General features: G+C 38.9%; 51 protein-coding genes (2 of these 51 only partly in view). 22 read left to right on the top strand and 29 right to left on the bottom strand.

All coding sequences use genetic code 11. The features are described 5' to 3' along the window. Both WAE64_RS07010 and WAE64_RS07005 read left to right on the top strand, forming a co-directional pair. Positions 1-1,338, top strand: the 3' portion of a protein-coding gene (locus WAE64_RS07010; protein WP_340235541.1) for an ABC transporter ATP-binding protein. 486 nt of this gene lie to the left of the window's left edge; the window shows 1,338 of its 1,824 coding nt (coding positions 487-1,824); its start codon lies off the left edge, out of view; the stop codon is at positions 1,336-1,338. 5 nt (positions 1,339-1,343) lie between these two features. Next, complete coding sequence (locus WAE64_RS07005) at positions 1,344-1,814, top strand: regulatory protein RecX (protein ID WP_340235540.1); 471 nt, start codon at positions 1,344-1,346, stop codon at positions 1,812-1,814. A gap of 9 nt (positions 1,815-1,823) precedes the next feature. On the opposite strand, the gene WAE64_RS07000 is transcribed toward WAE64_RS07005, so the two are convergent. The 4 genes from WAE64_RS07000 to WAE64_RS06985 form a co-directional block, all read right to left on the bottom strand. Continuing rightward, a complete protein-coding gene (locus WAE64_RS07000; RefSeq protein ID WP_340235716.1) occupies positions 1,824-2,750 on the bottom strand; it encodes an IS3 family transposase in 927 nt (308 codons plus the stop codon). Positions 2,751-2,758: 8 nt separating this feature from the next. After that, complete coding sequence (locus WAE64_RS06995) at positions 2,759-2,938, bottom strand: hypothetical protein (RefSeq protein ID WP_340235539.1); 180 nt, start codon at positions 2,936-2,938, stop codon at positions 2,759-2,761. A gap of 13 nt (positions 2,939-2,951) precedes the next feature. Beyond that, a complete protein-coding gene (locus tag WAE64_RS06990; RefSeq protein WP_340235538.1) occupies positions 2,952-3,161 on the bottom strand; it encodes a helix-turn-helix domain-containing protein in 210 nt (69 codons plus the stop codon). A 109-nt stretch (positions 3,162-3,270) separates the two neighbouring features. Continuing rightward, positions 3,271-3,753 (bottom strand): lipocalin-like domain-containing protein, encoded by a 483-nt coding sequence (locus WAE64_RS06985; RefSeq protein ID WP_340235537.1) that lies wholly within the window; start codon positions 3,751-3,753, stop codon positions 3,271-3,273. A 270-nt stretch (positions 3,754-4,023) separates the two neighbouring features. Between WAE64_RS06985 and WAE64_RS06980 the strand changes: the two genes are divergently transcribed. The 7 genes from WAE64_RS06980 (at position 4,024) to WAE64_RS06950 (ending at position 14,919) form a co-directional block, all read left to right on the top strand. Next, positions 4,024-5,124, top strand: coding sequence for an efflux RND transporter periplasmic adaptor subunit (locus WAE64_RS06980; RefSeq protein WP_340235536.1), 1,101 nt, complete (start codon positions 4,024-4,026; stop codon positions 5,122-5,124). A 27-nt stretch (positions 5,125-5,151) separates the two neighbouring features. Continuing rightward, positions 5,152-6,402 (top strand): ABC transporter permease, encoded by a 1,251-nt coding sequence (locus WAE64_RS06975; protein WP_340235535.1) that lies wholly within the window; start codon positions 5,152-5,154, stop codon positions 6,400-6,402. A 23-nt stretch (positions 6,403-6,425) separates the two neighbouring features. Further along, positions 6,426-7,100, top strand: coding sequence for an ABC transporter ATP-binding protein (locus WAE64_RS06970; RefSeq protein WP_340235534.1), 675 nt, complete (start codon positions 6,426-6,428; stop codon positions 7,098-7,100). After that, positions 7,100-8,125, top strand: coding sequence for a sensor histidine kinase (locus WAE64_RS06965; protein WP_340235533.1), 1,026 nt, complete (start codon positions 7,100-7,102; stop codon positions 8,123-8,125). Before WAE64_RS06970 ends, WAE64_RS06965 begins: the two co-directional genes overlap by 1 nt. Before the next feature lies 1 nt (position 8,126). After that, a complete protein-coding gene (locus tag WAE64_RS06960; protein ID WP_340235532.1) occupies positions 8,127-8,906 on the top strand; it encodes a LytR/AlgR family response regulator transcription factor in 780 nt (259 codons plus the stop codon). A 600-nt stretch (positions 8,907-9,506) separates the two neighbouring features. Further along, a complete protein-coding gene (locus WAE64_RS06955; protein WP_340235531.1) occupies positions 9,507-9,905 on the top strand; it encodes a helix-turn-helix domain-containing protein in 399 nt (132 codons plus the stop codon). An 82-nt stretch (positions 9,906-9,987) separates the two neighbouring features. After that, positions 9,988-14,919: a 3-coathanger stack domain-containing protein gene (locus WAE64_RS06950; RefSeq protein WP_340235530.1), complete on the top strand. Its 4,932-nt coding sequence runs from the start codon at positions 9,988-9,990 to the stop codon at positions 14,917-14,919. Positions 14,920-15,505: 586 nt separating this feature from the next. Here the strand turns inward: WAE64_RS06950 and WAE64_RS06945 are convergent. Then, positions 15,506-16,591, bottom strand: coding sequence for a complex I subunit 1/NuoH family protein (locus tag WAE64_RS06945; protein ID WP_340235529.1), 1,086 nt, complete (start codon positions 16,589-16,591; stop codon positions 15,506-15,508). A 12-nt stretch (positions 16,592-16,603) separates the two neighbouring features. Beyond that, a complete protein-coding gene (asnS, locus tag WAE64_RS06940) occupies positions 16,604-18,031 on the bottom strand; it encodes an asparagine--tRNA ligase (RefSeq protein WP_340235528.1) in 1,428 nt (475 codons plus the stop codon). Positions 18,032-18,168: 137 nt separating this feature from the next. On the opposite strand from asnS, the gene WAE64_RS06935 reads away from it, so the two are divergent. Beyond that, a complete protein-coding gene (locus WAE64_RS06935; RefSeq protein WP_340235527.1) occupies positions 18,169-18,774 on the top strand; it encodes a Uma2 family endonuclease in 606 nt (201 codons plus the stop codon). 79 nt (positions 18,775-18,853) lie between these two features. Here WAE64_RS06935 and WAE64_RS06930 read toward each other — a convergent pair whose 3' ends face one another. After that, a complete protein-coding gene (locus tag WAE64_RS06930; RefSeq protein ID WP_340235526.1) occupies positions 18,854-19,018 on the bottom strand; it encodes a type II toxin-antitoxin system antitoxin in 165 nt (54 codons plus the stop codon). Continuing rightward, on the bottom strand, positions 19,018-19,869 hold the full coding sequence (locus tag WAE64_RS06925; protein WP_340235525.1) for an SPFH domain-containing protein: 852 nt from the start codon (positions 19,867-19,869) through the stop codon (positions 19,018-19,020). The genes WAE64_RS06930 and WAE64_RS06925 overlap by 1 nt, the downstream gene beginning before the upstream one ends. A 177-nt stretch (positions 19,870-20,046) precedes the next feature. On the opposite strand from WAE64_RS06925, the gene lysS reads away from it, so the two are divergent. Beyond that, positions 20,047-21,759 (top strand): lysine--tRNA ligase, encoded by a 1,713-nt coding sequence (gene lysS, locus WAE64_RS06920; RefSeq protein WP_340235524.1) that lies wholly within the window; start codon positions 20,047-20,049, stop codon positions 21,757-21,759. 79 nt (positions 21,760-21,838) lie between these two features. On the opposite strand, the gene WAE64_RS06915 is transcribed toward lysS, so the two are convergent. From WAE64_RS06915 to WAE64_RS06905, 3 genes are all read right to left on the bottom strand, one after another. Next, the gene (locus tag WAE64_RS06915; RefSeq protein WP_340235523.1) at positions 21,839-22,861 is read right to left on the bottom strand and encodes a hypothetical protein; all 1,023 of its coding nucleotides are present in this window, start codon (positions 22,859-22,861) and stop codon (positions 21,839-21,841) included. 73 nt (positions 22,862-22,934) lie between these two features. Continuing rightward, positions 22,935-24,371: a hypothetical protein gene (locus tag WAE64_RS06910; RefSeq protein ID WP_340235522.1), complete on the bottom strand. Its 1,437-nt coding sequence runs from the start codon at positions 24,369-24,371 to the stop codon at positions 22,935-22,937. Positions 24,372-24,558: 187 nt separating this feature from the next. Continuing rightward, the gene (locus WAE64_RS06905; protein ID WP_340235521.1) at positions 24,559-26,982 is read right to left on the bottom strand and encodes an endonuclease MutS2; all 2,424 of its coding nucleotides are present in this window, start codon (positions 26,980-26,982) and stop codon (positions 24,559-24,561) included. Between the two features lie 149 nt (positions 26,983-27,131). Here WAE64_RS06905 and WAE64_RS06900 point away from each other — a divergent pair, with 149 nt between their 5' ends. From WAE64_RS06900 to WAE64_RS06890, 3 genes are all read left to right on the top strand, one after another. Then, the gene (locus WAE64_RS06900) at positions 27,132-27,632 is read left to right on the top strand and encodes a PAS domain-containing protein (RefSeq protein ID WP_340235520.1); all 501 of its coding nucleotides are present in this window, start codon (positions 27,132-27,134) and stop codon (positions 27,630-27,632) included. Beyond that, positions 27,613-27,852: a cysteine-rich CWC family protein gene (locus WAE64_RS06895; RefSeq protein ID WP_340235519.1), complete on the top strand. Its 240-nt coding sequence runs from the start codon at positions 27,613-27,615 to the stop codon at positions 27,850-27,852. The genes WAE64_RS06900 and WAE64_RS06895 overlap by 20 nt, the downstream gene beginning before the upstream one ends. A gap of 249 nt (positions 27,853-28,101) precedes the next feature. Then, entirely contained in the window at positions 28,102-28,794 is a 693-nt protein-coding gene (locus WAE64_RS06890; protein WP_340235518.1) for a hypothetical protein, read from the top strand. A 3-nt stretch (positions 28,795-28,797) separates the two neighbouring features. Here WAE64_RS06890 and WAE64_RS06885 read toward each other — a convergent pair whose 3' ends face one another. After that, the gene (locus WAE64_RS06885; RefSeq protein ID WP_340235517.1) at positions 28,798-28,995 is read right to left on the bottom strand and encodes a hypothetical protein; all 198 of its coding nucleotides are present in this window, start codon (positions 28,993-28,995) and stop codon (positions 28,798-28,800) included. An 83-nt stretch (positions 28,996-29,078) separates the two neighbouring features. Here WAE64_RS06885 and WAE64_RS06880 point away from each other — a divergent pair, with 83 nt between their 5' ends. Further along, positions 29,079-29,777 (top strand): hypothetical protein, encoded by a 699-nt coding sequence (locus WAE64_RS06880; protein ID WP_340235516.1) that lies wholly within the window; start codon positions 29,079-29,081, stop codon positions 29,775-29,777. Here the strand turns inward: WAE64_RS06880 and gltX are convergent. From gltX to WAE64_RS06860, 4 genes are all read right to left on the bottom strand, one after another. Next, positions 29,769-31,274 carry a glutamate--tRNA ligase gene (gene gltX / locus WAE64_RS06875; RefSeq protein WP_340235514.1) on the bottom strand — a complete coding sequence of 502 codons (1,506 nt, stop codon included), beginning with the start codon at positions 31,272-31,274 and terminating at the stop codon, positions 29,769-29,771. The two genes, WAE64_RS06880 and gltX, sit on opposite strands and share 9 nt — an antisense overlap. Before the next feature lie 132 nt (positions 31,275-31,406). Next, a complete protein-coding gene (locus tag WAE64_RS06870) occupies positions 31,407-31,928 on the bottom strand; it encodes a DUF2480 family protein (RefSeq protein ID WP_340235513.1) in 522 nt (173 codons plus the stop codon). An 82-nt stretch (positions 31,929-32,010) separates the two neighbouring features. Continuing rightward, entirely contained in the window at positions 32,011-32,940 is a 930-nt protein-coding gene (locus WAE64_RS06865; RefSeq protein ID WP_340235512.1) for a hypothetical protein, read from the bottom strand. 1 nt (position 32,941) lies between these two features. Next, a complete protein-coding gene (locus WAE64_RS06860; RefSeq protein ID WP_340235511.1) occupies positions 32,942-33,274 on the bottom strand; it encodes a nucleotide pyrophosphohydrolase in 333 nt (110 codons plus the stop codon). A 295-nt stretch (positions 33,275-33,569) separates the two neighbouring features. Here WAE64_RS06860 and WAE64_RS06855 point away from each other — a divergent pair, with 295 nt between their 5' ends. Beyond that, complete coding sequence (locus tag WAE64_RS06855) at positions 33,570-34,619, top strand: M28 family peptidase (RefSeq protein WP_340235510.1); 1,050 nt, start codon at positions 33,570-33,572, stop codon at positions 34,617-34,619. Between the two features lie 43 nt (positions 34,620-34,662). Here WAE64_RS06855 and WAE64_RS06850 read toward each other — a convergent pair whose 3' ends face one another. The 3 genes from WAE64_RS06850 to ribD all read right to left on the bottom strand — a co-directional run bounded on the left by WAE64_RS06850 (position 34,663) and on the right by ribD (position 38,417). Next, the gene (locus WAE64_RS06850; RefSeq protein WP_340235509.1) at positions 34,663-36,330 is read right to left on the bottom strand and encodes a S41 family peptidase; all 1,668 of its coding nucleotides are present in this window, start codon (positions 36,328-36,330) and stop codon (positions 34,663-34,665) included. 170 nt (positions 36,331-36,500) lie between these two features. Further along, positions 36,501-37,301 carry a pyrroline-5-carboxylate reductase gene (gene proC, locus WAE64_RS06845; RefSeq protein ID WP_340235508.1) on the bottom strand — a complete coding sequence of 267 codons (801 nt, stop codon included), beginning with the start codon at positions 37,299-37,301 and terminating at the stop codon, positions 36,501-36,503. Between the two features lie 84 nt (positions 37,302-37,385). Next, positions 37,386-38,417, bottom strand: a complete 1,032-nt coding sequence (gene ribD / locus WAE64_RS06840) for a bifunctional diaminohydroxyphosphoribosylaminopyrimidine deaminase/5-amino-6-(5-phosphoribosylamino)uracil reductase RibD (protein WP_340235507.1) — start codon at positions 38,415-38,417, stop codon at positions 37,386-37,388. A 49-nt stretch (positions 38,418-38,466) separates the two neighbouring features. Here ribD and prmC point away from each other — a divergent pair, with 49 nt between their 5' ends. Together prmC and WAE64_RS06830 are read left to right on the top strand one after the other, a co-directional pair. Continuing rightward, positions 38,467-39,381: a peptide chain release factor N(5)-glutamine methyltransferase gene (gene prmC / locus WAE64_RS06835; protein WP_340235506.1), complete on the top strand. Its 915-nt coding sequence runs from the start codon at positions 38,467-38,469 to the stop codon at positions 39,379-39,381. A gap of 151 nt (positions 39,382-39,532) precedes the next feature. Continuing rightward, complete coding sequence (locus tag WAE64_RS06830; protein WP_340235505.1) at positions 39,533-40,504, top strand: AAA family ATPase; 972 nt, start codon at positions 39,533-39,535, stop codon at positions 40,502-40,504. A 97-nt stretch (positions 40,505-40,601) separates the two neighbouring features. Here WAE64_RS06830 and WAE64_RS06825 read toward each other — a convergent pair whose 3' ends face one another. The 4 genes from WAE64_RS06825 to WAE64_RS06810 form a co-directional block, all read right to left on the bottom strand. Beyond that, complete coding sequence (locus WAE64_RS06825; protein WP_340235504.1) at positions 40,602-40,877, bottom strand: hypothetical protein; 276 nt, start codon at positions 40,875-40,877, stop codon at positions 40,602-40,604. 177 nt (positions 40,878-41,054) lie between these two features. After that, complete coding sequence (locus WAE64_RS06820) at positions 41,055-42,578, bottom strand: zinc-binding dehydrogenase (protein WP_340235503.1); 1,524 nt, start codon at positions 42,576-42,578, stop codon at positions 41,055-41,057. Between the two features lie 44 nt (positions 42,579-42,622). Next, entirely contained in the window at positions 42,623-43,309 is a 687-nt protein-coding gene (locus WAE64_RS06815) for a 3-keto-disaccharide hydrolase (protein ID WP_340235502.1), read from the bottom strand. A 100-nt stretch (positions 43,310-43,409) separates the two neighbouring features. Continuing rightward, complete coding sequence (locus WAE64_RS06810; RefSeq protein ID WP_340235501.1) at positions 43,410-45,551, bottom strand: S9 family peptidase; 2,142 nt, start codon at positions 45,549-45,551, stop codon at positions 43,410-43,412. A 316-nt stretch (positions 45,552-45,867) separates the two neighbouring features. Between WAE64_RS06810 and WAE64_RS06805 the strand changes: the two genes are divergently transcribed. Further along, positions 45,868-47,382: a choice-of-anchor I family protein gene (locus tag WAE64_RS06805; protein ID WP_340235500.1), complete on the top strand. Its 1,515-nt coding sequence runs from the start codon at positions 45,868-45,870 to the stop codon at positions 47,380-47,382. 146 nt (positions 47,383-47,528) lie between these two features. Here the strand turns inward: WAE64_RS06805 and WAE64_RS06800 are convergent, their stop codons facing one another. From WAE64_RS06800 to WAE64_RS06790, 3 genes are all read right to left on the bottom strand, one after another. Continuing rightward, positions 47,529-48,341 (bottom strand): enoyl-ACP reductase FabI, encoded by an 813-nt coding sequence (locus tag WAE64_RS06800; RefSeq protein ID WP_340235499.1) that lies wholly within the window; start codon positions 48,339-48,341, stop codon positions 47,529-47,531. Positions 48,342-48,512: 171 nt separating this feature from the next. Beyond that, positions 48,513-49,001 (bottom strand): SRPBCC family protein, encoded by a 489-nt coding sequence (locus tag WAE64_RS06795; RefSeq protein WP_340235498.1) that lies wholly within the window; start codon positions 48,999-49,001, stop codon positions 48,513-48,515. A gap of 84 nt (positions 49,002-49,085) precedes the next feature. Then, a complete protein-coding gene (locus WAE64_RS06790) occupies positions 49,086-49,418 on the bottom strand; it encodes an ArsR/SmtB family transcription factor (RefSeq protein ID WP_340235497.1) in 333 nt (110 codons plus the stop codon). Between the two features lie 234 nt (positions 49,419-49,652). On the opposite strand from WAE64_RS06790, the gene WAE64_RS06785 reads away from it, so the two are divergent. From WAE64_RS06785 to WAE64_RS06775, 3 genes are read left to right on the top strand one after another with little or no spacing between them, the layout of a single operon-like run. Then, entirely contained in the window at positions 49,653-52,004 is a 2,352-nt protein-coding gene (locus WAE64_RS06785) for a TonB-dependent receptor (protein ID WP_340235496.1), read from the top strand. A gap of 5 nt (positions 52,005-52,009) precedes the next feature. Next, a complete protein-coding gene (locus WAE64_RS06780; RefSeq protein WP_340235495.1) occupies positions 52,010-53,032 on the top strand; it encodes a DUF4249 domain-containing protein in 1,023 nt (340 codons plus the stop codon). A 14-nt stretch (positions 53,033-53,046) separates the two neighbouring features. Beyond that, positions 53,047-54,171, top strand: a complete 1,125-nt coding sequence (locus WAE64_RS06775; RefSeq protein WP_340235493.1) for a Kelch repeat-containing protein — start codon at positions 53,047-53,049, stop codon at positions 54,169-54,171. A 68-nt stretch (positions 54,172-54,239) separates the two neighbouring features. Here WAE64_RS06775 and WAE64_RS06770 read toward each other — a convergent pair whose 3' ends face one another. From WAE64_RS06770 to WAE64_RS06760, 3 genes are all read right to left on the bottom strand, one after another. Then, positions 54,240-56,039: an acyl-CoA dehydrogenase family protein gene (locus WAE64_RS06770; RefSeq protein WP_340235492.1), complete on the bottom strand. Its 1,800-nt coding sequence runs from the start codon at positions 56,037-56,039 to the stop codon at positions 54,240-54,242. A gap of 134 nt (positions 56,040-56,173) precedes the next feature. Next, positions 56,174-56,947 carry a hypothetical protein gene (locus WAE64_RS06765; RefSeq protein WP_340235491.1) on the bottom strand — a complete coding sequence of 258 codons (774 nt, stop codon included), beginning with the start codon at positions 56,945-56,947 and terminating at the stop codon, positions 56,174-56,176. Positions 56,948-57,055: 108 nt separating this feature from the next. Then, on the bottom strand, positions 57,056-57,671 hold the end of the coding sequence (locus WAE64_RS06760; protein ID WP_340235490.1) for a nicotinate phosphoribosyltransferase. It continues 839 nt past the right edge of the window; the window shows 616 of its 1,455 coding nt (coding positions 840-1,455); its start codon lies off the right edge, out of view — the gene reads right to left on this strand; its stop codon occupies positions 57,056-57,058.

The raw sequence follows: 57,671 nt of genomic DNA, 5'->3' as shown, positions 1-57,671 counted from the left end.
ATTGCCAATACCTTTTCGGCGGCTATTAAAGAACTTTTTCTGTTTCTTTCTTTCATTTATGCCTTATTTGCTATCTCGTGGAATCTCACGCTTTTTGCCTTGCTGGTTATTCCTATTTCAGGTATTTTTATTTCTACCTTGGTAAAAAAGATGAGACACAATGCCGGAGAAGGCCAGCAGCGATTAAGTAATTTAATAAGCCTGATGGACGAAGTTTTTGGCGGTATGCGTGTAGTGAAGGGTTTTGTGGCTGAAAAATTTGTAACAGAGAAGTTCAGAGAAGAAAACCAGGCTTACCGTGAATCTATCTTTAGTTTGGCTGCCAGACGAGAAATGGCTTCGCCTTTCTCTGAGATTATGGGTGTTTTTGTAGTAATTGGCATCTTGCTTTATGGCGGTTCTTTGATTCTGTCGAATGATTCTGGCCTTGAAGCTGCCGAGTTTATTACTTATATCGGTATTTTCTCGCAGGTGATGCGCCCGGCAAAAGATATTTCGAATGCCTTTAGCTCGGCCCAAAGAGGTTTGGCATCGGGTGAAAGAATATTAAGTTTAATTGATAGTGAATCATCAATTAAGGATGCGCCTGATGCCATTGAGTTAAAAGATTTCAAGCAGAATGTAGCATTTAGTAAAGTAGGTTTTTCTTACGATAGCAACATTCAGGTACTAAAAGATGTTGATTTTATATTGCCTAAAGGAAAAACCGTTGCATTGGTTGGCTCGTCGGGTGGAGGAAAATCTACCATTGCCGACCTTGTACCAAGATTCTATGATCCAACTGAGGGTGAAGTACTGATAGATGGCATTAACCTTAAAAACGTATCTCAGCAATCGCTCCGTGATTTAATGGGGATTGTTACGCAGGAAGCCGTTTTGTTTAATGATAGTATATTTAACAACATTGCTTTTGGTAAAAATGTATCGGAGGCTGACGTAATACAAGCGGCTAAAATAGCCAATGCGCACGATTTTATTATGCAACAGGCTGAGGGCTACCAGACTATTATTGGTGATAGAGGCACAAAGCTATCAGGCGGGCAACGCCAACGCTTGTCTATTGCCAGAGCGATATTACAAAATCCGCCGATTCTCATACTAGACGAGGCCACTTCGGCGCTCGATACCGAATCAGAAAAACTCGTACAAGATGCCTTGACTAAGCTCATGGAAAACCGAACTACGCTGGTAATTGCCCACCGCTTAAGCACTATTCAGAGTGCCGACCAAATTCTGGTAGTGCACAGAGGGGGTATTATTGAACGTGGTACGCATGAAGAACTACTGCAAATTCAAGATGGATTCTATAAAAAACTAAGTTTGATGCAGACCCTCTAAAGCTTATGATTATCAGGAAAGATGCGCTCGTAAAAGCGGCTAATTTTTGTGCATATCAGGAACGAACACAGGCAGAAGTGCGTGAAAAGCTGAAAAGCCTGGATGTAGAAGGCGACGAAGCTGACGAGATTATTGTGTATCTGATTGAAGAAAATTACCTGAACGAAGGGCGTTTTGCCAAGATATTTGCAGGCAGCAAGTTTCGGGTAAAACGCTGGGGGCGGCAAAAGATTCTGTTTGAATTAAAAGCCCGTAAATTATCAGACCATTCGATAAGAGAAGGATTAGCCGAAATAGACGATGATGATTATATGGAGACATTAAAGACCATTATCGAAAAGAAAAAACATGAACTCCGTACCGAAAAACAGCCTTTAATTTTGAAGCAAAAACTGGCACGCTATGCCATGAGCAAAGGCTTTGAAGGTGATTTGGTTTGGGATATTATCAATAAGATTGTGTCTAGTCCTAAATAAGCGATACATTTATTTAGATTTAAGATATTCATTTAAAGGGCTCAATTGTGTATAATCAATTGGGCTCTTTTTTTTATAATTTCGGATTTTCACTTCACATTGTTGATGCATTTGTTGTGGCGTTTTATAGCCGCAAGAATAATGAGGTCTGATTTGGTTATATATATTAACACTATTTTCGACTAATTGACTCATGGTTTTCAGGTCAATATTCCTATCATATCCAATAAATTCTTGTTTAAGAATTCCGTTTACCCTCTCGGCAATAGCATTAGCATAAGGGTCATAACTTTCAGTCATACTACAAGTAATTGAGTTCTTATTTAAAATTTTCTGGTAGTCTGCACTGCAATATTGAAATCCTCTATCAGAGTGATGTGTTAAACTTGCTTTTCTATAACTTCTATTTTTTATTGCCATCTTTAGCGCTTCTACCGATGCTTTCGTTTCTAAAGTGTTAGCAACCTGATAACCAACAATTTTTTTCGAATAAGCATCCGTCACTAATGATAAATACATTGGGTTTGCTCTATTACCAATATAAGTTATATCACAGACCCATATTTGCTCTGGCCTATTTGGAGTCACATTTTCAATTAAATTCTTATGTTTTTTGAAACGATGATCTGAATCTGTTGTAATGTGATAACTCCTTTTAGGCTTGATTAATAGATTGTTAGCTCTTAAGATAGAAAATAATTTATCCCTGCCAACCTTGAGAGGTTTCAATTTGTCTAACAATAAATAAAATAACTTTCTGGTACCGATTCGAGGCATTTGAAGTCGAATATCTCGAACCATATCTAGTACTTTATCAATTAACTTCCGTCTACGTGTGTTAATATGAATTGAACGATAATAGACTTGTCTATTAATCCCAAGCAATCTACATAAGCCTGTCAAGCTCTCGTTTTGTTGAGTCTTGTATCGATTGATTGCTTGGGTTAATACTTTTTTCTGATGGGAATTTTGAACTCCTTTTCAGCAATATCTATCATCATATCAAAGAATATAGCCTTCTTATCTGCTTGCTCAACTTTCTTTTCAAGCTCTTTCTTTTGCTTTTCTAAGAGAAGAACCTTCTGCTCTAATTCTAACAATTTTTGGTCTTTAGATTTGGGCATCTTTTGAGTTGATTTATTTATCCAGCTTAGGCAGCCCCGTCAATTTACCATATTTTCGAAGCCAAGTCGTAATTGTAGAATGAGATTGTATCCCATATTTGCGAGCGGCGGCTTTTATTCCCAATTCTCCGTTCTCAACCTCTTGAACTACGGCTAATTTAAAAGCATAACTGTAATCTTGCTGTGTACGTTTAACATACTGACTTTCATTTGTTTCTTTCATAACATTACTTTTATTGTAACGCTAGTTCAGGACGGGACATTGTAATAAAATAAGAAAACCGGCTCTTGTAAGGGCCGGTTTTCTTATTAAGTCTTTTTTTAAGTCGCTCTTATTGTTTTGTCATAACTACTCTGGTGGTTGTAGTTACACCGCCATCAGTATCGGTTTCAGTCCACGACATAGTGTTGCCACTAAAGCTTACAGTCATCGACGATTGCTGTCCATCACTATCAGTAAGAATTAGCTGGTCGCCTTTTAATTCATACTTAGACTGTGTAATATCACCTACTACATCATCTACATCACCTTGGCAAGCAGCAGGAACCGTTCCTGAAACAGTACCATTAGCATTAAAGATAATAACGATGTCTTTAAAGCAAGGTAAAAATGCTGTGATAATTGGGAACTGGTCTACTTCAGGAGAGCTACCTTCTTTAACAAAAAGGTTAGTGAATTTCCAGCTACCTACTATTTGTCCCTGTGGTGATGGATCACCACCGTCATCTTTTTTTGAACAGTTCATTACTGCCAATGACAATGTTGCTAAAGCTAGCAATACTGTAAATTTGCGGATTACAGAAGAAAATTTCATGAAAATCGTCTTTGGATTAAAAATAAATTAAACTGCCACGAATATACGACTATCATATCTATGCACAAGAACATTTGAGTAAAAGCCATTAAATTATTTATCGAGCGGTCGCTAGCTTACTTATGGGTCTCAATGCTGTTTTCTTCCGTTTCGTCTATAATTTCTTGATGATTTTCTAAATTACATTTCTATTTGTACAATAGAACAGTAAGCCCAGCTTATTGATAAGTTTATATAAGACACGTAAATCGTCTCATTGACATCATACACATGAAGCAGACCATCATTTCTCTGTTTAGCACTATTTTTTTTCTGATTTCCTGCAATAACGATAAAGACCAGGAAACTTCGCCGCAATATAGATCTTTGACCGAAGCCGTCTATGCTTCGGGCAACATATACCCCAAAAACGAATATAAACTTACGGCCAATGCCGATGGTTTTCTGGTTCGTCAGACAGCATTTGAGGGAGACGTAGTTTCAAAAAATCAATTGATATTTCAATTAGAAAGTATTTCGCAAGATGCTCGTCTAGAGGCATCGAGCAATATTTTACGCCAAGCCGAAGCCAACTATGGCGATAACTCTCCGGTGTTGGCCGAACTCACATCTCAACTTCGTAATGCACGCACCAAACTAAGCAACGACTCTATCAATTTTAATCGCTATAAAGAATTATACGACCGTAGTGCTACTACTAAAATAGAATATGAGCGCGCAGAACTGGCATATCAAACCTCAAAAAATGATGTGATTGCTCGTCAGAAAGCCTTGCAAAGAACCAAAAGCCAATTGTATGTAGATTTACAAAATTCGCAATCGTCCTTTCGGGTAAATGCTCGTGAGGGAGATAATTTCAGAATAAAGACCTTTGAGGCTGGGAAAATCTATGAAATCTACAAAAAACAAGGCGAGCTGGTACGCAGAGGCGAACAAGTGGCATTGATTGGCGATGCAAACGAAATATATGCCCAATTGGCCATTGACGAGAGCGATTTCGTAAAAGTAAAAATAGGGCAGGAGGTGTTAATAAAAATTGATGTGTATAAAGATAAGGTCTTTAAGGCAAAAGTAAGCAAACTATACCCTAAACTAAATAAAGCTGACCAGACATTTAGGGTAGATGCCGAGTTTGAAACAGATAAACCCAACGCCTATTATGGCATGACACTAGAAGCCAATATCATTATTTCGCAGAATGCCCGTGTGCTTACCATTCCAAAAAACTACTTGGTAGGTAACGATTCGGTTTGGATAGAGCAAAATGGCGATAAAAAGAAAATCAGAATTATAAAAGGTGTCGAAAACCTTGATTTGGTTGAGATTAAAGGTGGTCTTCACGAGAAGTCAATTCTTGTGAGAGAAAATTAAGCATTGCGTATATTTAAAACTAACGAAATGAACATCAGAATATCTCTTCAAATCGCAAAAACGCATTTGCTTACCAAAAAAAGACAAACCCTCATTGCTATGCTTGGGGTTACTTTTGGCATTGCCATGTTTATAGTCATGATTTCTTTCATAAAGGGTGTTAATAAATTTCTGGAAGACTCTGCGCTTGATGCTACCCCACATGTTAGAATGTATAAAGAAATCACGAGTAATCACCCAAGCCTGATAGATGAGGTGAATCCGGGAGCATTTAATGTTATCCATCATCAATTACCTAAGAACGAACTAGCCAATATAAAAAATGGATTACAAATTGTAGCAAATATTGAAAAAGACAAGGCCGTGTTGGGGGTGTCGCCACAAATTGGCTCACAGGTATTTTTTAATAAAGGGCCAATTCCGGTAGCAGGGCAAATAGCTGGTGTTGATATTCTGAAAGAAAATAAGCTATATAATATTAAACGACGAATAAAATCGGGTAGCATGGAAGCCCTGCTTTCTAATTCAAACGGGATTTTGATGGGGAGTATTCTAGCAAGGAATCTAAATGTGAAAGTTGGAGATAAATTGACAATTACTACTCCAACAGGAAACCTGAAACTGGTAAAGGTAGTGGGTATTTATGGATTTGGTATTCAGACTGTTGACGGCGTAAGATGCTATGCTAATATGTCGATGGTTCAGGAGATTCTGCAAAAAGATAAAAGCTATGTAACAGATATTCATATCAAAATGAAAGACTCGCAGGCTGCTATTGCGTTTGCCAAAGTGCTGAAAAATCAATATAAATATGAAACACAAGACTGGGCCGAAGCTAATTCAGCTTTTATGACCGGAGATAAAATACGAAATGCAATGGTAGTTATTGTGTCTATCACGCTGTTGGTGGTGGCGGGTTTTGGTATCTATAATATCATGAATATGAATGTTATAAATAAAATGAAAGACATTGCTATTCTGAAAGCCACAGGTTTTGGCGGTAAAGATATTGTAGCGGTTTTTCTGATTCAATCTATTATCATTGGGGTATTAGGTGCTTGTCTGGGCTTGTTGATAGGTTTTTCGTTGAGTTATTTATTATCTATTACGCCTTTCAATGCCGGGGATTTTTTGGATGTAAAGACTTTTCCAGTCATTTTTAATATAAAATACTATTTGATGGGTCTGGCCTTTGGAGTAGTTACAACTATTCTGGCCGGATATTTACCGGCACGCAAAGCAGCTAAAATAGACCCTGTAGCAATTTTGAGGGGGTGATAAGTTTCAAACTAATAAGTACAATGAAAGTTCTAGCAGCAAATCATATAAATAAATACTTCTACGAACCAGAAAAGTTTCAGGTTCTGAAAAATATATCTTTTGAGGCTCGCAAAGGAGAGTTTCTTTCTTTAGTCGGGAAATCGGGCTGCGGAAAGTCTACACTGTTGTATATTCTTTCAACAATGGATACCGACTATGAAGGAACACTGGAAATGAATGGCGAACGCCTCACCGGAAAAACACAAGACCAACTGGCAGCATTCAGAAATGAGCATCTGGGTTTTGTTTTTCAGTTTCACTTTTTATTGCCCGAATTTACGGTTTTACAAAATGTGATGCTGCCTGCATTGAAACTGGGAAAATACTCTGCCAAAGAAGTAGAAGAGCGAGCCTATCAGAAACTAAAACTGGTTGATATGCACAGCCATGCGCTAAAGCAATCGTCTAAACTTTCGGGCGGCCAGCAACAGAGGGTGGCCATAGCCCGTGCTTTAATTAACGACCCGACAATAATAATGGGAGATGAGCCTACGGGAAACCTTGACAAGAAAAATTCGGAAGTGGTGTTTAATATTTTCAAGCAGATTGCGCATGAAAATCATCAAACAATTATTACAGTAACGCACGACCCCGATTTTGCAAAAGGAAGTGATAGAATAATAGAGATGTCTGATGGACAAATCATAAGCAGCTAATGAAACAGAAAAACAAAATAATAGGCCTATGTGTATTTGTCTTTGTGTGTATTTCTACCCTTTTTAGGTGGTATGTATTTGAAGTCGATGCTAAAACCAATCTGATACTAGCTTTAATTTCGGTAATTGTACTTACAACTACCATCATTTTTTTCGAGAAACTATATGCTTATTTTGATAAGATTTTACCTTATGATGGTGGTATTGTTCGTCGGCTGATTCTGCAGATTTTTATTACTTTTATCTTTCTGAATATACTTACCCAATTTATAGTATATATGGCTATTCATATATTCAGAATCGAAAAAGTTGATAGCCTGGTTCATAGTGAATACACACAATTGGCTCAAATAGCAGGATATTTTACACAATTACTAGGTGTAATGTTAATGAATGTAGGCCATTTTACTTATTATTCTTTGCAGAAGTGGCGAGAAAATGCCTTAAAAGCATCGAATTTAGAAAAAGAGAAATCTCAAGTACAGTTCGATAATCTAAAGAATCAACTCAACCCTCATTTCTTATTTAATAGTCTTACCTCTTTAGATTCACTTATTCAAGAAAATCCGCCACTGGCAAGAGATTTCTTACAGCAATTATCTAAGGTTTTTCGCTATGTATTAAAAAGTAAAGAAAAAGGACTGGTGAGCCTTGAAACTGAACTTGAGTTTATCAAACACTATATAGGCCTACTCAGAACACGTTTTGGGGAATCATTACAAGTAAAATTTAGTATTGCCGAAGAGGACTTAGATTTACATATTACGCCAGTTACGTTGCAAATATTAATAGAAAACGCCATTAAACACAATGTTATCAATGAGAATAACCCCTTGATTATCTGTGTTAAAAGTGAAGGTAATATGCTTGTAATTGAGAATAATATACAAAGAAAAAAACAAGTAGAATCTTCTAATGGACAAGGATTGATAAATTTGCGAGCATTATATAGTTTCTTGAGCGAGAAAGAAATTATGATAAGTGAGCAGGAAAATATTTTTGTTGTAAAAATACCCTTGATTTAGCATGACGATACTTATTATTGAAGACGAACCATTAGTTGCCAAAAATCTGGAAAAACTGGTACAGGAATTAGAGCCTCAGGCTACCATCGTAGCCACTATTGGTAGTGTAAAAGATACCCTGAGTTGGTTTAAAATACACCCTACACCTAGTATAGTTTTATCTGATATTCAGCTTTCAGATGGAGTAAGCTTTGATATTTTTCAGGAAGCAAACCTGAACTGCCCTATTATTTTTACAACTGCCTACGATGAATACGCCATCAGAGCCTTTAAGCTCAATAGTATCGATTATTTATTGAAACCTATTGATAAGGCCGAATTGAAATGTGCATTTGATAAATTTAAACGTATTAACCCAACTGATAGGGCCGATATATATCAGGTGCAATTAGAAAGTCTGCTTCTTGACCTCAAAAACAAAGCACATAAGTACAAAACCAGATTTACGGCGCATTACCAGCGTAGCATTGTGGCTGTGCCCGATACCAAAGTTGCTTGTTTTTATAGAGATGAGGTAATATGGTTACAAACTATTTCGGAAGCTGATAGCCAACGCCTAATAACCGATTATAATTCTTTAGATGAAGTAGAAGAATTACTAAACCCCGAGCAGTTTTTTCGGGCAAATCGTAAGTTTGTAATCAACAAGGTGGCTATTGAAAGTTATCGAACACACTTTACTGGCAAAATAGAATTAAAACTATTGGTGCCCACCAAAGAAGAAATCATTATCAGTAAAGAAAAAGCTCACCTGTTCAGAGCCTGGTTTGAACTAGGGTAAGACATAAATCAATCATAATTTTCTATCCTTCCAAAAACTTTTACACTTTGTTGAAATTAAATGCAACAATAGTGAAGAAGTTCTTTTTTACATTATTATACTTTTGTCTTCAAATAAAGCCTAACTATTTGCTTCTTTAAAATTTTTCTTAGCACGAAGTCCCCCAAAAAGTCTGATAGGGTTCTCCTATTACTACATGCCAATATATCTTAACAGAACTGCTGTATTATTATACTAGAAGTTGTTTTACTGTATCCTAACCAAACTGAAGGATTATGAATTTTTTATGTGAGAAAGGCGCAGACTTTTGGCATGGTTCTATTGAAAATATCCGACTAAGTAGGAACAATAATAGCAAGATTCGCTATTTCTTGTCTGGCTAATTCACTAATCTTTTTACATATCCTTTTCAATAGTTCTTATCAGAAAAATAAGTGCCCAAAATGATAGAAACTCAGCCCCGATAGGTTGCACAAACACGAAAAAACAGAAAGTATATAGGTTGTTTATGCCTATATCTGGCTTGCCTATATCTAAACTTTTTTGAAACTGATAAATAATTTAAAAATGTGATGAAAAGAATTAATAAAACCCCATGAAATGAGACTGCCGATTTCTACTGACAGGCAAAAATATACACATAACAATATCACCATGAAACCATTAGCTGACAATTTTATTACTACAGCCAGAAAAGTAATAGAGGCCAATTACGATAACGAAGAGTTTGGTTGTCTGGAACTTTGCGAGGCCCTATTTATGAGCCGCTCCAATGTACATCGTAAAGTAAAAAACGCTTTAAACATATCAACATCAAAGTTTATTATGCAGGTAAGACTAGAAAAAGCCAGAGAGTTTTTAAGCCAGAAAGACCAAAGCATTGCCAGTATTGCTTACCAGGTTGGCTTTGCAGATGCCAACTATTTTAGCCGGGCATTTTCAACTTTTTATGGTGTTTCTCCTACCCAATACAGGCAAACATTGCTTAAAATTTACTGATTTATTCAAAAACTTCCTCTTTTTATACTCATTTGTTGTTAGGACTAAACTTTAAAAATCTTCTCAAAAACTATATTTTACTATGCAAAACATTTCTACAAATGACCATCGTTGTGATTTTTTGCTTGCCCGAACCAAGTTTGTATATCTGCTTTTGGGTCTGGTGTTTTCTATACCAACTTTGGGGCAACAGGTGAAAAATATCACAAGAAATCAGACTTTTAGTACAATTCAGGCTGCAATAAATGATGCTGCTACCATAGCCGGCGATGTGATTGAAGTAAGTGAGGGTACTTATAACGAGCATTTGCTCATCAACAAAGCCATTACCTTGCAAGGTGTATCAACAGGCGCTATTATTAAAGCACCTTATAGCAGCGATAACTCTAATGCAAATACGGTTTTGATAACAACAGGCAACGTGACTTTAAAAAACCTGACAATTACCAGAGATTATGGCAGCACAATAGAAGAATGGAATGCCTGCACGGTAAATCAAGGGATAAACTTTAATAGCCGCCCAAATGTAAGGCTGGAAAATCTGATAGTAAAAGATAACCGGAATGCCATTTATTGTTCAAATTCTCAGAATGCCACCATCATTAATTGTGTTGTAGAAAATAACCGAACGGGTATTCATTTCACTAATAATGTAAGTGGATTATTGATGACACAGAACATTGTAAGCAATAATTTCACACATGGCGTATTATTTAATTTTGATACCAACGTGCTTACTGCAACCAATGCACAAGTTTACAACAATAGCATAACAGGAAACTGGTATAGTCAATTGAATTTCCAACGGGCAGCAGGAGCGGAAACAACAAACATTGGCGATTTAACAGGCGCAAGTTTTGCTTGCAACTGGTATGGAGTGCAAAACCCGACGATCAATGCCATACCTGCCAATGAGCCTGGTTATAGTGGACAGATACCGTCACAGTTTGGTGGCAGCGACCCGGAGTTAGGAAACAGATTTCTGGTAGGAACTTTAGCTACATCTATACCCTCATATACACCTTTTTTGGCAAACGGTACAGATATAAGTGAAGCAACTGGGTTTCAGCCAAAACCAAACCAATGTACACCTGCAGTAAACCTAAATCGAAATACTTATTTTACCAGTATTCAGGCAGCAATAAATGATGCTGCTACCGTAGCCGGCGATGTAATTGAAGTAAGCGAGGGCATTCATAGCGAGCATTTACTCATCAATAAAGCTATTACAGTACAGGGTATATCAACAGCCGCTATTATTAAAGCACCTTATAGCAGCGATAATTCTAATGAAAATACGGTATTGATAACAACCGGAAACGTGACTTTAAAGAATCTGACAATTACCAGAGATTATGGCAGCACCATAGAAGAATGGAATGCCTGTACAGTAAACCAAGGTATAAATTTTAATAGCCGCCCAAATGTAAGACTGGAAAATCTGATAGTAAAAGACAACCGGAATGCCATTTATTGTTCCAATTCTCAGAATGCTACCATCATTAATTGTGTAGTAGAAAACAACCGAACGGGGATTCACTTTACTAATGATGTGAGTGGTTTGGTACTGATACAGAATATTGTAAGAAACAATTTTACACATGGTGTATTGTTTAATTTTGATACCAACGTGCTCACCGCTACCAATGCACAAGTGCATAACAATAGTATAACAAACAACTGGTACAGCCAATTGAATTTCCAGAGAGCAGCAGGGGCAGGCACAACAAACATTGGCGATTTAACAGGTGCAAGTTTTAGTTGTAACTGGTATGGAGTGCCAAGCCCGACGATTAATGCCATACCTGCCAATGAACCGGGCTATGCCGTTCAAGTGCCATCGCAATTTGGTGGCAATAATCCTGATTTATCAGATAGATATTTAGTTGGTACACTAGCCGCATCTATCCCTCAATACACGCCTTTTCTTGAAGATGGTACAGATATAAGTGATGCAACAGGTTTTCAGCCTAAGCCAAGCCAATGTACGCCTGTTATTAATATTAATAAGAATACTTATTTTGCTACCATTCAGGCAGCAATAAACGATGCTACTACTGTGGCCGGAGATACAATAGTGGTAGGGGAGGGGATATTTGCAGAAAACATAACAGTATCAAAATCTTTGGTGATTCTGGGGCCGAATGCGGCTATAAATCCTAATACAGAAACACGTGTTGCCGAAGCTATTCTCCGTCCGGCTGTAAGGGAAATATCTTCCGATAACAGTACCTCCGGAACTATCATCAGAGTTGCCGGAACAGGGCATCTGGATGTAACAATTAAAGGATTTACCATTGATGGAAATAACCCCTCTCTTACAGGTGGCCGTATGCTAAACGGCGTAGAAGTACATACAGGTGCAGGTATTGTAAACAGTACAGGTTCTTTTGATGTAAACCCTGGTGGGGCTGATGCTACCATGATAATTCAGAACAACATTATCAAAAATCTGGAAAGGTATGGTGTGTTGGCAGATGGTACCACACCTGTAAAGGCACTGGCAGGTACAGATGTGAGTTATAATAAATTTGATAATATTCCATCAGGAGATAATTTCGGTGGAGGGCGTGGCCGTGCGGCTACTTTTGCCGAAAATCACTATGGACGATTTGCGCATAATGTAATAACACGGGCAAATGTAGGTTGGCAGAATGATAATTACTATCGGGCTTCACCGGGCTTGGGTACTATTGTTGAGCATAACGAAATCCATACCTATTACAGAGGTATTTTGCACAATCTTCAGTACACTAATGCAACGCCTATAAAAATTGCTCATAATACTATTACGAAAGAAACATCAGGCGATTTTGCAGCGGCAACTGAAAACTTCGGTATAGAATTAGCCTCTATCAGAAATTCTGTAAGTGCGCTGGTTGATAGCAATGAGGTATCAGGCATGAAATATGGCATATTGCTTTGGAATATCCCTTCAACAGGTATCGTAAAGGTTTCGAACGGAACGCTAACAGCTAATCAGTATGGTATTTATGCCACTAGTAACGACCCTCTATTTGGTGGGGCAAATAACGCAAGCAATGCTATTATCAGTGGTGTAAATGTGGTAAATTCAACAATTGCCGGAATCGCCATCAACGATTCTATCAACAATGCTGCTACCACTTTACAAATAACTGATAGCACAATTGTTTCAGGCGGGGTAAAAGGATTGGTTTTAAACGGAACTAATGCCGCAATCTCAGGCACGACATTAAACAATACAACTTTTGTAGGGCAAACAGGAAATTATATTGAACTAATAAACAGTATCAGCGATATAGACGGAAGCAACATAACATTTGGTATAAAAAAAGCCAGTGTAATGACTCAATCGGAGAGACAAGCATTAGAACAAAAACTTGTACATAAACCTGATAATCCTATTCTTGGAAAAATCTGCTTGCCAAATGCTGCTACGTTGTCAGTAAAGGCTGGCTCGCCTAATGCTTATTGTATAGGTGGTAGCACTATATTGGTTGCTGATATTAATGGAGTAATCGGGCCGTTTACGTTGGTGTATACCGATGGTGCCACTCAAACTACTGTTAACAACTACGTAAGTGGAGCCGATATTCCGGTTAGTGCAAGTAGTACAAAGAGCTATTCGATAGTTTCAATTGCTGATAGTATCGGGTGTAGCACTTCTACAGGTTTTACTGATGTTGTTACGGTAATTGTAAACCCTATACCTACAAAACCTGTTATTACGCCCGTTTCGGCTACTATCTGCTTTGGTGAGTCGACTACGCTGACGGCAACTGGTTGTGCGGGAGGTTCTTTCTTCTGGACAGGTGGCTTAACCGGAAGCAGCATAACTGTAAGCCCAACTACTACACAAGGCTATAAAGTAGCCTGTGAACAATCGGGTTGTACGAGTGATTCGAGTAATGTTGCAACAATTACCGTAAACCCGGTTCCTTCAACACCAAGTATTACGGCTACTAACGAAACCATTTGTGAAGGCTCGTCAACCACTTTAACAGCATCGGCCTGTACAGGTGGAACATTGAGCTGGACTGGCGGTTTAACCGGAAGCAGTATAATTGTGAGCCCAACAAGCACTACTCAATATAAAGTTGCTTGCACGCAACTAACTTGCACCAGCGATTCGAGCGAGGTACTTACAATTATAGTAAATCTGATTCCGGAAAAACCGAGTATTACTCCTGCAAATATAACTATCTGTAGAGGCGCATCAACTATGCTATCGGCAGATGGGTGTATAGGTGGCACATTGAATTGGACGGGCGGCCTAACCGGAAGCGATATAATTGTAAGCCCTACAAATACAAAAGCTTATAAAGTAGCCTGCACGCAATCGGGTTGTACGAGCGATTCGAGTAATGTAGCAACGGTAACGGTAAACCCGATTCCAACAAAACCAATAATTACATCTGACAGTACTACTATCTGTAATGGACAAACCCTGCAACTCAGAGGAAGTTGTACCACAGGAACTGTAGTCTGGAGTCCATCAGGCACAGGTGGAACACGAGTAGTGAGTTCTCCGGGAACTTATAGTGCTGTATGTGTAAGCAGTGGCTGTACAAGCGAATCGAGCACTATTGTAATTACTTCGGGCACTTGTCGGTTTATAGCTATCAATCCGGCAAGCCCCGTGGTTTGTCCGGGCAAGAGCATTACCTTAACTACTGCAGGTTGTAATGGTGGAAGTGTAACCTGGAGCGGAGGTGCCACCGGAGCAGGCACAAGCATAACAGTTTCGCCAACAACGGCTACTACTTATACCGCCACTTGTTCTTTAGGTAGCACAGCAAGTACAACGGTTAGTATAGCCACAACAAATACAGTAGTAGCAACTGATATTTATACAGGCACATTACTCGTTAAAGCAATTCAGACCATACAATCAGCCAGAATAATAGGCGACAATGGTACAACACCGCTACCTAATGTAACATATCAGGCAGGTAATTCTATAACCCTGCAGCCCGGCTTTATGGTAGAAAACGGAACCGTTTTTAAGGCCGAAATACAAGGATGTAATTAAGAAGATTTGATATTGATAAGTAGCCGGCTTTATGTCGGCTATTTTTTTGAGGTATTATTGGGCTTATGTGTTGTAGCACTAGATTATAAGTTCTTTTAATTAATGATTTCAGTAATGATACAAATGAATTTTATGAGTTGTTAATCTCCGACATTTTGTCTAATATCGCATTTATAGGTATCAATTATACCGAAACAAGAAATACTTATCTGAGCATACTGCTGTTTGTTCAGTTTACACACAAAGAGAAATGGCATTACAGACTTGGGGGTATTTTGCTTTTTATTAAAATCTAAGTTTGTAGGATATGTGGCAGATGGATATATAAGAAAAGGTGGCTCACTTGGCTAAAAAGTAGAAGTTGAGCTTGCAAACTTCGATTTCTCAGACAATATCCGTAAGTTTGATTATGGCCTAAATGCCGGAGTAAACAGAAATATCGGACATCGATGGAGTGTTGATTTGAATCTTCAATGGGGATTATTATCTGTATTCCCTTCTTCGTTCACAGGTGTTACTTTCCCAATGTATAATATTTTCGGGCAGCTTGGGGTTGGGTATAAGTTGAATCTAAGGTAATTTTTTCTTAAATCATTAACAATCGCCAGATTCCTGAAATCAATAAAAGTACTAAACAGAAAGGAGTGAGAACTTTCCATGATAGATGCATGAGTTGGTCTACACGTAAACGTGGGAGTGTCCAACGAACCCACATTTGTATGAAAATAAGAATATAAGACTTAGAAAGTAGCCAGAAAGCTCCCCACAAATTAGCTGACCAGTGCCCAACTTCGCCGCTTGTCCAGTTTGCAAGTGCTACAGGGCCTATGTTTGGCAAAGGGGTATTCCAGCCGCCTAAAAACAAAATAACGCCAAGCATAGATACCAGCAACATCATGGCGTATTCTGAAAGCATGATTACAGCCCATCTAAAACCCGAATACTCGGTCTGAAATCCGGCAATAAGCTCCGATTCTGCCTCTGGTAAGTCGAAAGGTGCACGGTTACTCTCGGCAAGTGCAGATATGAAATAAATAACAAAAACAATCATCAAAAACGGATTCCTGAAAATATTCCATGTCAGAAATCCCCCAATATCGCCCACTTCTACGCCCAGTGCTTTTATTCCAAATAGATAGTTTTTCTCGTCCCAGAAAATCCCCTGCTGAAAACTGATTTCCTGTAAATCAAGCGTTTGTGTAATCAGAATCACACATAGAATTGATAAACCAAGCGGTACTTCATAAGAGATAATCTGCGCCACCGAGCGCATAGCACCCAGCAAAGAATATTTGTTATTAGATGCCCATCCGGCCATCAGAATGGCTAAAATATCTAAAGAAACAACAGCTAATAAAAGGAAAACGCCTGTTTGTGTACCTGACCCTGACAAGCCCGAAGAAAGTGGAAATACAGCAAAGCCTGCAAATACTACCATAAATAACATGATAGGGGCAAACTTAAACAGCGAGCGGTCGGCACTAGCAGGTGTAATGTCTTCTTTTTGAATCAGTTTCAGTAAATCGGCAATTAATTGCAAAAGCCCCCAATGGCCTACTTCCATAGGACCGAGGCGGTCTTGAATAAACGCAGAAACCTTACGCTCGAGATAAACCCCGACCACTACGTTGGTAAAAGCAATAGCAAGAAATATAGCGAGCGTAAGTATCATTAGTGTATTTGATTAAAATTCAGCGGTTTTTGGCGCTCTTGGGAAAGGAATCACATCACGGATATTGGTCATACCCGTTACAAACAATACCAAACGCTCAAAGCCTAAACCAAAACCTGAATGTGGCGCAGAACCAAATTTACGGGTTTCAAGATACCACCAGATGTTTTCAGGGTCAATACCTACTTCTTTCACACGGGTTAATAATTTTTCGTAATCATCTTCACGTTGTGAACCACCAATAATTTCGCCAATGCCCGGAAACAACACGTCCATCGCTCTTACCGTTTTGCCGTCTTCATCTTGTTTCATGTAGAAGGCTTTAATTTCACGTGGGTAATTGGTAAGAATAACAGGTTTTTTGAAGTGTTTTTCTACCAGATAACGCTCATGCTCCGACTGCAAATCGATTCCCCACTCAACAGGATACTGGAATTTCTTCTCCTTATGTGGTTTCGAACGAAGTAAAATCTCGATTGCTTCAGTATATGTTAAACGTTCAAATTTATTATCTATCACAAAACGAAGTTTCTCTAATAAACTCAATTCGCTACGTTCGTTTTGCGGCTTGTTTTTCTCTTCATCTAGCAAGCGTTTTTCTAAAAATGCTAAATCTTCAGCGCAGTTTTCTAGTGCATATTTTATTACATATTGCACAAAATCTTCTGCCAGATTCATGTTGTCTTCCAGCTCATTGAAGGCTACCTCAGGCTCAATCATCCAGAATTCAGCTAAGTGACGAGTAGTATTTGAGTTTTCGGCACGGAAAGTTGGCCCGAAAGTATAAATTTTCGACAATGCCAATGCGCCTAATTCACCTTCTAACTGACCCGATACCGTCAGGCTCGTTTCACGGCCAAAGAAATCTTCTTTGTAGTCAATTTCGCCATCTTCTGTTTTCGGAGGATTTTTAAGGTCGAATGTTGTTACATGAAACATTTCGCCTGCACCTTCGGCATCAGAAGCCGTAATAATTGGCGTATGTAGGTAAAAGAAGCCATTATCGTTGTAATATTTATGAACGGCAAACGCCAGCGCATGGCGGATACGGAAAATAGCCCCGAAAGTATTGGTACGGAAACGCAAGTGTGCTTTTTCACGTAAAAACTCCATCGAGTGGCGTTTTGGTTGCATCGGGAATGTTTCATCAGCCGAGCCATATACCTCTATTTTCTCAGCTTTTACCTCAACGGCTTGGCCTGAACCAAGAGATGCAATCAATTTACCTGTTACGGCTACACACGAACCCGTAGTAATCAATCTCAAAGTATCTTCATTGACATTATTACCCTCTACTACTGCCTGAATATTATTAATGGTCGAGCCATCGTTAATTGCAATGAATGTTACGGCTGCTTGTCCTCGCTTAGTACGTACCCAGCCTTTTACTGTTACTTCTTGTTCTACAGGTGTCTGTGTAAGAATTTCCTTGATTTGCATAAAAATAAAAACTTAATAATGAGCCGCAAAAATAGCGAAAATTAGCTTTTATACGTGTCTTTCACAGAAATAAAACGAGGGAATTTTGAGGAAGTGCAGAGATTGTAGTATCTTAGTTTCAAATAAATGCAATAGAGATGGTGCTTGAGACAACGAAGAAGACGGTAAAAGGAAAGATTCCTGAACAATTCATCTATGAAATCATGGATGGAAAGCCAATCTATTATAAAGGGTACAAAGAGGCTTTAAAAAAACACGTCAATGCTGAAGAAATAATGGGGAGTAGTTCTTTACAGTCTGAATTAGTTAATTTTATTCTTGAAATTATTCATGTCTTTTACGACAGAAAAAAATATCGGGTACACACAAACGAAACTGGCTTGCAATTGGGCTATAAAGATACTCTGGCTGGTGATATTGTTGTTTACGATAAAAAAATATTAACAGCAGATAAAATTACTGCTAAATATTCAGACGTACCGCCAAAATATGTAATTGAGATAGATACAAACGCTGATTTGAGCGAAAGTAATTTTATGGAGTATATGACACGTAAAACTGAAAAACTTTTTGAGTTTGGCGTGGAGAAAGTTTTTTGGGTTATTACTTCTACTCAGCAGGTAATAGTAACATCTCCTGATAAAGATTGGCTTATTAAAACCTGGAACCAGGAAATTGAACTCTTTGATGGAATTAAAATGAATATAGGGAAATATCTGGACGAGGAAGGCATAAGAATATAACTCAAATCCAAATCCCCCTTCAGGGGCTAGGGGCAGCACATATTATTACAGGAGGTACGCCAGCGTACCTCCTGCGGATTTAATCTTCGCTTTTCTTGCTCTTTTTTCTTTTTTTCAGAGCTTCACTTAATACGTATTCGATTTGCCCGTTCAGGCTCCTGAATTCTTCTGATGACCATTTTTCAAGTTCTTTCAGTACCTCAGGGCTAATTCGTAATACAAATGCTTTTTTTTCACTTGCCATTAGTTATACAGGGTTCCGGTATTTACCACAGGACTCACAGATTTTTCACCACACAAAACTACCAATAAATTACTTACCATAGCAGCTTTTCGCTCTTCGTCCAAGTGAACAATTTCTTTTTCTGATAAACGTGCCAATGCCATTTCTACCATGCCTACTGCACCTTCTACAATTTGTTTACGGGCAGCAACTACGGCAGTTGCCTGTTGGCGTTGAAGCATAGCCCCAGCAATTTCGGGTGCATAAGATAAGTGGCTGATTCGTGCCTCTACTACTTCTACACCTGCTTGCGTTATGCGTTCGTTCAACTCTTTTTCCAGCATTTCGTTTATTTTACCAGAGCCATCTCTCAGCGTGATAGATGCTTGTTCGTCTTCTATATTATCATAGGCATAAGAGCTTGCTAAGTGACGCACAGCCGCTTCTGACTGAATGTCAACAAATTTTACATAATCGTCAACTTCAAAAAGTGCTTTGGCTGTGTCGTTTACACGCCATACTACTACGGCCGCAATTTCGATAGGATTTCCCATTTTATCGTTTACTTTCAGTTTTTGGCCATTGAGGTTTCTTGCACGAAGACTGATTTTTCTACGACGAAACAAAGGATTAACCCAGCGTAAACCATTTTGTTTCATGGTTCCTTCGTAGTCGCCAAAGAAAGTGGCCACGGCTGCTTCGTTGGGGTTAATAACCGTTAAGCCGATTATCATAAATAAACCAGCTAAACCAAGAATAAGTGCCAGTATCGGAACAACCCTAAGCAAGGTTAGTGCAGGTACAATTATTAGTAAAAGCCCGGCTATAAATATGATATAACCTGATTGTGAACGTAATTCTTTTTCTTTCATAGGAGGTAATTAGTTTGATATTATTTTAATATCACAAAGATATTGTTTTTTCTGAGATATGCAAAAGTAGAAAATGATAAATGAAGCTTTTTGTATATGAATGGTTATAAATAATAATCGACATTTTTTTCTACCTTTGTGGCTTAGATTACATATATGAAATAAAAAGATAAAACGATGGTTCTTAGCGAACAAGAAATTTTACGCCGTCAGAAAAGACAAGATTTAATGGCAATGGGCATTGACCCATATCCTGCCGAATTATTTGAGGTGAATGTTACAGCCGCCGACATTGAGAATAATTACGAAAATAATAAGTTAGACTATAAGAATGTTTCAATTGCTGGCCGTTTGATGAACTTCCGTATTATGGGAAGTGCTTCGTTTGCTGAGCTACAAGATTCAACAGGTCGAATCCAACTATATTTTCGTCGTGATGATTTATGCCCTGGCGAAGACAAGACCTTGTATAATACGGTTTTCAAGAAGCTGTTAGATATTGGCGATATTATCGGTGTAAAAGGTTATGTGTTCACTACGCAAACCAACGAAATATCGATTCATGTAACAGAGTTTAAAATTCTTAATAAATCGCTTCGCCCGCTGCCAGTAGTAAAAGAGGTAGACGGTAAAGTATATGATGCGTTCTCAGACCCTGAGCAACGTTATCGCCAACGCTACGTAGATTTAATTGTAAATCCTCAGATAAAAGATATTTTTATCAAAAGAGCCAGAATTATCTCTACCATGCGCCAGATGTTCGATGAAAGAGGTTGGTTAGAGGTAGAAACACCTATTTTACAACCGATTCATGGTGGAGCAGCGGCACGTCCGTTTAGAACACACCATAATACGCTTGATATGCCTTTGTATATGCGTATTGCCAATGAGTTATACTTAAAAAGGCTAATTGTAGGAGGTTTTGATGGCGTATATGAATTTGGCAAGATGTTCCGTAATGAGGGTATGGACAGAACTCATAATCCTGAGTTTACTTCTTTGGAGTTTTATGTAGCCTATAAAGATTACGAGTGGATGATGAACATCACTGAAGAAATATTTGAGAAAGTAGCTCTGGCAGTACATGGTACAACAAAATTCAAATCAGGTGAACATGAACTGGATTTTGCAGGGCCATTTGCAAGACTAAGTATTTTAGAAGCTATCGAAAAATATACAGGGGTTAATGTAGGAGCGTTGACGGAAGAAGAAACCCGCCAGCACTGCCGCCAGTGGGGCATGGAAGTTGATGAAACGATGGGCAAAGCCAAATTAATTGATGAGATTTTTGGCGAGAAAGTAGAAGATAACCTGATACAGCCAACGTTTATTATTGATTATCCGGTAGAGATGTCGCCGCTTACCAAAAAACACCGCAGCAAAGCAGATTTAGTAGAGCGTTTTGAATTGTTTGTAAACGGGAAAGAGGTAGCCAATGCGTATTCGGAGCTTAACGACCCAATTGACCAACGCGAAAGATTTGAAGAGCAGTTGAAATTAGCTGAACGAGGCGACGAGGAAGCAATGGCGATGGACGAAGACTTTATTCGTTCACTAGAATATGGGATGCCACCAACCGCAGGTATCGGTATCGGTATCGACCGTCTGACAATGATGTTGACCGATAACGCTAGCATCCAAGAAGTATTATTCTTCCCACAGATGCGCCCTGAGAAAAAACAAGAAATATCAACAGATGCCGACTATGAAGCTATTGGCGTACCAACAGTCTGGATCCCTGCACTTCAAAAAATGGGCTTTGTAATGGTTGAGCAACTAAAAGGCGCAAACCCGAACAAAATTTTCAATGATTTGGGTGGCGTAAGAAAAAAACTGAAAATTGAAGAAAAAATGCCCTCGCTTGATGATGTGAAAGCTTGGGTAGGGTAATGATATAAAGAATTATAGAATATACAACCCCGGAATATATCAGACGATATCTAGTCCGGGGTTTTGTATTAATAAAGGATTATTTTATGTTGTTTCTTAATGAAAAATCATAAAGCTTTAAAGATGAACTAAATTCACTACCTTTATTATAAAAGAATGCATATTCACCTGCTTGTATATCCTGGTCGAAATAAACTTTGTAAAGTGTATTACTTATCTTCTTAAATCTAAATGGAACAGTTCCTTCAGAAAATCCTGATGAACTGCTAACTGAGGTCTCTCGGCCAATAACAAATTCTCTACCACGCTGAGTAGGTTTTACTTTCATTAAAGTAAAATCGTTTGGACTGGCCACCCCTTCAAATATTGATTCTGCAACAGTATTCATATCTTTACGAGCTCCAGCAAAAACAAAGTAGAAAACCGGGCGATTATCTTCCACTATAAAATTGGCACTTGGGTTTGCTAAACCAACCCTTTGGCTCTGGCCGCTTAAGCCATGAGTAACAGAGTTTGCAGCAGCTTCGCCTAAACCGCCACTTTTTCTTTGATTAGTAGTAGTAGGTTCAAGTTCTTCATATTTAGGTGCGCCACCTTTATATTCTTCATAAAAAATTCCTGCTCCGCTAAATTTAGAACGAGAAGCAATTGGATAATCAGGATGCGGAGCAAGTGCTCCTGCTATTAAGTTTGGATTCCCACTTTGTTGAACTGCTCTTTTAGGTACCATCATTACTTTTACTAGCTGATCAGGTACTTTCGCATTCTTTAAGTCGATAAGGGCTTCGGTGGTAAGACTAAAGTCTGATTCTGAATATTGAATTTTTTTAGTAATGATATTACGTGAAACCCCATTTATATGCATATCTACAATGTCTTGATTCCGTAAAATAGGCAGTGGAGACGAAGCTAGCATCATGGCATCAATAACGAGCTCTGGTACTTTGTTTTTGGCTAAGTCAATTATACCTCTTGTTGACATATCAAATTTGCTCGGGCTGGCTTTGATTTTATCTAAAATCAAGTCTTTAGATATTTTTGCGCCTACCATTGAGGTGATACTCTGATTAGATAGTGTTTCTTGAGCTATACTTGTTTTCAAAAGTAAGCTCAAAAATAAGATACGGAGATACATGCGAAAATTCATAAACTTTATAATAAATTTTAAGTGATAATTATTTGATTCCTGGTTTTGTATTATTGGCAATACTGACTAAGGCCCTTAGTATTTCTGCTAGAAACCGACTGAAGATAATGGTAGAAAAACCTACTAATGGCCATACAAAAATTAAAAGAAAACTGCCGCCAGTTAAAAAGTCAAAGCCTATTATTTGTCTGTTGAGTTGTTGTACCTCACTACCTAATACAATTGTAGTAATGAGCGTAGCTCCTGTGCCTAAAATAGCCAGATAAGTACCTGCCGATTCACCCGAAGTTTGTATATAATGAGAAAAAACCGGAGTGGCTACAAAGTCATCGTTAAGTTGTGCAGCAGATAGAACTTTATCTTTTCGATCCCACCATAGCTGGAAGACGATCCATGATGAAATACACATTAATATCCATATTAGTATGAATGCTAGTGCGTACTTAAAGGGCATATCAAAAATATTACTTTTAGTGCCAAAGAATAATACAATTACGGGAATTAGAAGGTAAATCAGTGCTGTAATAGTATAGAGCCAATAGAATGGTTTTTTGAAAAAATTACCACTATCGATATAATTAAGGTAAGGCCTGATGAAATTGAAAAGCACAGAATGTTTTCGTTCTGTACTTTCTATCATTGTCTCTATTGTTTCTCCTGCGTGTTGAAAACCCTCTTTTGAGATATTCAGATTGTTGAGAGTAGATTTCAGGTCAGATGCCGCTTCTTTTAAGTTTTCTATATTAGCTACCTTTTTATTGATTAATACGGGAGTAGTTCTTGCTTCATACTTATAAAAAACTATCAGATAGCTAAGGGAAAACAGGCTTAGAATATGGAGGTAAAATCCGGGCTTTATGAAATCGAAATAAGAAGGTAGCTGATAAGTATTTTGTGAATTAGATTGTAGACTGAATCGTAGATTAGAAACAGCAGAATATAAACTTTCGTTGTTTACAAGGGCATAAATAGATACGCATATCACTGCTACCAAGGTCCATAATAACCAGTTCCAGTTAAGACCTGCTGCAAAAGTAGCAAGTAAGAAAATGCCACCTGCAATGAGTATTATACCTAAGCCTGTAGTAGTCAGCTTGAATTCAATTATAGGAGTAAAAGGAAGAATAGCTGAATAATCTAATATAGCGTATGGAATTATTAAACTAATAAGAAAAATAATTGAAGCAATTACTCCGGGAATATTGTAAACTAACTTCTTATTAGTATTTGTAGAAGTTTTACCAGATACGGATACATTTTTTGTTAAAGTTGACTCAGGAACAGATTGTACTTCATGGAGGAAAATTTCAATGGCATTTGTTCCATCAACGATAAAATCTACCCGAAGACCTATTGTGGGAGTGCTAAAACCCAGACAATCGCTTGGCTGAAAATAATAGCGATTTTCGTCATCACCTTTTATAATGCCACGGTTTTGGTTTAAATGTAAAATTGTTCCTAGCATATTGGTTAGAATTAATTTAGTGTTTAGTATCTGCCCTAAATACCTTAGTATTCAGACTACACCAATTAATTCTACCAAAATGTCAGAAGTTACATTTAAAATGTATTTTTATCTAACAAACATTCATTTTTGCATTTTAAATGAAATAAACAGAATGAGGCTTGTAATATTACAAGCCTCATTCTGTTTATTTCATTCGTACAATTGTAACACCTTGCCCGCCTCGGTCGGCGTGTTCGTCGCTCATGCCTGCTACTTGTTTGTAGCTGCGTAGGTGTTGGCGAATCAGATTCCTGAGAATACCATCACCCTTGCCATGAATGATTCTTAGTTCTGGATAACCCAGCATAATGGCATCGTTCATCAGGCTATCAACAGCACCTAAAGCTTCTTCGCCACGTTTGCCACGTAGGTCAAGGTTAAAGCTGAAATTCATCATCTTTTCGTTCAGGTCAATGCCTGTCATTCTAGGTTTTACACTTTCTTTAACAGCTTCTCTGAACTCTTTGCGACTCATTTTTTCAAGCCTGTTGAGCTTTACATTGGTTTTAAGCTCTCCAATGGCAATCTCGGCATCTTTACCTTTGATAGAAAGCACCTCGCCGATAGTTGCCTGCCCTTTTATGCGTACAAAGCTGCCAATAGCAATATCACCTTTTTCTAGTTCCCATTCTTCCGATGCAGGTTTTTGCTCTTCTACTTTTTCAAGTTTTAGTTCCTTTGTCTCAAATTCCTGCAATTCCTGGCGAATAAGCTTGGTAATATCTTTGTCGGCTTTCCCTTCTTTTATCTCTTTGATAGTGGTTTCTATCTTGCGGTTTGTTTCTTTCAGCAATTCTTTTGCCTGAGCCTTGGCATCGTTCAGAATCTTCTTCTTTTCAGACTCAAGAAAACTCTTCAAGCCAGTATATTGCTCGAGTGTGTTTTTCAATTGCTGGTTTTTCTCTACAAATTCCTTGTTTCTATCAGCAAATACTTTGCGTTCAATCTCCAGTTCTTTAATCAGTTTTTCGAAGTCTATTTGCTGTGTGCCTAGTTTACGCTTGGCGTTATCTACAACCTGTTTTGGTAAACCTATTTTTTGAGCTACTTCCAAGGCAAAAGAACTACCCGGCTTGCCGATTTCGAGTTCATACATTGGCTCCAGATGCTCGGCGTCAAACTTCATGGCTCCATTGATAGTGCCACTATTTTTGTTGGCAAAAACTTTCAGGTTGGTATAATGCGTATTAATAACACCATAGGCTTTTGAGCGTAGCAATTGCTCCAGAATAGATTCGGCAATGGCTCCACCTAAACTTGGCTCTGTACCTGTACCAAACTCATCAATCAGAAACAGCGTGAATTTATTTGAAAAATTCACGAAATGCTTCATATTAGTCAGGTGCGAGCTATAAGTACTCAAATCATTTTCGATACTTTGTTCGTCGCCTATATCAATGAAAATATTCTTGAAAACACCTACTTTCGAGTCGGGTGAAGCAGGTACAAGCAGCCCGCATTGAGCCATGTATTGTACTAACCCAATGGTTTTAAGCATAACCGATTTACCACCTGCATTCGGGCCAGAAACCAACACTATTCGGTTTTCGTGGTCGAGCTTAATCGAAAGCGGTACAATAGGCTTGTTTTGTTTCTGGTGGGCCAGATACAATAAGGGATGTGTTGCTCTATGCCACTCTAAAGATTGATTTTCGACCAACAATGGGGCGGTTGCATTAATAGTGAGGGCAAATTTGGCCTTGGCTCTTATAAAATCTACGATACCTAAAAACAGATAAGCCTTGCGAAGAGCAGGAACGTGCGGACGTAAAAATGCCGTAAGTTTTTCAAGAATCTTTACAATTTCACGGCGTTCACGGGCTTCAAGCTCTCTTATTTCGTTGTTAGCTTCCAGTACTTCGGCAGGTTCAACAAAAGCCATTTGCCCCGTTGCTGACTCATCGTGTACAAAGCCTTTCAGCTTGCGTTTGTGCTCTGATAGAATCGGGATAACCATGCGGCCATCACGAATAGTCAGCGACATCTCATCTCCAATCCAGCCGCTATTACGTGCTGTGCGAAGAATACGCTCAAGGGTTTTTCTTAAATCACTTTGTTCGGTTATTAATCTGCGGCGAATATCAGCTAATTCGGGCGATGCCGAATCTCTTACTTTGCCTCTTTCGTCAATAATCTTATCTATTTGAGAAATAACCCCGCTCCAGCCATCATTATCTGAAATTGGTAACGAATTAGCAGTAAGGGTTTTTAATTCAGGGTAGATGGTCTCTTCTTTGTGTTTGAAGAAATGGATAATCTGCTGAATTGTACGAAGCGAAAGCTTTATTTCAAAAAACTGTTCTTCTCCTATAAATGCACCTTCAATAGATGCTCTGGCAAGTGCTTCGCTTACATCAATATAATTTTGTTCAGGAAAACTCGACTCCGTTTGTAAAATCAACTTAAACTCGGCTACCTGCCGAATCAAGCGGTCAATTATTTTATAATCGTCCGAAAAACGTATTTTGTCAACAAAAGCCCTGCCAAGCGAACTCACACAGTGGTCAGCAATTAGTTCACGAATTTTATCAAACCCTATTTTTTGTTCTATATTCTGAGGGTAAAGCATATTTTTTATTTGAAAACGGGTGCAAATTTACTAAAAATTCCTGTCTTTTATTAAGGTCATTACAGGCAAGACCTAATAGATAGTGTGATAATTTCAGAAAATTCAAACAATTGATTTAAACATTTTGTATTCAGCTAAAACACAAGACTATGCTAGACGTACCTGCTTTTGTTTCTGCTGAAGATAAAAAGTTAGCAATTCCGCTACTTTGTTGGGATATAGCTAATCCGGCATTAGAAAAACGTGTACATATACATAATGACATACAACAGCTCGAAAACCTTATTGTTAGCCATAAATGGCAACTTGGTATCAATTTTAAATCGTTATTGATAGAGAATCATACGCTTATTGTTACGAATCTTTTACGACAGATTATCTGGACGAGCCAGAGTTTTCAAACCATGACAGGCTACAAGTCTGAGGACGTAGTAGGGCTAACTTTATCTTTTCTGCAAGGCCCTAAAACGAATCTTCAGACTAAAATGTTTATTAAAGAGAAACTGGCTAATTTTGAAACGCTAGAAACCCGAATACTGAATTATCGCAAAAACGGAGAATCTTATTGGTGCAGTATAAAGATTTTCCCGATTCAGAATATACAGGGCGCTATAACTCATTATATTGCCGTTGAAAAAGAACTCAATTGATATGCCTAAGCAATTGCCAATAGATAATCCTGAAAAATGCCCACGTTGCCAACAGATTTTTGTTTGTAAAGCAGGTAGTATCGGCAATTGCCAATGCAACAATATTCGCCTCAATAAAAAGCAAACAGATTACATCAGGCAGCGTTTTACTTCATGCTTGTGTATTACTTGCCTGAACGAATTACAAGAAGAATCTTCAAAAGTAAGGCTTCTCAGTTAAATAAATCTTCGTTTAGTATATGTGCAAATCTATTTTTCTTTTTTTTGCTTATGTGCCTGTTTTTACAGCAGTAAAGTATAGTTTTTATCGTTTTTCTTTTATTTTAGCAATAAATTCAACAAATTTGGAGAGTATTTCATTATTATCAGACAAAAACTCATAATAATCGGGTATTGGTAGCAATGGAGTTGGTTCATTTAGCAAAATAGATGAAACCTTTCAGCCATTTATTACTTTCTAAACCTAACCATGATAAAAGTTGCCGTAATTGCCTTACTTCTTATTGTTGAGTTGACTATATTTTATGGAGTAGATTCAACATTTGCTTATCCTTTCAGAGGGCTCATACATCTGTTTATGGCATACTGGTATTATTCTGAAAGAAAAAATGTATTAAATCTAAGCGACCGTCTTTTTTTGATTTCTTGTGTTATTCCTGCTCTTACACCTATTCCGATTTATATTTTTGGTTTCACCTGGGGTACACTTCTTGAGGCTATTATGCTTTTAGTAAGTTATCAGTTACTTATTAGAGTTTATATGCTTGAAGGTGCAAAAATAAGGCTCAGAAGCAACATAAAGACCTTTACAAGAGTATTGGTCCCGTATGTATTTCTGCCGCTTACCTATTTTTTCTTTGTAGTATTCCAAGTGGCAAAACCTGATATATTGATTATTACGTTCATATATCTGTTACAGATTATGTACATGGCTGTGCTTTCAGCTTATTTGCCTTTTTCCGAAAAAAGCAAGCTAAATATAGCTTTAGGCATGTTTTTCATCATATTTGCCAGTGGTGCAAGTGTTCATCGTGTATATGTAGCACCTTTTGAGTTCGACTACGGAACAGTAAGAATAACAGCTAATCTTGGGCGAATATTAATTATTATTGGTTTACTAGGTCGAGTTAAAAAAGAAACTATTCTTCCAAAATTAGTTTAGCTTTTATTTTTCATCATCTTTTTTACGGTTGCGAAGTTTTTTGTCGTCAACTGTATTGTTTAAGAAGCTGTTGATTTTATCTATTTCAAAACTCATTTGTATCTCGCCAAAAGAGTTTATTTTAATATCAAATCCATTCAAATCTTTATGCACACGAGGGTTTTCGGTTTGCGCTTTATCGTCTGATTTCTTTTTTGCCATGGTTTTATAAATTTAATAAGCCATTAAAACTGGCCAAAGATATATAAACTTATTTTGCTTGTGTAACCTTTACGATACCTATTATGATAAAAATTTTTGTGACAATTATTCTTCTGATACTTGAAATAAGTCTTTTTCAAAACTTTAATCGAGTTGCTGCCTTTCCTGCCCGGCTACTGGTTTACTCGTATCTGGCTTATTGGTATTATTCAGAACGAAAACGCGAAGCAGCTATCAATTTAACGGATAAACTCTTTATTTGGTCTTGTATTATACCTATATTTTCGCCTGTTGCTGCCTACCTTTGGAACTCAATATCTACAAAAATACTCGAAATAGTTTTGTTAATGACCGCTCAGCAACTCATTGCCTTTATATGGCTACGCGAGGGCGCAAAAATCAATTTTTCTAATCAGAGAAATACTTTTCTTAAAGTATTAGTTCCCTATATCGTGTTTCCGGTATTATTTTTCTTTTTTGTAGTGTTACCAACTAATCAGTTGATACCGATAGTTTTATTTGCTTTTTATCTGTTACAGATGATGTATATTTCTATGCTATCGGCATTTGTGCCTTTTCCTGAAAAGAGCAAGTTCTATATATCTTTAGCGATGGGAGTCTTGATAATATCGAGCGGAGCAAATTTTTTGCGGCTTTGTGTGTCGCCTTATGAGTATGATCTAGCAGTTGTCAGAATCACAGCAGTAGCATCTCGTGCGTTTCTGGTCATAGCTTTGCTTAGCCGAGAAACACACGAGGAAGAAAGTCCTTATTTACGCTAACACTTCTGTAGCTTTTGTTATTCTTGCAATTACTTCTTCTTTGCCTAGAATCTCCAATGTAAGCATCAGGTCCGGGCCTTTGCCAACACCAGTAATAGATAAGCGGAAAGCCTGCATTACTTTGCCGGGTTTAAACCCTGCCGCCTCTAATGCCGGAAAGATAGTATCGTGGATATTCTGCGCTACAAAGTTATCGGTACTCATACCCTCAATAGCCTCTTTAATAGCTCTCAGGGCTTTGCGAGCATCATCATTCCATTTTGTTTTTACTATCTCTTCGTCGTAGGTAGCGGGTGCTTCAAAAATGAAAGGTACTTCGCTTACAATTTCTTGCGGGAACGTAACACGGTCTTTCATTAACTGTACCAATTTAGGCGCAATAACAGGCGATGCAGAAGCCGGAAGCTGAATAAGTGAAGCTAGTTCTTCGTCTGATTTCTGTTTCAGATAATGCTGATTAAACCATTTGGCTTTATCAACCATAAATCGGGCACCTGCCTTATGTATTTTATCTAAGCTGAATGATTCAACCAACTCGCTCATAGAGAAAATCTCTTGTTCAGTACCTGGATTCCAGCCTAAAAATGCCAGGAAGTTAACCAAAGCTTCCGGGAAATATCCGTCTTCACGGAAACCTCTTGCTTGGTCGCCACTTTCAGGGTCTGTCCATTGCAGTGGGAACACCGGGAAATTGCCTAATAAACCATCACGTTTGCTAAGTTTTCCGTTACCTTCTGGTTTTAGCAATAAAGGTAAATGGGCAAATTCAGGTGCTTTCCAACCAAAGGCTCTATACAACAAGATATGTAAAGGAGCCGATGGCAACCACTCTTCTCCACGAATCACGTGTGTGATACCCATCAGGTGGTCGTCAACGATATTAGCCAAGTGATAAGTAGGCATACCATCTGACTTCAATAGCACTTTATCGTCGATAGTTGATGAATGCACCACAACCCAGTCACGGATAATATCTTTGAACCGAATTTCTTCTTTCAATGGTACTTTCAGGCGTATTACATGAGGGTCACCGTTTGCAATTCTTTCAGCTACCTCTTCTTTCGATAGCGTCAGCGAGTTTTTCATCTGCATTCTGGTAACCGCATTGTAAGAAGGGTTATCTATCTTTGCATCTTCAAGTTTCTTGCGCATATCTTCCAATTCTTCGGCAGTATCAAAAGCATAGTAGGCTTTTCCGGCTTCAAGTAATTGGTCAGCATAGCGGCGATAGATGTCTTTTCGCTCTGACTGGCGATAAGGAGAATCTGGGCCTCCTACGCCTTGTCCTTCATCTATTTTAATTCCTAACCAGTTTAGGGCTTCAAGAATGTATTCTTCTGCTCCGGGTACAAAGCGGGTCTGGTCTGTGTCTTCAACACGAAGCAACATTTTACCACCCATTTTTTGAGCAAATAAATAATTATACAAAGCCGTACGAACCCCACCAATATGAAGTGGGCCTGTCGGACTAGGAGCAAATCTTACACGAACAGACATAATTTTTATAGACAATTTTTAAGTCGTAGAATCTAAAACAGCGGTCATTAACGACCCTGGATTAAAACGGGGCGCAATTTACGAAAAAAATGCAGGTCGATGGGCTAAACCTTTAAAATTACTAAGCAGTACTTAAATTTTATCTTTAGGTTTTTTGTACAAAGGCACAGTGCTGCAAGGCTCGCCAAACATAATGCTTTGTGCAAAAGGCTTCAATCGGCGGGTGATTTCAACGTATGCAGAGATAGGTACTTCTACTTTGCTACATCCTTTTACTACTACTTTGGCACCTATGTAATCGTTGAAATTAATACGGGCTATGGCATCATCGTATAGTTTTCGTTCGAGGTCTTCTAATGTGCCGAATACAACCATATTGGCATAGGTTTCTAGTTGTATAGCAAGCAACATATAGGCCCAAGTTGGTATAATAGCCTCTTCGGTACAGGTAATAGCTACGTTTTTATTGGCATAGTAGCTCCAGTCGTGCGTTTTCAGAAACTCTCTGAAATCTTTTTCACGTAGAATCAGACCCATATAGAGATTATCTTTTATATCGTACACTACTCTTTCACCTTGGTGATAAAAGTCTTCTAAGTCCAGAGAAACCAAACCACTTTTGCTTACTCTGTTTATGATTAGTTCTTCTTCCATTTGTTTATAATAAAAAAAGTACCATTGTTGGCTTAATGGCTAAAAATGGCACTGTAATATTCTTTAGGAAATAACACTTTCTTTAATCAGAAAGTTTGTTTTCCGAATCGTCTGATAATTCTTTTGCTTGAGTGGCTGCTGAAAAAGGCGATGGTGCAAGCGGAATAGGCTTGAGCGAAAGGTAATCGAAGGCACCGCTCAGCATCCACATTTTTAGAAAAACACGGCCGAAGATAAAGGCTTGTTGAACAAAAAACATGACAAAAATCTTGAATGCCGAACTAAGCCCAATAGCAGATTCGAGAAACAGATAGAACAAAACCAATATAACAGCTACTACCAGAATAGCCCAATAGATACGCATGGTTTTGAAATTGTGAAAAATATAGTTAGTTGCTTTCCAGAAACCTAGCCAAGCGTTTAGCGAGAAGTTTTTAAATAAAATTACTTTTGCATAATTGCCAACATTAAGCACTACTGTAAACATAAAGCCCGAAATCAATAGAGAAGGGGTAAGCCATGCCATTTGCACAGGTTCGGTGCTGCCATCAGATGCTATTAGAGAGATACCAAGAAGTATAAACGAAATAATACAAACCCCTAAAAGCGCAACGAGCTCTATCAGGAATACTACAAGGAATTTGCCGAAATAGTGGGTACAGTTTCTGAAAAACTCGTTTAGCCTGAAAGTGCCTCTTAAGGCAAACTGAGAAAGAATACCACCCGCAAAAAAGATGTTCAGCACCAGATAAATAACTGAGAGTGCAAAACCCAAAAGCCAGAAAGGTGGAAGCGATTTGCCGCTTTTACTTAAAAAATCAATAATAACAGTTAAATCGAAACCCGAAATAAGTTTGTTGAATTCTAAAGAACTTTGGGCTTCTGATTGCAGTACGTTGTAAAGAGGTGCAGCTAAAATTAATCCAAAAGATATATTTACTATAAAAACTGTCAGAACCATTTTCCAGTTGCGGGCAGTTCGGTTAAATGCTTGGGAAAGTATCGTGAACATATTACATATTGGTTAGTTTTTCGTTGTTTTGATGTCGCAATTTATCTCTTTTTGTTTTCTTCTCAAGGTTTTTGCGAAGTGCCTCTGTGAGGTCTATATTAGTTTGGTTGGCCAGGCATATCAGTACAAATAGTACATCGGCCATTTCGTCGCCCAGGTCTTTTTGTTTATCCGATTCTTTCTCTGATTGTTCGCCATATCGGCGTGCAATAATACGGGCTACTTCGCCAACTTCTTCGGTCAGCATAGCCATATTGGTAAGCTCATTGAAATACCTTACACCGATTGTCTTTATCCAGTTATCTACTTCTTGTTGTGCTTCTGCAATAGTCATATTGAATGTATTTTAAGCTGCAAAACTAAGCAAAAAAAGTGCATACTGAAATACATTCTACACCGGAGCGTTGTTTTAGAATAAAACAAAAGAGTAATTTGCGGTGCTTGTGTTTAAGTTATTTATAGTCAGTTACTTACAAGTATATTCTTAAAACGGTTAAGACGCAAATTAATTTTCTTTTAATAGCTCAATCGAAAATGAATACCTTTGTGGCTGATTAACGGTTTTGATGATAATTATGCGTTTTTCATGATAAAATCATGGAGTTATTTTCTTTTAATTAAAATATATTATGATGAACTTGTTTAAAAAGCAGACAATTCAAAATAGACATTTCCCCTATGTTCGCTTAACAATTTTAGCGTTTTTGTTTGCCTCTATTGTTTCGTGCAAACAAAACCAGAGTTCGGGCAGTAAAACAGAGGCAGAAGAGGTAAAATTGGTCAGTGCTCCGGCCTTTAATGCCGACTCAGCCTATACTTTTGTTGATGCGCAGGTAAAATTTGGTCCACGTGTACCTAATACACCTGCCCATGTAAAAGGTGGAGACTGGATGGTGAAAAAGCTAAAAGAATATGGTTTTGAAGTAATAGAACAGGCTTTTAAACCTGTAACTTTTGATGGCAAGGTGCTAAACGCACGTAATATTATCGGAACGTATAATCCGACAGCTACTAAACGAATTTTGCTTGCAGCCCATTGGGATTCACGCCCATTTGCCGATAAAGACTCTGTGAGAAAAGACCAAGCTATTGATGCTGCCAACGATGGTGCCAGTGGGGTAGGTGTATTGCTTGAAGTAGCCCGTACTATTCATACAAACCCGCAGAAACTAAACATTGGTGTAGATATTATTTTCTTTGATGCCGAAGATTGGGGCGAAAAAGATGATATGCAACCCTCGCAAGGCAAAGATTATTGGTGCTTGGGTTCGCAATACTGGGCCAATAACCTGCACAAACCTAATTATTCTGCCTATTTTGGGATTTTGCTCGATATGGTAGGTGCAAAAGGTGCTACTTTTCCGAAAGAGGGCCAATCGGTTCAGTTTGCCGGAAGCATTAATAATCAGATATGGAATATTGCAGGCCGCCTAGGATATGGTCAATATTTTATTCAGCAAGAAGGAAGCGGTATTACCGATGACCATGTGTATGTAAATACAGTAGCTAAAATTCCGATGATTGATATTTTGCACCAAGAGCTAAACAGTAATCGCACTTTTGGGGCATATCACCATACACACGGAGACAATATGAGTATCATTGATAAAAACACACTGAAAGCAGTCGGGCAAACGGTGGTACAGGTATTGTATCAGGAGAATGCTGAGGCACTATAAACAGAATAGGGAGCAACGCTCCCTATTCTTCATTATTCTGTCATTAAAACTTCTTTTCTTTCTCTAATTTTTCTGCCTTTGAAAAGCTACTTAAGGCTGTTTCAATCATCGGGTCATCGCTATAAACAATCTGATAATACTCGTTATTCAGACCATTTTTTACACTACGTTGCCAGATATGGCGAGCAATAGCTGCTTTTAGTTGAGATTTTACAAATGCTTTAGAGTCAGTCACTTCTTTTGCGTCATATTTTGCCCCAGTCTGATTCAATAAACGATTCATGTCGTTAATCATAGTCTCACTTACAGTAAAACCTTTCAGATAACTTTCAAATGATTGTTTTGACAAAGTCTTACGGTTTTCGTTGGCATAACTCATGGCGTACTCACGAATGATATTACGGCCATACAGTTCCATCAGATACTTGGTAATATGGCTTGTATCACGTGGCACAAATATATCAGGCGTAACACCGCCGCCACCATAAACTGTTCGGCCGCCCATAGTCTTGAAGCGCATCTTAGGGTTATTTTTGATACTATCGGCTATAAAATACTCCCCTGATTTCCCTCTGTCGTCCAGTTCGTGTTCATAAGTATCCAAATGTCCTTTTTCATAAGGTTTCTGAATACTTCTGCCACTCGGTATATAATAACGAGAAATAGTAAGGCGCAGCTCCGAGCCATCAGATAACTGAATCGGTTGTTGAACCAAGCCTTTACCAAAACTTCTGCGGCCTACAATCAGGGCTCTGTCATAATCTTGCAGTGCGCCAGACACAATCTCTGACGCCGATGCACTACCTTCATCTATCAACACTACAACGGCTCCTTTTTCGAACATGCCGTCGATATGGGCTGTTGTTTTTCTGTTGTTTCTAACGTCTTTTCCATCAGTATAAACAATTACCCCTTTACCTGCTACCAATTCATCTACAAGGTCAGTGGCTCTGTCCATATATCCACCCGGATTCCCACGTAAATCTAATAAGAGTTGTTTCATGCCTTGTTTTTGCAAAGCCTTCATGTGCTCTTTAAACTCTTCGTAGGTAGTTTCGGTAAAGCGATTGATTTTCAGGTATCCGGTTTTTTTGTCGTCCATTATGTAGGCGGCATCTATCGAATACTGAGGTATTTTATCACGAATAACCGAGAACTTCAATAAATCCTTAAAGCCTTTCCGTTTAATTTCCAACTTGGCTTCTGAGCCACGCTTGCCTCGCAGATTAGCAAATATATTGGTACTGCTGGCCTCTTTACCGGTCAGGCTATTGTTGTTTGCTTTGATGATAGCATCACCACTTTGGATGCCTACAGCCTCAGAAGGACCTCCGGCTAGTGGAGTTACGACATAAACGGTATCATTAAATACGTTAAATTCAATACCAATACCGTCGAAGCCACTTTCGAGCTGTGAACGTGCCAGTTCTGCATCTTGTGGAGGGAAATAATAGGTATGAGGGTCTAATTTTTCAAGCATTTTAGTGATTGAATAATCGACCAGACTATCTGTATTTACGCTATCAACATAACTTCTGTTTATATAGCTCAGAACCTCCCTGAATTTATTTGTGCTACGAGATACATCACCAGCCGGACGACGACCTCCAAAAAATGTTGCACCTATCAGAATTCCCAAAGCAAGGGTAGTACCCACTATGATAGGTGTTCGTACAGTGGCCTTACTATTTTGTATTTTGTTTTCTTCCACTTTTAAAACACGTTGTTTATAATTGAATCTAATTCTTAAGATAAATATACTAAATTTAATGGTAAATAGTTTGATACCTTAAGCCTAAAATGTCATTCTCATTTTACTGAGAGTCACATTATTAACATAAAATAATTCAAATAAATTTTATAGTGGTATGTTTTTAACAATTATTTAGATAATTCTTTCGCCCTTTGTTCGGCCGCCAGAATACCATTAATTAATCCCTCGGGTAAATTATTTTCTTCAAATGTACGCAGGGCTGCTTCGGTAGTTCCGCCTTTAGAAGCTACTGCTTTTATTAAATCGTCGAGACTTTTTTCTGCATTATTAATGAGGTGATAAGAGCCTAGCATGGTTTGTTTTACCAGTAAGCTCGCCATGCCTTCATCAAACCCCATTTTTTTACCTGCTTCTACCATGTGTTTTACCAGATAATAGAAATAAGCCGGGCCGCTGCCACTCAAGGCCGTTACGGCATCAATCATGCTTTCGTCTTCCAAATATACCGAGCGACCTGTAGCATTAATCAGGTTTTCAACTTTACGTAGTTTAGGGGCATCAACTTCTGGCGAAGCTGTAAAGCCTGTGATACCCATACCCAACATAGCAGGTGTGTTTGGCATTGCTCTCACAACCAGTTTATGGTTAAGGGTTTCTTGTATCTTGCTCATCGGAATTCCCGCCATGATAGAAAGCACAACCTGCTGAGGCTGGATAAACGTGCTTAATTCTTCTTTCATGGCCAAAAAATCCTGCGGTTTTACCGAAAGGATAATGAGTTCGTAGTCGGCAATCTGGGCGTTAATTGTACTTACTACAATGCCTTCTTTAGCACTTTTGAGTGTTTCGCTACGCTCCTGACTTTTTTCTATTAATAATAGGTCTTCTTTTTTTACTAGGTCATATTGCAAAAACGAACGGGCAAAGGCCATACCCATATTTCCGCAACCTATAATGGCAATTTTCATGAATCAACGACTCCTTACCCTTATATTGGAGTATTTTTGGTGAAAGATGATTACCTCTTAGGGTAGAAAGGTAATTATGCAAATTTAGCGATGTTTATAAATACTTAGTTCATCGCCTAACAAGTTTTGTTTTTCTACTATATCAACGTTCTTGGGTAATGTTGGCGCAGCAATACCTTTATAAAGTTGTTTGGCACTACGAAAAACCCTGATTTCATCAAAACCCTGCGCATCAATAAAGCTTTGTAGCAAGGCTGTGCCGCCTTCAACATACACCGATTGTATTTTCCTTTTAAACAATTCGTTCATCACATTGCTGATAAATGTGTCGCCGAACGATACTTTTATATATGTGTTTTTGTCTTCCGATTGCTCGCTTATTTCGTTCAATATTAAGGTTTCTTGCGTGTTGTCAAACAAATGTAGCGATTGTTCTAATCGTAATTGTCGGTCTACAACTATACGCACAGGGTTTCTTGCTCCTTGCCATTGGCGTACATTGAGTTTTGGGTTATCATAACGGGCTGTATTAGTGCCCACCATTATAGCGTCTTCTTCACTACGCCATTTGTGGGCTAGTTTATGCGACAGTTCGTTACTTATCTTTACTGGTGCATAATTTTCTGAGGTAATAAATCCATCGGCAGTTTCAGCCCATTTCAATATCACATAAGGCCGTTGTTGTTCTACATAGGTAAAGAATCGAGCATTTAAGGCACGTCCTTTATCAGCTAATAGTCCCCTTTCAACCTCAATGCCTGCATTTTTTAGTTTTTCGATGCCTTTGCCTGCTACCAGCGGAAAAGGGTCATCGTTACAAATGACAACTTTTTTTACCTGATGTTGCACAAGCAAGTCGGCGCAGGGAGGTGTTTTTCCAAAATGCGCACAGGGTTCAAGCGTAACATATACCGTTGATTCGGGGAGTTTTGATTTGTCTTTTACCGAATTTACGGCGTTCACTTCTGCGTGCCAGCTACCATATATCTGGTGCCAGCCTTCGCCGATTATCTGGCCATCGTGTACAATTACACAGCCTACCATTGGGTTTGGGCTTACTTTTCCTCGGCCTATTTCAGCCAGTTCCAAAGCCCTTTGCATGTATTTTTCTTCCATTGTTAAGCCCTGAGATTAGTGATTCAGCAAATTAGTCGATAATTTTGCGATGAATTACATAATATATATATTGAAAGATACCATAACCAGTAAACAACTCTTCGATGAATTGCTACACCAAATTACGGTGTATGAAACACAGGAAGCAAAAGAAATTGTTTTTTGGTTGCTTGAGCATGAGCTAAATCTTAAAAAAATAGATATTCTGGCAAATAAGCCTATTACTAATACCCGAAATATTGATTGGGGGGCTATCGTGAGCCGATTAAATAGCCATGAGCCGATTCAGTATATTTTAGGAGAAACATTTTTTTATGGCAGAAAATTTCTAGTTAATGAGTCGGTATTGATTCCCAGACCTGAAACCGAAGAGTTGGTAGCGTGGGTAAGTAAATGGGAAAAAGAAACAGGCAAACAGAGCGCACAGAAAAAAGTACTTGATATTGGCACAGGTAGCGGCTGTATAGCTGTATCGTTAGCAAAAGAATTGAGTCATGCGCAGGTATGGGCCTATGATATTTCGGACAAAGCACTGGCTACGGCACAGAAAAACGCAGCTATCAATAAAGCTGACGTAGTTTTTGAAAAAGTGGATATTTTGCAGTATCTCACGGCCGATGTTGAAGACACGCTTAAATTTGATATAATTGCGAGTAACCCACCTTATGTAACCAAGCAAGAGGCACAACAGATGCGTAACAATGTGCTTGATTTTGAGCCACATCTGGCACTTTTTGTAGAAGATACCGAGCCTTTGATTTTTTATGAAGCTATTGCTCGTTTTGCTTTTCAGACATTGAAAAAAGATGGGGTAGTAGTGGTAGAAATCAACGAGCATTTAGGGCCTGAGACAGCGCAGGTATTTATTGATGCAGGTTTTGCTGAGGCATCAGTTATTCAGGATATTCATAATAAAAATAGATTTGTTCAGGCTGCATTCAGTAAAAAGATGAAAAAGGATTAAGGGTTTTTAATGGTTTTTCCTATATTCACACTTTTTACACCAGAATTATTAGAATTAAGTAATTTATTCGATTTTAGAAATATACGTTTCTATAAAATCAAGGTATCTTATTGTTCATTAATCCATCGATTTTGCTAATAATCTTATACAAATGGAAGGTTCGAGAATTTTACACAAAAAAATAAGAGAAGTATTTTCTGAGACAAGTAAAGTAGTGATTGGGCAAGAACGATTAATTAATCGTTTGTTGATTGGGCTGTTTACAGGTGGCCACATTTTACTTGAGGGTGTTCCCGGACTAGCCAAAACCAAAACAATTAATACCCTAGCTAAGGTATTAGACTTAGGTTTTAACCGCTTACAATTTACGCCTGACCTTTTACCTTCTGACTTGGTGGGTACGATGATATATAACCAGAAATCAGGCGATTTTGAAGTAAAAAAAGGGCCTATATTTTCTAACTTGATATTAGCCGATGAGGTAAACCGTGCCCCTGCAAAAGTACAGTCAGCATTGCTTGAGGCAATGGCCGAAAAACAGGTGACAATCGGAGACGAAACATATCCATTAGACCGCCCTTTTCTGGTAATGGCTACGCAAAACCCGGTAGAGCAAGAGGGAACATATCCGCTACCCGAAGCACAGGTTGACCGTTTTATGATGAAAGTTTTTGTTGATTATCTCGATAAAAACTCTGAATTGGAGATGGTGCGTAAAATGGCTAATCTGAACTTTAATTATGTACCAAAACCGATTTTAGATAGAGAAGAGATTGCCGCCATAAAAGAAGAAATCAATAGAATTACGATTTCTGAAATGTTGGAGCGTTATATTATTGAATTGATTTTCTCTACTCGTCGCCCGGCAGAATATGGTTTGAAAGATGAAGCTCGTTACATTCAGTTCGGTGTTTCTCCACGTGCGGGACTTTCACTCTATAATGCCGCTAAAGCATTGGCCTATTTTGATGAAAGAGATTATGTACTGCCCGAAGACATTAAGGCATTAGTACACGATGTATTTAACCACAGAATTATCTTAAACTACGAAGCAGAAGCTGATGGAATCACAACCCGTCAGGTAATAGATACTGTGTTGAAGCGTGTGGCGATTGGTAGGTAAGTTTTTGGTTTTACCTTATCTAGAGGCATAGTTCGAACATCTTTAGAGATTAAAAGTAAAAAATGCTCTTATTTTTCAAGTAAGAGCATTTTTTATTCTATTTCGTTATCTTTTCTAAGTCGTAAGGGATTGTATTCCAACCATTAGCCGGAACGAATTGTAAAGTGTCAGGAACTGTGTATTCCCACCTTACACGCTTGATATTAAAATCTTTACAATTAACCTGTACCCAATAGCGATTACTTAAAATTTCATTGATGCTATAGAACCCAAGGTCTTCGGCTCCAACATTAGAACTGCCCTCATATTGTACATTTTTGTAATAATAAGAAAAATACACCCTGTGGCTATTTGGCATTCGAATAGGTGTCATAATTGTAAAAAAACTACATTCATTAAGCTTCCTACTTATTCCCATTTCCTGCTTTAAATATAGGAAAAAGAATATGAGGAAAAAAAAGCAAAAAAAACTAATACTTTTGTTGTGTTTTTATGACTTTTTTCTTCTGTCATAGCATTCAAGTAATATAATTTTACGAAACCTTATCTCTTACTCATAAATCACACTCAACAACTCAGCTACACAAGCAGGTTTTGATGAACCATCTAGCTCAAAAACAGCTTCAATAGTTAGTTTTACGCCAGCTGGTTGTAAATCTTCTACCTCTTTCAAGGTTGCTTTCATACGTACCCTACTGCCTGTTGGCACAGGAGAAATAAAGCGTACTCTGTTAGTGCCATAGTTAAGCCCCATCTTTGCTGATTCTACCTTAAACAACTCGTACATAAACTTAGGTGATAGTGCTAAAGAGAGAAAACCGTGTGCAATGGTTGTACCAAAAGGTGAAAACTGCTTTGCCATTTCTTCATTCACATGAATCCACTGGTCGTCGAAAGTTGCTTTGGCAAAATCGTTAACCATTTCCTGTGAGAGTGTTTGCCAGCTTGATGTACCCAATTCTTTACCTTTGAAATCTTTCAGCTCAGCAATATTTTTAAAGATAATCGTGTTGCCTTCTTTTTGTATTTCTGCGGGCTTTTCTTCTTGTACCTTAACAACTTCTTGTGGCGCTTCATAAGTCGGCATTTTCACGTCGTCGCTCATTACTACTACGGCTTTGCCAACTACTTTTCTGTTCATCAAGTCGGCTATGGCATCGGCTGCCTGCTCTAGTGGATAAAGTTTGTGTATATGTGGGCGAAGTTTGCCTTTCATAAAATACCCTGCCAATTCCTGTATATTCTGGAAATTTTTAGCAGATTCTTTCTCAGCAAATTGCCCCCAGAATACGCCCATAATGGCACATCCTTTCAGTAATGCCAGATTCAAAGGTATTTTCGGGATTTCGCCTGCTGCAAAACCCACTACCAAATAGCGTCCTTTCCAAGCTATTGAGCGTAGCGCAGGCTCGGCATATTTATCACCTACGGCATCATAAATTACATCTACGCCTTTGCCTTCGGTATATGATTTAATTTTTTCTCTTAAATCTTCCGAACTATAATTAATCGTAAAATCAGTACCTTTTTCTTTGCAAATAGCCAGTTTTTCGTCAGTCGATGCCGCAGCTATTACTTTTGCGCCCATCAGTTTACCTAATTCAACGGCTGCTAGGCCAACGCCTCCGGCTGCGCCTAAAACCAATAGTGTTTCACCTGCTTTTAGCTCGGCTCGGTCTTTCAGGGCATGGTATGAAGTGCCATAGTTGTACATAACCGAAGCCGCCGTAACAAAATCCATTGCAGGTAACATCGGGAAAACCCTGCGTGCATCTACCAGTACTTCCTCAGCCATGCCGCCCCAGCCTGTCATGGCAAAAACTTTGTCGCCCGGTTTTACGTGCTTTACGCCTTCGCCTACTTCTTTTACAATACCTGATACCTCGCCACCTGGAGAGAAAGGCAATTCTGGCTTGAATTGATAAAGGTTCTGGATAATCAATGTATCAGGGAAGTTAGCACTACAGGCTTTTATGGTAATTACCACTTTGCCTGCTTCGGCTTTAAGTGGGGCCAATTCTTCTAAAACCAGAGTGTCGGGCTTACCGAAGTTTTTACACAAAAGGGCTTTCATAGATGGTTTTGTTTGAATGATTTCTAATAAAGAAACACAATGTCTTAATTCGATAATTTAGTAATAGGTGTAAAATCTACTCTACGAAACTCAACTTCTGAGCCTTCGGCTTGCAGGGCAATCTGTCCTTTGCTTACGGTACAGTTAAAGCCATGATTCACCAAATCGCCGTTTACCCATACTTTTATCTGGTCGCCGAGGCATTCCACTCGCATGGTGTTCCATTCGCCTACCGGTTTTTCTGATTTATCAGTTAGGTTCACAATTCTACGTTCTTTGCCATCTACGCTTCCCCAATTCTTTTTTGGGCCTCGTCTTTTTTCCATGTCAGGCACGCTTATGTCTTCGCCGATACACCAGAAATCCCCAGCGTTTTTGTGCATCAACTGCGCCTCAATAGCTTTCGGAAACATATCGTATAACACTCTCGGCGTTGAAGCATGAACTAACACGCCACAGTTGCCGGGTTTGCCAGCAAAACGATACTCGACTTCTAAACGGTAGTTTTCATAAACCGAATCGGTGATAATGTGCCCTTGTGGGTCGGCAAGGCTTACCAACATGCCATTGCGTAGAATAAATGGGTTTTTGGCATCAGGGTTATTATCCATAGCAGGCACATCTATATGCCAGCCATCAAAATTTTTGAAGTTAAATAAGCTACGGGTTTGGGCTTTAGAATGAATAGAAATAGAAACAAAGAAGGCTAGTACCGCAAGCGCGTTTTTCATAAAAGAATAAAGTTTTTTTTATCGATTGAATAGGTATTTCATAAAAATAGCCAATAGCTTTTTAAAAGTACTATTGGCTACTTAATTTTTTTACTTAAGACTATTTTAGAAGCCCTGCAGGTACAGGTTTTTCTAATAGATATTTATAGATAAACTTAGTTTTAAGGTTATCGAAATGCATACCTTTGTTACCTCCCCAGCCGTGTCTTCCGCCCGGATAAAGCATAAATTCAAAATCTTTTTTCTGGTCTTCCAGTTTACTTATTAACTGAATACTGTTTTGCATGTGCACGTTGTCGTCCATAGTACCGTGTACTATTTGTAGCATACCTTTGTATTTATCAACATGGGTCATTACGCTACTACTTTTGTATCCCTCTGGGTTTTCAGCTGGAGTATCCATGAAGCGCTCGGTATAAGCACTATCATACAGCGACCAGTCAGTTACACTACCACCCGCCATGCCATGTGTAAACACATCGGCACCATAAGTAAGGGCATAACAACTCATGTAACCGCCATAACTAAAGCCTGTAATACATATTTTGCTTGGGTCGGCAATGCCTTTGTCAATCAACGATTTTACAAGCGTAATGTAATCTTTCATTTCCCAATAACCCAGGTTACGGTGCATATAAGCTACACCTTCTTTTCCAAAGTGTCCACTGGCACGGTGGTCAAGCGATACCTGAATCAAGCCCTCTTTAGCATACCATTGGCTACGAGGTGTCCAGTTCCATTGGTCATAAACTGTTCCGGCATCAGGGCCGCCGTAAATGCTGATTAATACAGGATATTTTTTACCAGCCACCATGTTTTCAGGGTAGGTGATAGTCATTGGTAAATCAAACAAGCCATCATCACTTTTCACTCTTAGCAATTCTGATTTAGCCATGTTGTAATTTGGCATTTCAGCACCTTTTACTGTGCCTAAATCTTTGATTATTTTTCCGGTATTATCAACTACTGCCATTTGCGTAGGCGTAGTGATGTTTGAATATGTAGTAATGAAATACTTGTAATCTGGCGAAAGCTGAATCTGACGGTGGTTGAAGTCTCCAAAAGTTAGGCGTTTCATGTTTTTACCATCAAAATCTACTCTGTAGAAGTCAAAACGAGCCGAATTTTCAAGTCCACGGGCATGGAAATAAACCACTCTGTTTTTCTGGTCAATGCCTTCTACCGATTTAATAGTGAATTTACCATTGGTGATATTATTCTTAAACTTGCCATCAACCCCGTACAGATACAATTGTTTCCAGCCGCTTTTATCGCTCAGAATAATCATTTCTTTGTTGTTTTCTAGCAAAGTCAAACGATTATCAGCGTCGTCAATGTCAATCCATGCTTTTTGTGTTTCGGCATAAACTTCTTTTTTGCTGCCATTCGCAGGCGATACGTTATATAGTTTCAGGTTATCGTTACCACGGTTAATCCATTGTATCATCAAGCCGCTGCCATCAAACAACCACTCAGGCCAGCCAAAATATTGTTCTTCTTTCTCGTTGAAATCAGCCCATGTAACTTTTCCACCTTCCGGCGATACAAAGCCTATTTTAGCTTCCGGGTTTGGGTCACCGCTTTTTGGATAGCGGGTTTCTTCAATAAACCCATGTTGCCCTTCGCTGTTGTATAGTGGGAACATCTGTATCTTGCTTTCATCAAAACGCATAAAGGCCAACTTCTTGCTATCAGGACTCCACCAGAAAGCTCTGAAACGAGTCGGACGGCCAAAGATTTCTTCCCAATATACCCAAGTAGCATAGCCATTTAGTGTGGTTTTAGTGCCATCGGTAGTATGTTGTATTTCTTTGTTGGTCTTTAAATTGAAAGTGTACAGGTTATTGTCTTTTGTATAAGCAATAAAATTACTATCAGGCGAGAAAGTCGGGTTTTTCTCTTCGGCTTTATCGTTGGTTAGTTGTTTTTCTTCGCTACCATCTTTCAGAAAAATATCGCCGTTGCGTACTGAAACCGATTTCTTTGGTTGCGGTATTTTTGAAGATATTTGGGCTGCTCCTTCTGCCAAAACACCTGATTTAAGGTCTAATACAAAATTTTTGGTCTCGCCTGTTCTTTGCACAACTGATAATTTATCGCCATCGGCCCATTGTACAAGGGGTAAGGTTTGTAAGAAGTTTTGTGGCGCACGCCCTGCCTTTAAGTCTTTTTCATCAAAATCTTTTTTCTGGGCAAATACACAAGCATTACTGAGTAGTAAAAGTGCTACGACTTTTTTCATGTTTTATGAAGTGTTTAGTTTATGAATGATTATGGGTTAAGAAATGAGAGAATCTCATACGCCGAACTACGAATTAAAGCTTAAAAATAGGTAATTTTTATATCATCTGTAATAGAATAGGCCAAGAATCAGCTAATCATAGATAAGAATAGCAAAAAAGTAGATGCTTATAAGCAGAAGCAAGATTAGTAAGGCAACAACATTTTACTACCGCAAAAGCGCCTGCATATACTATTCATTTATGATTTCTTCATTTTTCATTAATAATGAGATAATGTTGGAACTCTACTTTTGCGCCCAAACTAAAAGAACCTTTATGAAAAAAACAATTTTATTAGCTTGTGCTATTACAATAGCCGTAGTAGCGTGTAACAAAGAGGAAGTTCCGGCTTTAGAATTTACGGTAAATGAAGATGTGGCCTCTTATCAGGAAATTGCTTCACTTAATTTAGGAGGCGCAGGCGCTGCCGAAATCACTACTTACGATGCGCAAACCAAAAAATTATTTGCTGTAAACAATAGTGCAACTAATAAAATTGATGTGATTGACTTTGCTAATCCTGCCAGCATTTCAGTTATCCATTCTATCAGTATGGCGCCGTATGGCGGTTATGTAAATAGTGTGGCTGCTTACGAAGGAAAAGTTGCCGCTGCTATTGAGTCGACCGACAAACAGGCTCCTGGAAAAGTGGTAGTATTTAATGCCGCTACTTATGCCGAAGAAAAAGTGATAACAGTAGGTGCTTTACCTGACATGGTTACTTATAGCCCTGATGGCAAATATATATTAAGTGCCAACGAAGGCGAGCCAAACGGTAGCTACACCAACGATCCGGAAGGTTCGGTTTCTATTATTGATGCAGCAAATAACTACGCAGTAAAAACAGTTAATTTCGCAGCGTTCAGCAGCCAATTGGCTGACCTGACTTCTAAAGGATTCAGAATTTTTGGTCCGGGTAAAGATTTTGTAAAAGACATTGAGCCGGAATATATCACGGTTTCTGACGATTCAAAAACGGCTTGGGTAACCCTACAAGAAAACAATGCGATTGCTGAAATCAACATTGCTGCGGGTACAATCACGAAAATCAGCCCGCTTGGGTTTAAAGATTATAATGTAGCCGGAAACCAGATTGACATCAGCGACAGAGACAATGCAGTAGGCGCTTTTGCAAGCTGGAAAGTGTTTGGTACTTATATGCCAGATGCTATTGCTTTTATGAGACACAACGGCGTGCCGTATTTATTTACAGCCAACGAAGGTGATGCCCGTGAATATGATGCTTTTGCAGAAGTAAAACGTGTAAAAGAGTTGAAACTAGACCCAACGGCTTTCCCGAATGCGGCAGCTTTGCAGGCAGATGCACAAATGGGTAGATTGAACGTAACAACTACTTTGGGCGATACTGATGGCGACGGCGACTATGATGCATTATATAGCTTAGGTGCAAGATCGTTTTCGGTATGGAACGGACAAACAGGCCAGTTGGTTTACGATAGTAAAAATGAACTGGACGTGAAAATTAAGGCCGCTAATCTATACGATGATACCAGAAGCGATGATAAATCCGTAGAGCCTGAGGCCGTTACTATAGGTAGGGTAGGTAACAAAGTAATTGCTTATGTAGGCTTAGAAAGAGTTGACGCCGTAGCTATTTATGATGTAACTAACCCAACAGCGCCGGTATTTGTGAAAGTATTGCCAACAGGCGATGCGCCAGAAGGTGTGTTGTTTATCCCTGCATCAAAAAGCCCATTGCAACAAAGCTTGCTTGTAGTAAGCAGCGAAAACGATGGCTTAGTGAAAGTGTATAAAGCAAATAAATTGTAATAATATATATCTGTTTGGAAAATGTGAAAGAGGTGCTTGCTTGAGCACCTCTTTTTTTATCTTGAAATCAATAAAGGATAAAAAAGCCTCCTACTTATTGAGAAATCTCAAAAGCAGGAGGCTTTATATAGAGGCTTAAGCTAAGCTTATTCGCCTAATAGATTCATTATATCTTCCGAAATACCGGTATTTACAAAACCACCATCGTGGAACAAGTTCTGCATAGTTACCATTTTGGTAAGGTCTGAGAAAAGTGTGATTACGTAGTCTGCGCAAGCATCAGCTGAGGCGTTTCCTAGTGGAGCGATTTTATCGGCAAAATCATAGAATTTATCAAAACCACCGATACCTGTACCTGCTGTAGTTTTAGTAGGCGACTGAGAAACGGTATTCACACGTACATTTTTTAGTTTACCATAACGGTAACCGTAGCTACGAGCAATTGACTCTAACATTGCTTTGGCTTCGGCCATATCGGTATAGAACGGAAACGTACGTTGTGCGGCCATATAGCTTAATGCTACTACTGAACCCCACTCGTTGATAGCATCTAATTTTTCGGCTACTTGTAAGAATTTATGAAAAGATAGCGCAGATACATCTACACTTTTCAAAAACCAATCGTAATTCAAATCGCCATAAGCTTTGCCTTTACGGATATTAGGCGACATACCGATAGAGTGCAATACGAAATCTACTTTTCCGCCAAAAACCTCCATCGATTTGTTGTAAAGGTTTTCAACTTCTTCTACTACTGTTGCATCTGCCGGAATAATCTCTGCTTCACAGGCTTCGGCTAATTTCTTAATTTCACCCATACGCATTGCGATAGGCGCATTTGTTAAAACGATAGAAGCACCTTCTTCTTTTGCTTTTAGTGCTACTTTCCAGGCAATCGATTTTTCATCTAGTGCTCCTGAAATAATTCCTTTTTTACCTTTAAGTAATCCGTATGCCATGATGTGTAAGTTTAAATCTGTTTCAACGTAGAGGCGTCTACGATAATGTCATATATAGTATTTGGACGCCAAAGGTAGTTATTTTCTAAAAATAATTAAAAAACCATCAGGCTTTTTTGATTGGCGCTCTACGCCTCTACGTTTACAAATTATATATGCGCATTTGCGCGCTTACTTCACTAAGCCTTTTTCAAGTATTTCGTCGAGGCGTTCGTAGCCTTCTCTTACGCCAATTTCCATACCCGAGCGAAGCATCATGTCACGGTCGGCAATTGATTGGAAAACAGATGAGCCGGTTACTCTGGTTCTATTGTCGGGCAGGGCTTCGAACGTGGCTGTTTCTAATGAAACATGGCCTTTGGCGCCTTCAAATTCAAAGGTTTGAATAATTGTTTCAGGCGCACTTACCTCATGAAAAACACCTCTGAATGCATATTCTTCGCCTTCGGCGGTGTGTATATATCTGTATTCGCCTCCGCTTTTGGCATCATATTTATCAATGTGCATTTCGTAGCCTTTGGGGCCGAGCCATTGTTTTACCAATTCAGGCTCGGTGTAGGCTTTAAATACCAATTCTCTTGGTGCTTCAAATTCACGCGTGATAATGATTTCTTGTGAGCCGGATTCGCTGACGATTTTGGTTTCATTCTTACTTTTCATAAATATTGTCGATTTAAATTGTGATTGGATATGCTATAAAATGCTATTTACCGCACATGAAAATATCAGCCTTTATCAATGCTGCTAAGTTTGTTTTTCTTCGTTATTCTGCTGTAGTTTTAGCAGTAAATTATCAAGCTTATCAAACTTATGCTCCCAAACCTGACGGTATTGCTCTACCCAGTTTGATACTTCGCTTAGTTTTTCTAAACGTGCCTCACAGTAATTCTCCCGACCTTGTTTTCTGATGACAATCAGCCCACACTCGGTTAGTATTTTGATATGTTTTGAAACCGCCTGCCGACTTATGTCAAAAGTTTCGGCAACCGAATTAAGATTCAGTGATTGCTTGGCTACAACACTGATAATCTCCCGGCGGGTTGGGTCGGCTATTGCCTGAAATACGTCTCTTCTCATATTGGTATTCTATAAATGCAACTGATTGGTTGCAAATGTATGTGCAACTTTTCGGTTGCGCAAATATTTTTTATATTATTTTTTCAAAAAGAGATTAGTCCAATCAAAATAGGGCATCATCAAAGCTTTTATGAAGATTGTCGACATACAACATCTAAAGTTTGTTTAAGGGAGAATTATTTGTACTTTTGGAATAATACTTTACCTATAAAATCATTACTATCAACCAAACCTATGAGAACAGCGCTACTCGGTGGGCTTCTTCTTCTATTGGCATTTACTGCTATTTCTCAGAGTAGATTTTCTTTTTCGGGTACTGTTACTGACGCTTCTAATGGGCAAGTTATACCAGGTGTGGGTGTTTTTTTCTCGGGCATTACCCGTGGGACACTAACTGACAGTAGCGGGAAATTCAGTATCTATTTACCAAAATCAGGGTATGTGGTTACGGTGCGAGCTTTGGGGTATCGGGTAGAGACTTTTAACATTAACCTGAATCAGAATATTTCGAGAGATATCAAACTAAACCAGCGTGTTGATGAACTGGCCGAGGTAGAAGTAAAAACTACCAGAGAAGACCGGAACATAAAAGAAACACAAATGGGTGTAGTAAAGCTTGAAATGAAAAACCTCAAAAAGATTCCAGTTGTGTTTGGTGAGACCGATATTATTAAAGCCCTTACGCTACAGCCCGGTATCACAACTGTAGGCGAGGGCGCGGGCGGTTTTAATGTAAGAGGGGGCCGTGTAGACCAGAATCTGGTTTTGCTTGATGGCATGCCTATTTATAATACCTCGCACCTGTTGGGTTTTCTGAGTAGCATCAATTCAGATGCTTTATCAGGCGTAACTTTGTATAAGGGGGGTATTCCGGCGCAATATGGTGGGCGGTTATCATCGCTTCTGGAAATGAATACCAAAAGCGGTAATGCCGAAAAACTAACGGGCTCGGTAGGGGTAGGGCTTATTACAAGCAAAGTTGTGCTTGAAGGGCCAATTCTGAAAGATAAAGTTACTTTCATGGTGGCAGGGCGGATAGCCTACCCTAATTTCATGATTAACCAGTTTCCGTCGCCCACCGATAAAAGCAAAGCTTTTTTTTATGACCTTAACGGAAAAGTACAATACAAACTCAATGCTAAAAATATACTTACTTTAAACAGTTATAGAAGTTTCGACAATTTCAAGTTTGCTGATGATACCCTTTATTATGCTAAAACACAAAACCTGAGTCTGCAATACAGCAGCCTTATCAGCAAGAGTCTGACACTTAATTTTCAGGGAATTTATTCTAACTACGATTTTGGTACGCAAGGTTATAGAAAAGACTATGAGTTTACTTTAAACTCAAGAATCAGGCATAACGAACTCCGTGCCTTTGCTTTGTACACACCAAAAGAACAGATAAAGACCGAAGTAGGTATCAATGCAATTGATTATAAGATTAATCCCGGTGACTTAAAGCCCGATGTAAGCACCTCAAGTATTATTACCTTGAATTTACCCCAAGAATTTGCCCGTGAAATTTCTCCTTATATTAATATTGACTGGTCTATTACTTCAAAAATAAGTATGCAGGTAGGCGCTCGTTATTCTATCTTTCAGAACCGGGGGCCAAAAACTGTTTTTGCCTATGCTGAGGGAGAATCAAGAACCAATCAGAGCATTACAGATAGTATTTCATACAACAAAAACCAGACTATTAAGCAGTACGGAGGCATTGAACCTCGTTTATCGTTGCGTTTTGCTATTACCAAAAACTCGGCCATTAAGTTGAGTTATAACCGTATGCGGCAATACCTGCATCTTATTTCTAATACAACAGCCATTTCTCCGGTCGATTTTTGGAAGGTGTCAGATACGCACATTCCACCACAAATTGCCGACCAGTTATCAATAGGTATCTTCAAAAACTTTAAAGACAATACCTACGAAACTTCAATAGAAGCCTATTATAAAGATATTCAGAATCTGGTAGAATACAAAAACGGCGCAAGGCTGTATTTCAATCCTAACATCGAAACCGAGTTGGTAAGTGCCATCGGTAAGGCTTATGGCATTGAGGGGAGTATTCAGAAGAACAAAGGTCGCCTGAAAGGTAGTATTTCATATACTTATTCAAGAACACTGGCAAGAGTTGAGTCTGATTATGCGAGCGAACAAATTAACCGTGGTGATTGGTTTCCGTCAACTTTTGATAAACCGCATAACCTGGCACTATCTATTCAGCATTTTCTGGGTAATGGCTGGACCTTCTCTTCAAACTTTGTCTATGCCTCTGGCCGCCCTGCTACTTACCCCGACCGCACTTACAGGCTCTTGGGTAAAACCGTAATCGATTATTCGTCACGCAATTTAGACCGCATTTTCGACTATCATCGTCTGGATGCCTCTCTACTGAAAGATACCCGTAAAACGCCTGACCAAAAAAGATACACAACGGTATCGCTTTCGTTATATAATATCTATGGGCGTCGGAATCCGTATTCTATCTATTTTGTGCGTTACAATAATGCCATGCGTTCTTATCGCTTATCAGTGTTCGGAAACATCATTCCTGCGGTAGCTGTTACTTACAATTTTTAAAAGAAATGAAACGAAATATTGTACTCATATTGTGTGCTATTCTTATTCAGCTATCGTGTGTTGAGCAGATAGAGTTGCCTTATAGAAACGAAACCCCGGTGCTGGTAGTTGATGGCGAAATAACTAACGAAGTTCCACCTTACAACCTGCGCCTAAGTTATTCAGGCCGATTTGTGTCGGGTAGTATTATTACTTCAAGACTAGCCGTAAATGGCGCAAGGGTGATTATGTCCGACGATCAAGGAAATTCAGTGCGCTTCCGGCAGAATATCTATGAGCCCGCCTTGTATCAGACTGATAATCAGTATCAATGCCAGATAGGCCGCTCATATTCGCTGCGCATCGAAATGCCAGATGGCAAAGTGTATATTACCAAACCGCAACTTATGAAGGGCGTGCCGCCCATCAATACTATTTATGCCGATAAAACCGAGCATTTTGTGCGCACTTATATTGATACCAAAGATGCCGAAAACTCAAAAGATTATTACCGATGGAAGAGTTACTCAATATCGCTTAAGATTACGCAGGGTGCCGGCATAAACACCTGCACGGCCTCTTGTTGGGCTTATAACCGTGACGAAGGCGTTAATGTATTTGCCGATACCTATATTAACGGCAAAGAGATAAAAAAACGCTTGGTGCACTTTTCACCAATTGATATAAAAGCCCCTTTGGCAAGGCACTATATTGAAGTAAAACAAATGGCTATTTCGGAAGAGGCTTATATTTTCTGGCAGCAATATGAAGAACAAAGAACCCGAACCGGCAGTATTTTTGACCCATTACCCGCAACTATTATCGGCAATGTAGTAAACGAAAAAGATGATAGAGATTTTGCTCTGGGTTTTTTTGGAGTGTCAGGCGTGAATATAAAGCGCCTGTTGGTAGACCCCTCGTTCATCAGTTTTTCTGATGAGCCGGGTTTCGGACTTTTGCCACCTGCCGTAGCTACAGAAACACCGTCGGGCAATTGCCAGACGAGGTTTCCGGGATATGGATGTACACCACCAATTGAATGGAAGTAAAACTAAGAGATTTTATGAAAATCATACCTAAAATACTGTTGCTTGTTGTCATAATAGCTGGATTTGTTGCTTGCGACAAGAAAGCATCGGTGATAATAGATGAATCACCGACACGGGAGGAAGCACCGATTTATACGCCTGATTCGCCAATGTGGCGCAAATTAAACTCGCCCTTGAGTTATGCTTTTACCGAAGGTGTGGTAAGAACCGAAACCGAAAATCTCTATACTTGTGTAATGGGTAGACCCGATACTACCAACGACCACCTGGCTGTAGATAACAGAAGCCGTATTGATATGTATGGTAATATTGATGCGCAGACCGTAGCCACAGGAACGTACTCGCCTGATGGTAATTTCTGGAACATTAGAAAGATGGATGGGTTGCCACGTTTTTCGCCGATTTTGTTAGGGCCTTTTGCCGTATTTGGTAGAACCTCGGTAGAGTATTTTTCTTTATTTGGTTCAGGTTTTTCTTTCGACGAGAATTTTCCTGATGGTGTAAGTTATTATGTTGATGGCTGGATGCAAACAGATTTTAATCAGACAGGCGATATAGTAGGGGGGGCAGTTCTGACGGGATTCATGGCTAATAATGATGGATACTTTATTGAAAACAATACAGGGAGGCAGTTTTGGCACATGAACAGAATAAGGGTATATGAAAAACTAAAGCCTTTTCCGGGCGATTTTCTGGGTAAGTTTACCATGGCATCGGCAAAGGTGAATAAAAAGGAATTTGGTTTTCTGATTTTAGAAAGTGGGAGTGAGCAAATACCCACAAAACAGTTTTATCAATATGATGCTGATAACGATAGCTGGATTAAAAAAGCTGATTTTCCGGGCGAAGACAGGTACGAAGGTGTAATGTTTGGCATTGACGATAAAATATACTACGGCCTTGGGCAAAGCAAAACCGAAGCCAAGGGGTTCAGGGATATATGGCAGTATGACCCTGTTGCCAATACCTGGAATAAGTTTGCTAACTACCCTGGTAGTGGTAATATAAAGGTATCGACCGCTAAAGTATCAGGCAAGGTTTATATTGGCTTTGGATATTATGTAGGAGCTACAAAAATAAACACCGAGAAATATATTGGTGTAACTGATTTCTGGGAGTTTGTGCCAAGTAGAAAATAAAAACCGTCTTCCAAAATGAAAGACGGTTTGTTGGTTCTTAGTTATTGATTATTTGAGCTTTAAAATCTTTAGAATATATATTTATTCGCCTCAATCATTGCTTCTGCTACTCGGCGGCGTGCATTTTTGAGGTTAAATGGTTCAATCTTCGTGAAACGTTTCAAGCCCATCAGCATTACTCTTAGTTCGTCGCCTTCGGCAAACGAAGTAATGGCTTCACGGCCTGCGTTGTTAACTCTGTTTACGGCTTCGTGCAGGTAAATCATGGCCATGTCTTTTTGTAAAGCTACGGCTGCTTCACCTTTGGTCGTAATCAGTTTTTCTACTCTCAATAGCGTTGATTCAGCTACATAAATTTCAATAGTCATATCAGCTAGATTCATCAGAATCTCTTGCTCGCTTGAAAGCGACATCATGAATTTCTGTACTGCTGCACCTGCTACCATCAAGGCTGCTTTTTTCAGGTTTTTCAATACTTTCTTTTCGGCTGCAAATATGCTTTCGTCGTCAGAAGCACCAAAATCAGGAATCGACATGATTTCTTTAGCTACGGCCATTGCCGGAGTCATCAGGTCTATTTCGCCTTTCAAGGCACGTTTCAAAAGCATATCGATAATCAACATACGGTTGATTTCGTTGGTGCCTTCAAAAATTCGGTTGATGCGGGCATCACGGTAAGCACGCTCCATTGGTGCATCGGCTGAATAGCCCATACCGCCATATATTTGTAAGCTTTCGTCTACTGTATAATCAAGTACTTCAGAGCTGTGTACTTTCATTACGGCACACTCAATCGAGAATTGCTCCAAAGCTTTTAGTTTAGCTTCGGCATCGTTTAATCCTTGATTCTTTAAATCTTCAATGGCATCGTCAATATTTTGTCCGGCTCTGTAGTTAGCAGTTTCAGAAGCAAAAATGCGAGTAGCCATTTCGGCTAATTTATATTTGATAGCCCCAAAAGTGGCAATTGAAACACCAAATTGTTTGCGTTCGTTGGCATAATTAATGGCATGCGCCAAAGAACCTTTTGCGCCACCAATTACAGCAATACCCAATTTGATACGACCAATATTGAGGATATTAACGGCAATTTTGAAACCATTCCCACGGCTCGAAAGCATGTTTTCAACAGGCACGTGGCAATCGTTGAAGAAAATCTGACGGGTATCAGAGCCTTTGATGCCTAGCTTATGCTCAGGCTCATTCATGGTAATACCCTCAGTAGTTTTTTCAATGATAAAGGCCGTCAGGTTTTTATCATCATCAATTTTGGCAAAAACAATAAACAAATCAGCGAAGCCACCATTGGTAATCCACATTTTTTGTCCGTTGATGATATAGTGTTTACCATCGGCCGATAGCACAGCTTTCGCTTTACCTGAATTGGCATCTGACCCCGAATCAGGCTCAGTTAAGCAATAAGCTGCTTTCCATTCGCCTGTAGCTAGTAAGGGCAGATATTTGGCTTTTTGCTCTTCGTTACCATAGTAAACGATAGGCAAAGTACCAATGCCCGTATGGGCCGATTGTGCAACTGAAAACGAATGACCTTGTCCCAATGCCTCTGCTACAAGCATAGAGGTATTGAAATTCATACCGAATCCGCCGTATTCTTCGGGTACTGCTGTACCTAATAAGCCCAATTCTCCGGCTTTTGTCATCAACGACGACATCAACTCAGGTGATTTGGCATTATCAATCTCGTTCAGACGTGGGTGGATTTCTGTGCGTAAAAAATCACGACAGGTTTCGGCAATCATTAGTTGTTCTTCTGAAAACTCTTCTGGAATGAAAATCTGATGTGCTTCTACATCTTTTATCAAGAACTCTCCTCCTTTAATAGAGGCCTTATTTTCAGTTGCTACCATAGTATTAATTTTGAAATTTGGTCAGAATCGATGGTATCACGCAATTGTTATGCGTGCATACTGTTACAAAGATAAAGAATTTTGAAAATATTATGCAAGCATACTATTGATTTTTTTTAAGGTATTTATTAGGCTTATTTTTTCCTTACTAAAAATAGGAGGGCGGGACCATTCTGGTAGACGGGCTTTTCGTCAGCATCGTTAATCTGCTTTAGTTCAAAAAGGGTAAGTGTATCGTTTTTAGTACTAAAACCGTATTGGTCAGCTATTTCTCGGTTATTGAGCACAATCAGGTCGCCACTTTCGTTGGCGGCACAATCGCCATTGATACAGATGGTGTAAGTAAGGTATTTGTCCCACCCTTTTATCTGCCCAAAACGGTCGAACTGCACTGTTGTGGTAGAATCGCCCGTTGGTAAATTCCATGAACCCTCTAATAACTTTTTGTTAATAGCAGGAGCAAAAGCCATAGCAGGTTTAGCACTCTTGTCAAGCAGGCTATTATCAGCTCTTACGAACGTATAAGTGCGGTTAAGGTCTTTGTCAAAAAATGAAAGCGTATTTCTCGTAGGGTTGTAAATGATTCTGGTTATGGGGTCATGGTTGAGTTTCAGGCTAAGTGTATCGCCGCTTCTTGTGAAAGGCAGCGTAAAGGTTTCTACCTGACCATTAAAAATCGTAATGGAATCAGGAGAATTGCTACTTAACAAAATTTCGGTAGCATAAAACGGAAACTGAGCTGCTACACCTTGTGGCGATAAGGTTTTATCAAGTGTTATTAAATAGTCACGACTAATCCAATGTCCTGTTATGTTTGAAAATACTTTTTCTTTTTCGTTGCTGCTTATATCACAGGCATTTAGTAAAATAACAAAGGCAGATAAGAACAGATAACAGAGTTTTTTCATTGAAATATGGGTAAGTGTTTCTGAGGGCAAATATACAATTAGAAAGGTATTGAAAGGCAATAAAAAATCAGCTAAGCGTATCTTAGCTGATTAATATTATTCAAAATGTCAGGCTTTTATTCGTTTTCTGATATTTGCTAACGTATCATCTATCAATAATTTACCATCTCTGAAAACCTCTCGCAACTCGCCTTGCTTTTCTTCTTCCCAAGTGCATTGGTCTTTTAACTGATAGTTTCCGCCTTGGTCTTTGTAAATTTGTATCAATCCCTTGGCCGATTTCTTCGTGCCATCGTCGGTGATAGGGTCTTTGTAAATTTCCCGACCTTCGCCGTTTACTTCACCATAGGTGGCCTTCATGGCAAAGCCGAAGGTGTCACGGGTGTTGTATTGATAAGTGTATGAGCCAACACCTAGCACAACATTGGTAGAGGCAAAGCCTTTTTGCTTTAATCGCTCGCAGATTTGTGTAGCTCGGGCAATATTGATGCTATCGCCATAAATAGCGCCTATTGTAGGCAATAATTCCTTGTAGCCTTTTGCATTGGTAATGCCACCGAAAGTATCCCACAATAACTCAATAACCCCTTTCTTTTCTTCAATGGTTTTTCCGTCAGGATTTCCACAGATAATATCCACAGGGTCGCCCGAATCCGGTCGAATCACTACTTTGCCGTTTCTATTTACTATTTCCTCTTTTAAGGCAGGTAAATATTCAGTTAAT

The organism is Emticicia soli (assembly GCF_037860775.1).
GTDB classification, from domain to species: Bacteria; Bacteroidota; Bacteroidia; order Cytophagales; family Spirosomataceae; genus Emticicia; species Emticicia soli.
This window is presented reverse-complemented; position numbering and strand designations above follow the sequence as displayed.

Bases quoted from the DNA above. Each gene is read 5' to 3' on its own strand.
- WAE64_RS06995 (WP_340235539.1), bottom strand. From the start codon at position 2,938: ATGCCCAAATCTAAAGACCAAAAATTGTTAGAATTAGAGCAGAAGGTT.
- WAE64_RS06945 (WP_340235529.1), bottom strand. From the start codon at position 16,591: ATGATACTTACGCTCGCTATATTTCTTGCTATTGCTTTTACCAACGTA.
- WAE64_RS06795 (WP_340235498.1), bottom strand. From the start codon at position 49,001: ATGAAAAGTAAGAATGAAACCAAAATCGTCAGCGAATCCGGCTCACAA.
- WAE64_RS06785 (WP_340235496.1), top strand. From the start codon at position 49,653: ATGAGAACAGCGCTACTCGGTGGGCTTCTTCTTCTATTGGCATTTACT.
- WAE64_RS06825 (WP_340235504.1), bottom strand. From the start codon at position 40,877: ATGACACCTATTCGAATGCCAAATAGCCACAGGGTGTATTTTTCTTAT.
- WAE64_RS06870 (WP_340235513.1), bottom strand. From the start codon at position 31,928: ATGGAAGAAGAACTAATCATAAACAGAGTAAGCAAAAGTGGTTTGGTT.
- WAE64_RS06885 (WP_340235517.1), bottom strand. From the start codon at position 28,995: ATGGCAAAAAAGAAATCAGACGATAAAGCGCAAACCGAAAACCCTCGT.
- asnS (WP_340235528.1), bottom strand. From the start codon at position 18,031: ATGCAAATCAAGGAAATTCTTACACAGACACCTGTAGAACAAGAAGTA.
- ribD (WP_340235507.1), bottom strand. From the start codon at position 38,417: ATGGAAGAAAAATACATGCAAAGGGCTTTGGAACTGGCTGAAATAGGC.
- WAE64_RS06860 (WP_340235511.1), bottom strand. From the start codon at position 33,274: ATGACTATTGCAGAAGCACAACAAGAAGTAGATAACTGGATAAAGACA.
- WAE64_RS06805 (WP_340235500.1), top strand. From the start codon at position 45,868: ATGAAAAAAACAATTTTATTAGCTTGTGCTATTACAATAGCCGTAGTA.
- WAE64_RS06910 (WP_340235522.1), bottom strand. From the start codon at position 24,371: ATGCTAGGAACAATTTTACATTTAAACCAAAACCGTGGCATTATAAAA.
- WAE64_RS06810 (WP_340235501.1), bottom strand. From the start codon at position 45,551: ATGAAAAAAGTCGTAGCACTTTTACTACTCAGTAATGCTTGTGTATTT.
- WAE64_RS06890 (WP_340235518.1), top strand. From the start codon at position 28,102: ATGATAAAAGTTGCCGTAATTGCCTTACTTCTTATTGTTGAGTTGACT.
- WAE64_RS06790 (WP_340235497.1), bottom strand. From the start codon at position 49,418: ATGAGAAGAGACGTATTTCAGGCAATAGCCGACCCAACCCGCCGGGAG.
- WAE64_RS06800 (WP_340235499.1), bottom strand. From the start codon at position 48,341: ATGGCATACGGATTACTTAAAGGTAAAAAAGGAATTATTTCAGGAGCA.
- WAE64_RS06905 (WP_340235521.1), bottom strand. From the start codon at position 26,982: ATGCTTTACCCTCAGAATATAGAACAAAAAATAGGGTTTGATAAAATT.
- WAE64_RS06925 (WP_340235525.1), bottom strand. From the start codon at position 19,869: ATGAAAGAAAAAGAATTACGTTCACAATCAGGTTATATCATATTTATA.
- WAE64_RS06985 (WP_340235537.1), bottom strand. From the start codon at position 3,753: ATGAAATTTTCTTCTGTAATCCGCAAATTTACAGTATTGCTAGCTTTA.
- WAE64_RS06970 (WP_340235534.1), top strand. From the start codon at position 6,426: ATGAAAGTTCTAGCAGCAAATCATATAAATAAATACTTCTACGAACCA.
- WAE64_RS06980 (WP_340235536.1), top strand. From the start codon at position 4,024: ATGAAGCAGACCATCATTTCTCTGTTTAGCACTATTTTTTTTCTGATT.
- WAE64_RS06830 (WP_340235505.1), top strand. From the start codon at position 39,533: ATGGAAGGTTCGAGAATTTTACACAAAAAAATAAGAGAAGTATTTTCT.
- WAE64_RS06780 (WP_340235495.1), top strand. From the start codon at position 52,010: ATGAAACGAAATATTGTACTCATATTGTGTGCTATTCTTATTCAGCTA.
- WAE64_RS06820 (WP_340235503.1), bottom strand. From the start codon at position 42,578: ATGAAAGCCCTTTTGTGTAAAAACTTCGGTAAGCCCGACACTCTGGTT.
- prmC (WP_340235506.1), top strand. From the start codon at position 38,467: ATGAATTACATAATATATATATTGAAAGATACCATAACCAGTAAACAA.
- WAE64_RS06935 (WP_340235527.1), top strand. From the start codon at position 18,169: ATGGTGCTTGAGACAACGAAGAAGACGGTAAAAGGAAAGATTCCTGAA.
- WAE64_RS06960 (WP_340235532.1), top strand. From the start codon at position 8,127: ATGACGATACTTATTATTGAAGACGAACCATTAGTTGCCAAAAATCTG.
- WAE64_RS06865 (WP_340235512.1), bottom strand. From the start codon at position 32,940: ATGTTCACGATACTTTCCCAAGCATTTAACCGAACTGCCCGCAACTGG.
- lysS (WP_340235524.1), top strand. From the start codon at position 20,047: ATGGTTCTTAGCGAACAAGAAATTTTACGCCGTCAGAAAAGACAAGAT.
- WAE64_RS06815 (WP_340235502.1), bottom strand. From the start codon at position 43,309: ATGAAAAACGCGCTTGCGGTACTAGCCTTCTTTGTTTCTATTTCTATT.
- WAE64_RS06950 (WP_340235530.1), top strand. From the start codon at position 9,988: ATGCAAAACATTTCTACAAATGACCATCGTTGTGATTTTTTGCTTGCC.
- WAE64_RS06765 (WP_340235491.1), bottom strand. From the start codon at position 56,947: ATGAAAAAACTCTGTTATCTGTTCTTATCTGCCTTTGTTATTTTACTA.
- WAE64_RS06990 (WP_340235538.1), bottom strand. From the start codon at position 3,161: ATGAAAGAAACAAATGAAAGTCAGTATGTTAAACGTACACAGCAAGAT.
- WAE64_RS06770 (WP_340235492.1), bottom strand. From the start codon at position 56,039: ATGGTAGCAACTGAAAATAAGGCCTCTATTAAAGGAGGAGAGTTCTTG.
- WAE64_RS06975 (WP_340235535.1), top strand. From the start codon at position 5,152: ATGAACATCAGAATATCTCTTCAAATCGCAAAAACGCATTTGCTTACC.
- WAE64_RS06900 (WP_340235520.1), top strand. From the start codon at position 27,132: ATGCTAGACGTACCTGCTTTTGTTTCTGCTGAAGATAAAAAGTTAGCA.
- WAE64_RS07005 (WP_340235540.1), top strand. From the start codon at position 1,344: ATGATTATCAGGAAAGATGCGCTCGTAAAAGCGGCTAATTTTTGTGCA.
- gltX (WP_340235514.1), bottom strand. From the start codon at position 31,274: ATGTCTGTTCGTGTAAGATTTGCTCCTAGTCCGACAGGCCCACTTCAT.
- WAE64_RS06930 (WP_340235526.1), bottom strand. From the start codon at position 19,018: ATGGCAAGTGAAAAAAAAGCATTTGTATTACGAATTAGCCCTGAGGTA.
- WAE64_RS06880 (WP_340235516.1), top strand. From the start codon at position 29,079: ATGATAAAAATTTTTGTGACAATTATTCTTCTGATACTTGAAATAAGT.
- WAE64_RS06775 (WP_340235493.1), top strand. From the start codon at position 53,047: ATGAAAATCATACCTAAAATACTGTTGCTTGTTGTCATAATAGCTGGA.
- WAE64_RS06955 (WP_340235531.1), top strand. From the start codon at position 9,507: ATGAGACTGCCGATTTCTACTGACAGGCAAAAATATACACATAACAAT.
- proC (WP_340235508.1), bottom strand. From the start codon at position 37,301: ATGAAAATTGCCATTATAGGTTGCGGAAATATGGGTATGGCCTTTGCC.
- WAE64_RS06965 (WP_340235533.1), top strand. From the start codon at position 7,100: ATGAAACAGAAAAACAAAATAATAGGCCTATGTGTATTTGTCTTTGTG.
- WAE64_RS06855 (WP_340235510.1), top strand. From the start codon at position 33,570: ATGATGAACTTGTTTAAAAAGCAGACAATTCAAAATAGACATTTCCCC.